At 66.9% G+C, this 57,113-nt stretch carries 56 protein-coding genes, 1 tRNA gene and 1 pseudogene (1 of these 58 running past the window's edge); 34 read left to right on the forward strand and 24 right to left on the reverse strand.

Features of this window, described 5'->3' with window-relative positions:
• From DP939_RS00005 to DP939_RS00060, 13 genes are all read left to right on the forward strand, one after another.
• Window positions 1-223 (forward strand): integrase core domain-containing protein (locus tag DP939_RS00005; protein WP_147267783.1); only part of this gene is annotated, 223 nt, incomplete at its 5' end.
• Window positions 224-247: 24 nt separating this feature from the next.
• Window positions 248-1,231, forward strand: a complete 984-nt coding sequence (locus DP939_RS00010; protein WP_158578403.1) for a J domain-containing protein — start codon at window positions 248-250, stop codon at window positions 1,229-1,231.
• Window positions 1,221-2,894 carry a type I-E CRISPR-associated protein Cse1/CasA gene (gene casA / locus DP939_RS00015; RefSeq protein WP_113977350.1) on the forward strand — a complete coding sequence of 558 codons (1,674 nt, stop codon included), beginning with the start codon at window positions 1,221-1,223 and terminating at the stop codon, window positions 2,892-2,894. Before DP939_RS00010 ends, casA begins: the two co-directional genes overlap by 11 nt.
• A 20-nt stretch (window positions 2,895-2,914) precedes the next feature.
• On the forward strand, window positions 2,915-3,559 hold the full coding sequence (gene casB, locus DP939_RS00020; RefSeq protein WP_113979421.1) for a type I-E CRISPR-associated protein Cse2/CasB: 645 nt from the start codon (window positions 2,915-2,917) through the stop codon (window positions 3,557-3,559).
• Complete coding sequence (cas7e, locus tag DP939_RS00025) at window positions 3,559-4,749, forward strand: type I-E CRISPR-associated protein Cas7/Cse4/CasC (protein ID WP_113977352.1); 1,191 nt, start codon at window positions 3,559-3,561, stop codon at window positions 4,747-4,749. Before casB ends, cas7e begins: the two co-directional genes overlap by 1 nt.
• The gene (gene cas5e / locus DP939_RS00030; protein ID WP_113977354.1) at window positions 4,746-5,465 is read left to right on the forward strand and encodes a type I-E CRISPR-associated protein Cas5/CasD; all 720 of its coding nucleotides are present in this window, start codon (window positions 4,746-4,748) and stop codon (window positions 5,463-5,465) included. Before cas7e ends, cas5e begins: the two co-directional genes overlap by 4 nt.
• Window positions 5,456-6,142, forward strand: coding sequence for a type I-E CRISPR-associated protein Cas6/Cse3/CasE (gene cas6e, locus DP939_RS00035; RefSeq protein WP_113977356.1), 687 nt, complete (start codon window positions 5,456-5,458; stop codon window positions 6,140-6,142). Before cas5e ends, cas6e begins: the two co-directional genes overlap by 10 nt.
• Window positions 6,142-7,107 (forward strand): type I-E CRISPR-associated endonuclease Cas1e, encoded by a 966-nt coding sequence (gene cas1e, locus DP939_RS00040; protein ID WP_113977358.1) that lies wholly within the window; start codon window positions 6,142-6,144, stop codon window positions 7,105-7,107. The genes cas6e and cas1e overlap by 1 nt, the downstream gene beginning before the upstream one ends.
• Window positions 7,104-7,457: a type I-E CRISPR-associated endoribonuclease Cas2e gene (cas2e, locus tag DP939_RS00045; RefSeq protein WP_113977360.1), complete on the forward strand. Its 354-nt coding sequence runs from the start codon at window positions 7,104-7,106 to the stop codon at window positions 7,455-7,457. The genes cas1e and cas2e overlap by 4 nt, the downstream gene beginning before the upstream one ends.
• A gap of 674 nt (window positions 7,458-8,131) precedes the next feature.
• The gene (locus tag DP939_RS46670) at window positions 8,132-9,064 is read left to right on the forward strand and encodes a hypothetical protein (RefSeq protein ID WP_199564875.1); all 933 of its coding nucleotides are present in this window, start codon (window positions 8,132-8,134) and stop codon (window positions 9,062-9,064) included.
• Window positions 9,065-9,069: 5 nt separating this feature from the next.
• A complete protein-coding gene (locus tag DP939_RS45895; protein ID WP_158578404.1) occupies window positions 9,070-10,305 on the forward strand; it encodes a hypothetical protein in 1,236 nt (411 codons plus the stop codon).
• On the forward strand, window positions 10,302-11,150 hold the full coding sequence (locus tag DP939_RS00055) for a PrgI family protein (RefSeq protein ID WP_158578405.1): 849 nt from the start codon (window positions 10,302-10,304) through the stop codon (window positions 11,148-11,150). Before DP939_RS45895 ends, DP939_RS00055 begins: the two co-directional genes overlap by 4 nt.
• Window positions 11,147-12,571: a VirB4 family type IV secretion system protein gene (locus DP939_RS00060; RefSeq protein ID WP_113977362.1), complete on the forward strand. Its 1,425-nt coding sequence runs from the start codon at window positions 11,147-11,149 to the stop codon at window positions 12,569-12,571. The genes DP939_RS00055 and DP939_RS00060 overlap by 4 nt, the downstream gene beginning before the upstream one ends.
• A 398-nt stretch (window positions 12,572-12,969) precedes the next feature.
• On the opposite strand, the gene DP939_RS45230 is transcribed toward DP939_RS00060, so the two are convergent.
• Window positions 12,970-13,638: a hypothetical protein gene (locus DP939_RS45230; RefSeq protein WP_147267784.1), complete on the reverse strand. Its 669-nt coding sequence runs from the start codon at window positions 13,636-13,638 to the stop codon at window positions 12,970-12,972.
• A gap of 62 nt (window positions 13,639-13,700) precedes the next feature.
• Window positions 13,701-14,078, reverse strand: coding sequence for an ATP-binding protein (locus tag DP939_RS45235; protein WP_147267785.1), 378 nt, complete (start codon window positions 14,076-14,078; stop codon window positions 13,701-13,703).
• A gap of 962 nt (window positions 14,079-15,040) precedes the next feature.
• Between DP939_RS45235 and DP939_RS00065 the strand changes: the two genes are divergently transcribed.
• Complete coding sequence (locus tag DP939_RS00065; protein WP_199564876.1) at window positions 15,041-16,033, forward strand: XRE family transcriptional regulator; 993 nt, start codon at window positions 15,041-15,043, stop codon at window positions 16,031-16,033.
• On the opposite strand, the gene DP939_RS00070 is transcribed toward DP939_RS00065, so the two are convergent.
• Window positions 16,022-16,846 carry an alpha/beta hydrolase gene (locus DP939_RS00070; protein WP_113979424.1) on the reverse strand — a complete coding sequence of 275 codons (825 nt, stop codon included), beginning with the start codon at window positions 16,844-16,846 and terminating at the stop codon, window positions 16,022-16,024. The genes DP939_RS00065 and DP939_RS00070 overlap by 12 nt on opposite strands.
• Window positions 16,847-17,677: 831 nt before the next feature.
• Window positions 17,678-19,219, reverse strand: a complete 1,542-nt coding sequence (locus DP939_RS00075; RefSeq protein ID WP_113977366.1) for a recombinase family protein — start codon at window positions 19,217-19,219, stop codon at window positions 17,678-17,680.
• Window positions 19,220-19,335: 116 nt separating this feature from the next.
• Between DP939_RS00075 and DP939_RS00080 the strand changes: the two genes are divergently transcribed.
• The 5 genes from DP939_RS00080 to DP939_RS47495 are packed head-to-tail and all read left to right on the forward strand — an operon-like array spanning window position 19,336 to window position 24,203.
• Window positions 19,336-19,584 carry a hypothetical protein gene (locus DP939_RS00080; protein ID WP_113977368.1) on the forward strand — a complete coding sequence of 83 codons (249 nt, stop codon included), beginning with the start codon at window positions 19,336-19,338 and terminating at the stop codon, window positions 19,582-19,584.
• Window positions 19,581-20,492, forward strand: a complete 912-nt coding sequence (locus DP939_RS00085) for a hypothetical protein (protein WP_113977370.1) — start codon at window positions 19,581-19,583, stop codon at window positions 20,490-20,492. The genes DP939_RS00080 and DP939_RS00085 overlap by 4 nt, the downstream gene beginning before the upstream one ends.
• Before the next feature lie 14 nt (window positions 20,493-20,506).
• Window positions 20,507-22,762, forward strand: coding sequence for a type IV secretory system conjugative DNA transfer family protein (locus DP939_RS00090; RefSeq protein ID WP_113977372.1), 2,256 nt, complete (start codon window positions 20,507-20,509; stop codon window positions 22,760-22,762).
• A gap of 11 nt (window positions 22,763-22,773) precedes the next feature.
• Entirely contained in the window at window positions 22,774-23,637 is an 864-nt protein-coding gene (locus DP939_RS47490; RefSeq protein WP_158578406.1) for a replication-relaxation family protein, read from the forward strand.
• On the forward strand, window positions 23,634-24,203 hold the full coding sequence (locus DP939_RS47495; RefSeq protein ID WP_225877972.1) for a C40 family peptidase: 570 nt from the start codon (window positions 23,634-23,636) through the stop codon (window positions 24,201-24,203). Before DP939_RS47490 ends, DP939_RS47495 begins: the two co-directional genes overlap by 4 nt.
• 90 nt (window positions 24,204-24,293) lie before the next feature.
• Here DP939_RS47495 and DP939_RS00105 read toward each other — a convergent pair whose 3' ends face one another.
• Genes DP939_RS00105 through DP939_RS45900 form a run of 3 tightly spaced genes read right to left on the reverse strand, consistent with a single transcriptional unit; the run spans window position 24,294 to window position 25,311 of the window.
• Window positions 24,294-24,611 carry a hypothetical protein gene (locus DP939_RS00105; RefSeq protein ID WP_147267787.1) on the reverse strand — a complete coding sequence of 106 codons (318 nt, stop codon included), beginning with the start codon at window positions 24,609-24,611 and terminating at the stop codon, window positions 24,294-24,296.
• On the reverse strand, window positions 24,608-25,018 hold the full coding sequence (locus DP939_RS00110) for an ATP-binding protein (RefSeq protein ID WP_158578407.1): 411 nt from the start codon (window positions 25,016-25,018) through the stop codon (window positions 24,608-24,610). The genes DP939_RS00105 and DP939_RS00110 overlap by 4 nt, the downstream gene beginning before the upstream one ends.
• Window positions 25,018-25,311 carry a hypothetical protein gene (locus tag DP939_RS45900; RefSeq protein WP_158578408.1) on the reverse strand — a complete coding sequence of 98 codons (294 nt, stop codon included), beginning with the start codon at window positions 25,309-25,311 and terminating at the stop codon, window positions 25,018-25,020. The genes DP939_RS00110 and DP939_RS45900 overlap by 1 nt, the downstream gene beginning before the upstream one ends.
• A gap of 184 nt (window positions 25,312-25,495) precedes the next feature.
• Here DP939_RS45900 and DP939_RS00115 point away from each other — a divergent pair, with 184 nt between their 5' ends.
• Both DP939_RS00115 and DP939_RS00120 read left to right on the forward strand, forming a co-directional pair.
• A complete protein-coding gene (locus DP939_RS00115; RefSeq protein WP_147267788.1) occupies window positions 25,496-26,359 on the forward strand; it encodes a helix-turn-helix domain-containing protein in 864 nt (287 codons plus the stop codon).
• Entirely contained in the window at window positions 26,359-26,577 is a 219-nt protein-coding gene (locus DP939_RS00120) for a DUF397 domain-containing protein (protein ID WP_113979426.1), read from the forward strand. Before DP939_RS00115 ends, DP939_RS00120 begins: the two co-directional genes overlap by 1 nt.
• Window positions 26,578-26,797: 220 nt before the next feature.
• Here the strand turns inward: DP939_RS00120 and DP939_RS45245 are convergent, their stop codons facing one another.
• The 15 genes from DP939_RS45245 to DP939_RS49190 form a co-directional block, all read right to left on the reverse strand.
• Entirely contained in the window at window positions 26,798-27,436 is a 639-nt protein-coding gene (locus tag DP939_RS45245; RefSeq protein ID WP_147267789.1) for a hypothetical protein, read from the reverse strand.
• 63 nt (window positions 27,437-27,499) lie between these two features.
• Complete coding sequence (locus DP939_RS45250; protein WP_147267790.1) at window positions 27,500-28,780, reverse strand: hypothetical protein; 1,281 nt, start codon at window positions 28,778-28,780, stop codon at window positions 27,500-27,502.
• Between the two features lie 688 nt (window positions 28,781-29,468).
• Window positions 29,469-31,874, reverse strand: coding sequence for a LysM peptidoglycan-binding domain-containing protein (locus DP939_RS00130; protein WP_113977384.1), 2,406 nt, complete (start codon window positions 31,872-31,874; stop codon window positions 29,469-29,471).
• Entirely contained in the window at window positions 31,871-32,302 is a 432-nt protein-coding gene (locus DP939_RS00135; RefSeq protein ID WP_113977386.1) for a pilus assembly protein TadG-related protein, read from the reverse strand. The genes DP939_RS00130 and DP939_RS00135 overlap by 4 nt, the downstream gene beginning before the upstream one ends.
• Window positions 32,299-32,772: a TadE/TadG family type IV pilus assembly protein gene (locus tag DP939_RS00140; RefSeq protein WP_113977388.1), complete on the reverse strand. Its 474-nt coding sequence runs from the start codon at window positions 32,770-32,772 to the stop codon at window positions 32,299-32,301. Before DP939_RS00140 ends, DP939_RS00135 begins: the two co-directional genes overlap by 4 nt.
• On the reverse strand, window positions 32,769-33,137 hold the full coding sequence (locus DP939_RS00145; RefSeq protein WP_113977390.1) for a TadE/TadG family type IV pilus assembly protein: 369 nt from the start codon (window positions 33,135-33,137) through the stop codon (window positions 32,769-32,771). Before DP939_RS00145 ends, DP939_RS00140 begins: the two co-directional genes overlap by 4 nt.
• A 38-nt stretch (window positions 33,138-33,175) precedes the next feature.
• Window positions 33,176-33,382, reverse strand: coding sequence for a hypothetical protein (locus DP939_RS00150; RefSeq protein ID WP_113977392.1), 207 nt, complete (start codon window positions 33,380-33,382; stop codon window positions 33,176-33,178).
• 11 nt (window positions 33,383-33,393) lie between these two features.
• On the reverse strand, window positions 33,394-34,239 hold the full coding sequence (locus DP939_RS00155; protein WP_158578409.1) for a type II secretion system F family protein: 846 nt from the start codon (window positions 34,237-34,239) through the stop codon (window positions 33,394-33,396).
• Window positions 34,236-35,096, reverse strand: a complete 861-nt coding sequence (locus tag DP939_RS00160; RefSeq protein ID WP_113977396.1) for a type II secretion system F family protein — start codon at window positions 35,094-35,096, stop codon at window positions 34,236-34,238. The genes DP939_RS00155 and DP939_RS00160 overlap by 4 nt, the downstream gene beginning before the upstream one ends.
• Window positions 35,093-36,469, reverse strand: coding sequence for a CpaF family protein (locus DP939_RS00165; protein ID WP_113977398.1), 1,377 nt, complete (start codon window positions 36,467-36,469; stop codon window positions 35,093-35,095). Before DP939_RS00165 ends, DP939_RS00160 begins: the two co-directional genes overlap by 4 nt.
• Entirely contained in the window at window positions 36,466-37,233 is a 768-nt protein-coding gene (locus DP939_RS00170) for a ParA family protein (RefSeq protein ID WP_113977400.1), read from the reverse strand. Before DP939_RS00170 ends, DP939_RS00165 begins: the two co-directional genes overlap by 4 nt.
• Complete coding sequence (locus tag DP939_RS00175) at window positions 37,234-37,848, reverse strand: SAF domain-containing protein (protein WP_113977402.1); 615 nt, start codon at window positions 37,846-37,848, stop codon at window positions 37,234-37,236.
• 20 nt (window positions 37,849-37,868) lie between these two features.
• Entirely contained in the window at window positions 37,869-38,639 is a 771-nt protein-coding gene (locus DP939_RS45255) for a hypothetical protein (protein WP_147267791.1), read from the reverse strand.
• Entirely contained in the window at window positions 38,618-38,887 is a 270-nt protein-coding gene (locus DP939_RS00180; RefSeq protein ID WP_113977404.1) for a hypothetical protein, read from the reverse strand. The genes DP939_RS45255 and DP939_RS00180 overlap by 22 nt, the downstream gene beginning before the upstream one ends.
• A gap of 447 nt (window positions 38,888-39,334) precedes the next feature.
• Complete coding sequence (locus DP939_RS49190; RefSeq protein ID WP_199564878.1) at window positions 39,335-39,511, reverse strand: Mur ligase domain-containing protein; 177 nt, start codon at window positions 39,509-39,511, stop codon at window positions 39,335-39,337.
• A gap of 800 nt (window positions 39,512-40,311) precedes the next feature.
• Here DP939_RS49190 and DP939_RS00190 point away from each other — a divergent pair.
• The 7 genes and pseudogenes from DP939_RS00190 to DP939_RS49195 all read left to right on the forward strand — a co-directional run.
• A complete protein-coding gene (locus DP939_RS00190; RefSeq protein ID WP_113977406.1) occupies window positions 40,312-41,124 on the forward strand; it encodes a hypothetical protein in 813 nt (270 codons plus the stop codon).
• Window positions 41,125-41,356: 232 nt separating this feature from the next.
• A complete protein-coding gene (locus DP939_RS45260) occupies window positions 41,357-41,761 on the forward strand; it encodes a hypothetical protein (protein ID WP_158578410.1) in 405 nt (134 codons plus the stop codon).
• A 113-nt stretch (window positions 41,762-41,874) separates the two neighbouring features.
• The gene (locus DP939_RS00195; protein WP_113977408.1) at window positions 41,875-42,951 is read left to right on the forward strand and encodes a DUF4192 domain-containing protein; all 1,077 of its coding nucleotides are present in this window, start codon (window positions 41,875-41,877) and stop codon (window positions 42,949-42,951) included.
• A 375-nt stretch (window positions 42,952-43,326) separates the two neighbouring features.
• Window positions 43,327-43,569 (forward strand): hypothetical protein, encoded by a 243-nt coding sequence (locus DP939_RS00200; protein ID WP_113977410.1) that lies wholly within the window; start codon window positions 43,327-43,329, stop codon window positions 43,567-43,569.
• 69 nt (window positions 43,570-43,638) lie between these two features.
• On the forward strand, window positions 43,639-44,112 hold the full coding sequence (locus tag DP939_RS00205; protein ID WP_113977411.1) for a hypothetical protein: 474 nt from the start codon (window positions 43,639-43,641) through the stop codon (window positions 44,110-44,112).
• Between the two features lie 190 nt (window positions 44,113-44,302).
• Window positions 44,303-44,440, forward strand: coding sequence for a hypothetical protein (locus DP939_RS45905; RefSeq protein WP_158578411.1), 138 nt, complete (start codon window positions 44,303-44,305; stop codon window positions 44,438-44,440).
• A gap of 5 nt (window positions 44,441-44,445) precedes the next feature.
• A pseudogene (locus DP939_RS49195) lies at window positions 44,446-45,507 on the forward strand (recombinase family protein); the annotation flags it as partial.
• Window positions 45,508-46,075: 568 nt separating this feature from the next.
• On the opposite strand, the gene DP939_RS00215 reads toward DP939_RS49195, so the two are convergent.
• Window positions 46,076-46,161: transfer RNA gene (locus DP939_RS00215), tRNA-Leu, on the reverse strand.
• 168 nt (window positions 46,162-46,329) lie between these two features.
• Here DP939_RS00215 and DP939_RS00220 point away from each other — a divergent pair.
• The 3 genes from DP939_RS00220 (at window position 46,330) to DP939_RS00230 (ending at window position 50,990) form a co-directional block, all read left to right on the forward strand.
• Window positions 46,330-47,637 carry a M20/M25/M40 family metallo-hydrolase gene (locus DP939_RS00220; protein ID WP_113977413.1) on the forward strand — a complete coding sequence of 436 codons (1,308 nt, stop codon included), beginning with the start codon at window positions 46,330-46,332 and terminating at the stop codon, window positions 47,635-47,637.
• A gap of 258 nt (window positions 47,638-47,895) precedes the next feature.
• Window positions 47,896-48,345: a hypothetical protein gene (locus tag DP939_RS00225; protein ID WP_113979427.1), complete on the forward strand. Its 450-nt coding sequence runs from the start codon at window positions 47,896-47,898 to the stop codon at window positions 48,343-48,345.
• A gap of 314 nt (window positions 48,346-48,659) precedes the next feature.
• Window positions 48,660-50,990 (forward strand): chaplin family protein, encoded by a 2,331-nt coding sequence (locus tag DP939_RS00230; protein ID WP_113977415.1) that lies wholly within the window; start codon window positions 48,660-48,662, stop codon window positions 50,988-50,990.
• 620 nt (window positions 50,991-51,610) lie between these two features.
• Here the strand turns inward: DP939_RS00230 and DP939_RS00235 are convergent.
• Window positions 51,611-51,796, reverse strand: a complete 186-nt coding sequence (locus DP939_RS00235) for a DUF5703 family protein (protein ID WP_113977417.1) — start codon at window positions 51,794-51,796, stop codon at window positions 51,611-51,613.
• A 177-nt stretch (window positions 51,797-51,973) separates the two neighbouring features.
• On the opposite strand from DP939_RS00235, the gene topA reads away from it, so the two are divergent.
• The 3 genes from topA to tmk form a co-directional block, all read left to right on the forward strand.
• A complete protein-coding gene (topA, locus tag DP939_RS00240; protein WP_113977418.1) occupies window positions 51,974-54,631 on the forward strand; it encodes a type I DNA topoisomerase in 2,658 nt (885 codons plus the stop codon).
• A gap of 236 nt (window positions 54,632-54,867) precedes the next feature.
• On the forward strand, window positions 54,868-56,124 hold the full coding sequence (locus DP939_RS00245) for a metallophosphoesterase (protein WP_199564879.1): 1,257 nt from the start codon (window positions 54,868-54,870) through the stop codon (window positions 56,122-56,124).
• A gap of 151 nt (window positions 56,125-56,275) precedes the next feature.
• Window positions 56,276-57,113: the 5' portion of a dTMP kinase gene (gene tmk / locus DP939_RS00250; RefSeq protein ID WP_113977421.1), read on the forward strand. Its footprint extends 1,259 nt past the window's final position; 838 of the gene's 2,097 nt are visible here — the first part of the coding sequence; its start codon is at window positions 56,276-56,278; the stop codon falls past the right edge of the window.

The following is a 57,113-nucleotide window of genomic DNA, read 5'->3' on the forward strand; positions in this document are numbered from 1 at the left end:
GGCCGAGTCCATGAACAGTCTCTACAAGAAGGAGCTCATCGACTTCTACGGCGGCTGGAAAGGCGTCATGGACGTGACTATCGCCACGATGGAATGGGTTGCCTGGTACAATTCTGAACGGCTACATTCTTACTGTGGGAACGTCCCTCCGGTCGAGTATGAGGAGACGTTCCACCGATCGACCGCCGGCACTGACCTGGCGGCCGAGAACCAAGCGATCTAGCCTCCAATTTCGCCGGGGCGGTCCATGCTGACGCTCTTCGGGCCACCAGGCAAGAGCGGCGACCGACGCCCAACGCGCGCGCACATTGTGGTGGCCAGCCAGGTCGCCGAGCAGTCTCTGGACATCGACTTCGATCTCCTGGTATCCGACCTGTGCCCGATCGACCTTCTCTTGCAGCGGATGGGGCGATTGCATCGCCATCAGCGCCCGGAACGACCGGCAGGAGTTCGCACGGCACGCTGCCTGTTGACCGGAGCCGACTGGAACGCTGCCCCCGTCGAGCCGGTAACGGGTTCCAAACGGGTGTACCGGATTCACACCCTGCTGCGGTCGGCCGCCGTGCTGGAACCGTATCTGGCGGGGACGGCTGAGACAGGGCATGTGGTGCGCCTACCCGCCGATATCAGTCCTCTCGTCCAGCAAGCCTATGGCGCCGACCCCGTTGGCCCCCAGGAGTGGCAGCAGGCCATGGACCGGGCCCGAGCAATCCACGAGCTACATCAGCAGAAGCAGATCAACGATGCGCTGGGCTTTCAGGTCAACGAAGTCGGCAAGGAAGGCCGCGCCGTGATCGGCTGGGTGGACGCCGGGGTGGGCGACGCCGACGACACCCGCAGGGGCCGGGCTCAAGTCCGCGACGGCATGGAGTCACTTGAAGTACTGGTCGTCCAGCGGCGGGCCGACGGGACACTGATCACGATGCCGCACCTGACCCAGGGGCGCGGCGGACTGGAACTTCCGGCCGACTCGACGCCTGAGCCCCGGCCGGCGCGTATCGTCGCCGCCTGTGGCCTGCGGCTACCGTTCGTCTTCTCGATTCCCAAGATCATGGACCGCGCCATCCAAGAGTTGGAGACCGAATACATCGAGGCGTGGCAGTCCAAGGAGAGCCACTGGCTCGCCGGAGAACTGATCTTGGTACTCGATGAGAATTGTCAGACCCGCCTGGCAGGCTACGACCTGCATTACACCCCCCACGACGGGCTGAAGGTGACTCATGGCGAGTGAACCGGCCACACCGTCCTTCGACCTGGCCGACAGCGCGTGGCTGCCGGTGTTGCGCGAGGACGGCACCGGGGACGAGGTGTCCCTGCGGGAGGTCTTCGGCCAGGCTGCCGGCTTGCGGCGGCTGGTGGGCGAGGTCCCCACCCAGGAGTTCGCCCTGTTGCGGCTGCTACTGGCGATTCTGCACGACGCGATCGACGGGCCGGCGGATGTCGAGGAATGGCAGGAGCTCTGGGACAACGGGCTCCCGACCGCCAGGATCGACAACTACCTCGACGACAACCGTGATCGGTTCGACCTGTTGCATCAGAGCCGGCCGTTCCTCCAGACCGCCGGACTGTGCGCGGTGAACGGAGAGGTGTCCTCTCTCGACCGCATCGTCGCCGACGTGCCCAACGGGGTGCCGTTCTTCACCATGCGAGCCTCTGGTGCAGGCCGGCTGAGCTTCGCCGAAGCCGCGCGCTGGTTGGTCCACGCCCATGCCTACGACACCTCCGGCATCAAGACCGGCGCGAAAGGTGACCCTCGGGTCAAAGGCGGCAAGGTATACCCGCAAGGCGTTGCCTGGGCGGGGAACCTGGGCGGAGTCTTCGCCGAAGGCGCGAATCTTGGTGAGACGCTGCTGCTCAACCTGGTGGCTTTCGATACCGACAACCTTCGCGTTGACCTGGCCCGTGATGCCCCGGCATGGCTGCACCCATCCCCCGGACCGCGGCAATTGGATCCGCGAGAGGCTCGTCCGGCGGGTGTGCGCGACCTCTATACCTGGCAGTCACGGCGGGTACGCCTGGCCTTCGACGCGACGGGTGTGTACGGAGTGGTCCTCGCGTATGGCGACGCGCTGCCCGCCCACAACAAGCACCAGCGCGAGCCGATGACGGGTTGGCGGCGCAGCCAGGCGCAGGAGAAGAAGCTTGGCAAAGCCCTGGTGTACATGCCGCGTGAGCACGATCCGAGCCGGAGCGCGTGGCGTGGGCTGGGATCGTTGGTCGCCGGACGTACGCGAGGGAGCCGGCAGCAGGGTGAGGCGGCGCAGAGCTTGCGGCCCGGCATCTTGGACTGGGTGGCACGCCTGACTGTCGAAGCGGACCTGCCGCACGACTTCATGATCCGCCCTCGGCTGGTCGGCGCGGTTTACGGTACGCAGCAATCTGTTATCGACGAGATCATCGATGATGCCGTGAGGATGCCTGTGGTGCTGCTGCACCAGGACAACGCCGCACTGGCGCAGACAGCCATCGATGCCGTCAACGACGCCGAAGACGCGGTGACCCTGCTTGGATATCTGGCGGCCGATCTGGCCCGCGCGAGCGGCGCAGACCCGGAGCCGCCCAAGGACGCCGCACGCTACAGAGGCTTCGCCGCGCTGGACGGGCCTTTTCGCGAATGGCTCGCCAAGCTCAAACGAGACGATGACGCCCTGGAGCGGCGAGGGGCGTGGCAGATCCTCGCACACCAGGTCATCAGCCGTCTCGGGACAGACCTGGTGCGAGCGACCGGTACCGCGGCATGGGAGGGCCGCGTCATCGACACCCACAACGGGAAGAAGGAGTGGCTGAACGCCGCCGGAGCCGATCTGAAGTTCGGCGACCTCCTGCGCGAAGCCCTGCCGGCGGCGGGAAAGGGCGGTGGGTCGGCGCCTGAGCCGACAGGCGACAGCGAGTGAGCCATGTGGAGGGCACTGCCATGACGACATCAACCACCGGCCGTCGGCCGGTCGCCGAAGTGATCGGCGAGATCACTGGAGATTACGTCGCCGACTTGCAACGCGGCTACCTCGAAGACGAGTCTGCCGCGGTCGCGACGCTTGCGCAGCTTCGGCGGGGCGCGGGCAAGGTTCCGGCGGACGTGCCGGAGTTGTGGGGGGTCACCGGCACCGAGGCCCTGTTCACAGAGGACGAGATTCCCGAGTGGGAGCAGGAAAGGGTCGAGGCCGCTCATTTCTTGGCGGTGACGCTTTACGCATCGCACCAGCAGTCCCACCTTCGCGAGCGAATGCACCGAAGGCGCCGGGACGCTGAGTTCGGTGCTGCGATCCGCCGGTTGATGCCGCGCGACGCGATCGATGAGGCGATCCGCCGCAAGTTCGTCCGGATAGGGACCTCCGACACTCTCGACGTGCTCGCTGACAGGCTCCGTGACCTCATCTCCCTGCTGCGTCGCGACTCTATCCCGCTCGACTACGCGCTTTTGGCCGGCCAGCTCTACCAGGCCCAGTTCCCCGACGGCATGCGAGCCGTACGCCAGCGGTGGGGCCGCAGCTTCCACGCCTACCGGCCCCCCAATTCCGATAAGCCGGAGAAGCCCGATCAGCCCGAGAAGGACGTGTGATGACCCGTACGATCCTCGAAGTCCATGCTTTGCAGACAGTCCCGCCGAGCTGTCTGAACCGGGACGACACCGGCACGCCGAAGAGCGCCGTCTACGGTGGCGTCCGTCGGGCCCGCGTCTCCAGCCAAGCGTGGAAGCGGGCCACCCGGCGTAGCTTCCACGATGTGCTGGACCCGGGCGAGCTGGGTGTCCGCACTCGCAAGGTCGCCGAGCTCCTGGCCGAGCGGATCGTACGGCTGGACGGGTCGATCGAGCAGGCTCAGGCATGGGCCCTGGCCGCCGAGACGATCCAGACCGCCACCGGCTCCAAGATCGAAACCCCCAAGCGCGCGGCCAAGGACAAGCAGGGCCCGCCGCCCGCCCCCGAATCGAAGTACCTGATGTTCCTCAGTGCCCATCAACTCGATGGGCTGGCCGAACTCGCCGTCAAGGCGCACGGCGTCGGCGCGGACCACTTCAAGGACAAGGGCGTCAAGGACCTGGCCAAGCGGCTCGCCAACAGCAGGCACTCGGTCGACATCGCCCTGTTCGGCCGCATGGTCGCCGACGGAGCCGACATCAACGTCGACGCCGCCGCCCAGGTCGCCCATGCCATCAGCGTTCATCGGGTGGACAACGAGTCCGATTACTACACCGCGGTCGACGACTACAAGAACCGCGAGACCGACGACCTGGGCGCCGGGATGATCGGCACGGTCGAGTTCAACTCCGCCACGCTGTACCGCTACGCCGCCGTCGACGTGGACCTGCTGCGCCGGAACCTGGGCAAGGGCCTGCGCGACGACGAGCCGCTCACCCAGCCGGTACGGCGAGCCGCCGAGACATTCGTCGAGTGTTTCCTGACCTCGCTTCCCACCGGGAAGATCAACACCTTCGGTAACCACACATTGCCGGAGGCCGTAGTGATCAAGATACGGTCCACCCGGCCGGTCAGTTTCGTCGGTGCCTTCGAGGAGCCCTGCCGTACCGACCCTGGGATCGGTGGGCACATGCGGCAGGCGTGTGCGGTGCTGGCGGATTACATCCCCGAGATCGAAGAGGCGTACGGCCTGCGGCAGGAGGTCCCGACCTGGATCCTTCGTGTCGGGAAGAACACCGAAGCGCTGGCCCCGCTCGGGGAGCAGCGGACTCTTCAGCAACTGATCACCGAGATCGGCGCGGAGGTCGCCCAGCGGCAGGACGGCGCATGACCAGCGTCTTGGTGATGCAACTCGCCGGCCCTCTGCAATCGTGGGGGGCCTCCTCACGGTTCGCCCGGCGCACCACCGAAGACGCGCCGACCAAAAGCGCCATGATCGGGCTGGTGGCCGCCGCGCTGGGCCGCCCCCGTACACACACGCCGGATGATCTGGCCGCGTTGCGGTTCGGCGTGCGCATCGACCAGCCCGGCACCCCGCTGCGCGACTTCCACACCGCACACCGGTTCACCACCGGCGAGGCCATGCCGGTGTCGGAGCGGTACTACCTGGCCGACGCCGTTTTCGTCGCGGCCCTGGAAGGAGACCGGGATCTGATCGAGCGCCTGCACCAGGCGATCCGCGAACCAGTCTTCCTGCCCTACCTTGGACGCCGCTCCTGCCCTCCGGCCCGGCCTTTGGAACTCGGTGTCCACCATGAACGCAGCCTCGATGACGTGCTCAAGTACGAGCCTTGGCAGGCTGCTCGCTGGTACCGGCGGCGGCAGCGCCCGCAGACGCTGGAGATCCTCGTCGAGGCCACCGCCGTGGACGGGCCGGTCGAAACCGTGCGCGACCAGCCACTCAGCTTCGACCCATTGCACCGCCGGTACGCCCTGCGCAGGGTACTCAGAAGCCGAATCCCTCCGCCGCCCGAACCCGCCGACGGCCCGACCACCGTACCCGACCACGACCCGACGTCCCTGCTGGGAGAACCGTCATGCACCTGACCCGGTTCCGTTTCAACACCGCCCGGGTCGGCGCCCGCCGGCTGCTGTCCTCGCCGCAGATGTTGCATGCCGCCGTCATGTCGTCCTTCGCCGAGATCCCCGTGCCGGACCCTGGGGGAGCGCGTGTGCTCTGGCGTATCGACCGCAATAGCAGGGCCGAGACCTACCTGTACCTGGTCAGCCCGGCCAAGCCTGACCTCACCCACCTGGTCGAGCAGGCGGGCTGGCCGGAAACCGGCCGCTGGGAGACCTACGACTATGGGCCGTTCCTGGGCCGGCTGACGGCCGGTGATCGGTGGGCGTTTCGTCTCACCGTCAATCCGATCCACTACGCACGCCGTGACGACACCGAGCCCACCAAACGTACTGCCCATGTGGGGTGGCGCCACCAGCGTGACTGGCTGCTCAAGCACCAGATGAACGCCGGGTTCAAGGTAGTGGACAAGGCTCCGGAACAGCGCCTGGCCCCTGATGACGAGCACGAGCTGGTGGTCCGCGACCGGCGTCAACTTGCCTTTGCCAAAAAGGGGCACCGATCCAAGGTCACGCTGGTCACCGTCACCTTCGACGGGAGGCTTGAGGTCACTGACCCCGACGCGCTGCGCCGTACCCTCGTTTGCGGGCTGGGCAAAGCCAAGGCGTACGGCTGCGGCCTGATGACGCTGGCAGAGGCGTGATGGCCACCGTCGGGCAGCGCGGCGCCTCCTCACCGCGTGAACTCACCCGGATGGGCGACCGGATCTCCTTCGTCTACCTGGAACGGTGCATCCTGCACCGGGAGGACAATGCCATCACCGCCGAAGACGCAAACGGCGTCACCCACATCCCCTCCGCCACGATTGGCACCTTGCTGCTCGGCCCTGGCACGCGCGTTACTCACCAGGCGATGAGCGTGCTGGGCGACAGCGGAGCCGGGGTGGTGTGGGTGGGGGAGCGAGGTGTGCGGTTCTACTCTGGAGGGCGATCGCTCAACCGCTCCTCTGCGATGGTGGAGGCGCAGGCCGTAAAGTGGGCCAACCGCCGTACGCGGCTGGAGGTCGCCCGCGAGATGTACCGCATGCGTTTCCCCGGCGAAGATCCCGCTGGGCTCACTCGCCATGAACTCCTCGGCCGCGAAGGCCGCCGGGTCAAGGACTGCTACCGCGCACAGGCGGACCGCGTCGGCCTCACCTGGAACGGCCGTGTCTACCACCACGGCGACTTCGCCTCCGGCGATCCGGCTAACCAGGCCGTGACCGCGGCGGCTCAGTGCATGTACGGCATCGCCCAGACCACGGTCAATGCTTTGGGATGCACCCCCGGCCTCGGATTCATCCACTCCGGCCACGAACTGGCCTTCGTACTGGACATCGCCGACCTCTACAAGACCGAGATTGCTCTGCCCATCGCCTTCGACGTGGCCGCTGAAAGTCCCGATGACGTAGGCTCCCGCACCCGCCGCGCGATCCGTGACCACGTCAACAACGTCGGCCTTCTCAAGCGTTGTGTTGACGACATCAAGCGCCTCATCTTGTCCGATGAGACCGACGGAGATCCCACTGAAGACGGCAGCGACCGGGTCATGCTTCAGAGTGATCACGGGCTTGAGGTGGAATCCGGCCACAACTATGACGATGGCCGCATCTACGAGGTGGACTGGTGACAATCGTCGTCCTCACTCGCTGCCCCTCTGGCCTGCGTGGGTTCCTGACCCGCTGGTTGATGGAGATTTCTCCAGGAGTCTTCATCGGCGGTCCGTCGGCCCGGATCCGAGAAGCGCTGTGGGCGGAGGTCCGGCAGTACGCCGACACCGGCCGGGCCTTGCTCGCCTACACCACCAACAACGAGCAGGGTTTCACCTTCGAGACCCACGACCACAAGTGGCAGCCCATCGACCACGAGGGCCTCATCCTGATCCGCCGCCCGAAGGAAACCCCGGCGGTCGCGTCAGTGCCGCCGCCTCCCAGCGGCTGGAGCAACGCTTCCAAACGGCGCCGGTATCGGCAACGCTGAGCGGCGCTGATGTTCGAGTGGCGCGGTGTGGATCATAAGCGGAGAGGCCGCATACACCTATGGGCGAATTGTCCGAATCAATGAAAGTGCTCGAAAACCGCGCTCGGGCCGTACAAACCCGCAGGTCGTCGAGTGTGCTCCCCGCGCACGCGGGGATGGTCCCCGCCTCCACCAGGTCCACCACGGTGGCCACCCGTGCTCCCCGCGCACGCGGGGATGGTCCCCACCACCACTGGGGTAGGTTCAGCCACCCCCAGTGCTCCCCGCGCACGCGGGGATGGCCCCGTCTCCATGGCCACCGCTACCCGCGTCGCTGCGTGCTCCTCGCGCACGCGGGGGGCGGGCTCTGTGACTGGTACTCGGCGCCTCTGCGGCCGGTGACATTCGTGTGTTCTTCGTGTCTGCGAGGGGAACTCCAGTAGGGCGGCGGCGTGGCAGCAGGCGCGGTAGCGACAGCTAAGTGATCGCGAAAGGGGCCGACAGCGGGTGGTGCTCGGGCAGTTCAATATCCCTTGATCGCCGCTCAGGCCGTCGGCGAATGGTTAGGGCTGAACAAGGTCATCTTCGGTCGTCTCCATCTGCTCAAGATCAACTCTTAGTGTTGCCGGAGGGTTGCCAGAGGCGGGTCGTAGACCGGTGGCGAGATAGCGGAACTTCTCGCCTGGAGCGATCTGATGGCCAACGAACTGATGGACGGCGGCGGTGGTGGATCCTCGCCGTTGGACCTGGCGGAGCACCTGTTTCGGCTGGTGGCAGCCGGTGGCGGCAGTCTTGCCGTTGATGGTGCCGCGCTCAGCCCCGAACTGCCACAGCGGCAGGTACCACTCAAGGAATTGCGCCATCTGCTTGCCACTCGCTCGGTGAGCACGGCCACCACGCGCCTCGTGTGGCGCGAACTGGCGATACGAGTCCAGGGAGGCGAGCCGCGGTGGGCCGTCGCGGCGGCAGGGGTGGCCGTACCTCTGCTCCGCGGCATTGCCGCCGACAGTCGGGCGGCAGCGGGCCGGGCCGGTGTCGAGGGCAAGGTGCTGGCCGGGTTCAGTGAGGCGCTTCGGACCGTTGATCCTCGGCGGCCGGATCTGGTGGCGTTCTTGTATGACGCCGCTCGTACGGCAGGCGAGCGGGTTTCCACAGCTTCCGCGCGGGGCCGGGTTTCCTCAGATCCGCAGCCCATTCACATCCGAGAGAAAGGAGATCGGGGCGTTCGCACCGGTCCCGCGCGGAATCACACTCTGCGGCATCGACGGCGCTTGCGCGGCTGCGCGCTCGTGGTCGGAGTCGCTGCCGTACTGCTCGCCGGTACCGCCATTGCCGCTGTGGCAGAGGCCGCGGCAGTGGCGTTGCCGCGGTGGCAGCCGAAGCCGCCGGCCGGGACCGCTGAGCTGACCAGGGTGTTCACGAACCTGCGGAACTGGCTGACCGGGCTGCTGGCCGCGCTGGCGACGTTAATGCTGACGATCGGCGGGGTGCGGTACCTGGTCGCCGGGGGTGATCCGGGGGAGGTGCAGAAGGGCAAGGCCGCGCTCAAGGCGGCGGCGTTCGGGTATTCGCTGGCGGTTTTGGCGCCGCTGTTCATGAACGTGCTCCGGCACGTCGTGGGCGGGTGACTCCGGTGGAGCCGGTGCCCGCACCGGCACTGCCACCGGCGACAGGCGGGACAGGGCTGGGCGGGTGGATCGGGGACCAGATCACCGCGTGGTTCGCCGATCTGGTCGCGTCCGCGGTCACGCCGTTGCTCGATGTGCTGTCGGTCTCGTTGCTGACCACGCCGCCGGTGGATCGCCTGCCGCGGCTGTGGGACCTGTGGAAGGCCAACGCGGTGATCGCCAACAGCGGGTACGTCGTGCTCATCGTGGCCGGCGGGATCCTGGTGATGGGCCACCAGTCCTTCCAGACGCGGTACGCGATGAAGGAGATCCTGCCCCGGCTGGTGATCGCCTTCCTGGCCGCCAACACCAGTTTCCTGCTGGCCGCCAAGGCGATCGAGGTGGCCAACGGTCTGTCCCAGGCGCTCCTCGGGCAGGACTTCGACCCGGCCCGGGCGGCGCGGGCCCTGCGCGGGATGGTCGTGGTGTCGGCCGCGCCGGATCTGTTCTACACCGTTCTGGCGATCGTCGTCGTGATCCTGCTTGTGCTGCTGCTGATGACGTTCGTGGTGCGGGTGGCGCTGACCGCGTTGCTGGTGATCGCAGCACCGCTGGCGCTGGCCTGTCATGCGCTTCCGCAGATCGACGGGGTCGCCCGCATGTGGTGGCGGATCTTCGGCGGGCTGCTGCTCATCCAGGTGTGCCAGTCGCTCACGCTGGCGGCCTCGGTGCGGATCTTCCTCAATCAGGACGGGCGGGAAGTGGTCGGGCTCTCGGTGTTCGGCCAGTTGTACGGCTTCCTGCTCGCCATTGTGCTGCTGCTGATCTTGGTGCGGATTCCGTCATGGATCGCGCGGGTGATGTTCATACGGCCGGGGCGTCGCCGCAGCACGTTGGTCGGGCGGGTCGTCAAGATGGCCATCGCGTACAAGCTGGCGAGTCCGGTGCTGCATGCGCTGCACATTGGGCGCGGTGGGCGGGCTGCGGTACCGGCCAGATCGCGGGCGGTCGCCGCACGCGCGGCAACGGCGGCAACGGGCCCTGCCACAACGGCAACGGCGGCTGCCGCGGTGCGCGAAGGGCCGAGCAAGCAGGCGCCGATCGCCGCGACCAACCTTGGCTATCCGCGCGACACCCTCTACGCCAACGGTCCCGCCGGGCTGGGCCAGTTGCGCGAACTCCGCCATCGCAGCCGACGCCCGACGCCCAACACGTCGATCACCGACCGTACCCGCAAGCCCTCGCAAGGAGACCGCAAGTGACCACTGACGGAATCGTCCGGATTCCCGCGGACATCGACCAGCCCGACAAGATCGTATGGGGACTGACCGCACGTCAGACCGTGATCCTCGCGGTAACGGCAGTCCTGCTCTACGGCGAGTACGCGGCCTTCGGGGAACGGCTCCCGCTCGCCGCCGCGCTTGCGCTGCCCATCGTGGTGGCCGGTGTGCTGCTCGCCTTCGGTACTCGTGACGGTGTCGGCCTGGACCGGTACGCGCTCGCCGCGCTGCACCACGTCACCAGCCGCAAGCACCTGATCCCCGAACCCGGCGAAATACCAGCCCCCGCCGCATGGATCGCCGCCCGAAAAGGTCCCCGCGCCGGACCCCTGCGGCTGCCCGCACGAGGGGTTACCGAGGATGGCTTGATCGACCTCGGCGACCGGGACGGCGTCGCCGCGGTCGCGGAGGTCTCCACCGTCAGCTTCGCCTTGCGCACCCCCGACGAGCAGGACGAACTCGTCGCCGTCTTCGCGCGCTGGCTCAACTCGCTGTCCGGACCGGTACAGATCCTGGTACGCGCCGAGCGCGCCGACCTGACGCCCACGATCGATGCGCTGCTCGACCAGGCACGCGACCTGCCCCACCCGGCCCTCACCACGGCGGCACAGCAACACGCCGCCTTCCTCACCGACCTGGCCGACCGCCACGAACTGCTTCGCCGCCGAGTCCTGCTGGTCGTCCGCGAGCAGAGCGCGGGGCGGGCGCTGCGCCGCATAGAGGAGGCCGCGCGAGTGCTGAGCGCCTGCGGCCTGGACGTACGGCTGCTCGACCGCCACGCCGTGGCCACCTGCTTCGACACCGAATGGCCCGGTGGTGCGCGATGACGAAGCCCCGCATCGGCCCGGACCTGGTCACCGTACGTCCCCGCCACATCGAGGTACTGGACAACGTGTGTACCACGCTCGCCATCGCCGGCTACCCCCGCGACGTCGGCCCCGGCTGGCTGGAACCCCTGCTCACCCACCCCGGACGGCTCGACGTCACCCTCCACATCGAGCCGATTCCCTCCCTCGTCGCCGCCGACCGGCTCCGCAAACGGCTCGCACGCCTGGAATCGACCCTCCGTATCGACCACGAACACGGCAGACTGCTCGACCCCAGTGCAGAAGCCGCCGCTGAGGACGCCCACGACCTGGCCTCCCGCGTGGCCCGCGGCCAGGCCAAGCTGTTCCGTACCGCCATCTACCTCACCGTCCACGCCACCGACCCCGCCGAGCTCGCCGAAACCTGCGCCGAGGTACGCGCGCTGGCCGCCTCCCTGCTGCTCGACGCCCGCCCGGTGACCTTCCGCCACCTCCAGGGCTGGATCAGCACGCTGCCGTTCGGCTACGACAACCTGGGCATGCGGCGCAGTTTCGACACCTCCGCGCTGGCCGCCGCCTTCCCGTTCACCTCACCGGACCTGACGACCGACCTCGGCCCCACCGCCGTCCTGTACGGCGCGAACCTGTCCTCCGCCTCCCTGGTGACCTGGGACCGGTTCGCGCAGGACAACCACAACTCGGTGATCCTGGCCCGGTTGGGCAGCGGCAAGAGCTACCTGGCCAAGCTGGAGGCGCTGCGCTCGCTCTACACCGGCGTCGAGGTCGCGGTCATCGACCCAGAAGACGAGTACGGCCGGCTGTGCGAAGCCGTCGGCGGCGCGCACATCCGGATGGGCGCGGCCGACGTACGGCTCAACCCGTTCGATCTGCCACCGCCCGGCACGCAGGAAGAAGACCCGCTCACCCGGCGCGCGCTGTTCCTGCACACGCTGGTGGCGGTCCTGCTCGGCGAGCGGATGGACAACGTACGCAAAGCGGCGCTCGACCGCGCCATCCTGGCCGCCTACCGCAAGGCCGGGATCACCGCCGACGAGAACACCTGGTCCAGACGCCCGCCACTGCTACGCGATCTCGCCGACGCCCTCGCCGAAGACCCTGACGCACGAAACCTCGCCGCCGGTCTGGCCCCGTACGTCACCGGCACCCACCGCCGCCTCTTCGACGGGCACACCACGACCCGCCCCGACTCGCACCTGATCGTCTTCTCACTCCGCGACCTGCCCGAGGAACTGAAGGCCGTCGGCACCCTCCTCACCCTGGACGCCGTCTGGCGACGCGTCTCCAACCCCGATGCCCGCCGCCCGAGGCTGGTCGTGGTCGATGAGGCGTGGCTGCTCATGAAGGACTCGGAAGGCGCCAAGTTCCTGCTCCGCATGGCCAAAACTGCCAATCTTCTACCACATACCCAAGATGGCGTCTGACCTGCACAGATCTACCAAAGGATTCGCTTCACCGCATCGTTGAAAAGATGATCTATCGCTTGGTGGTGAACGATCACGCTCGCGTGCCACCTCCCGCCGCCAACTCACTCTCCGTGATCGTCTCAATGTCTCACCCCCCGCGCGCGCCTGCGCGCATAGGCGAGAGACGTGAGATGAGACAAAGACGTAGACAATCACGCAGAGTGATCTCCCGCACGGTCGTCCCGAGGACATCCGCCGGTCCCACCCCCGCAACCGCGCGAGAGCCGTGAACGCCGACGATCAGGAACGGTCACGCACACAGCGCGCTCTCTGGAAACTACGCCGAGAGATGCATTTACCTAGCGGAATATGCGCAGGTAGCCAAGAATCATAGTGGCCCTCATTTGCAAGGGGCTTCATTCGCCTTCCGGCTCGTGGCCATCCTTGCCATTGGCATGCCGACCCTTGCGCCGTTTCGCACGGCGTCTCAGCGATCGTACAGCGCGGCTGTGCTTCATTTCACCGGCGCGCCTGCCCTCTGGGTCGATCTTTGTGTCTCTTCCCCAGAACTTGGAGGGCATCTCATGCTCATGCCAGAAGCGGAAGAACTGCTGACGGGCTACCCATACCATCGTAGATATAGAGTTCCGAGAGACTCCCAGCGCCTTTGCAGCCGCCTCATACGTGTCGTATATCGCGAGTGCTGCCAGTACTTCCTTATTGCGCTTACTGAGACGTCGCCAGATCTGCGCCAGAGCTACGCTCTCGATTATCTCCCTCTCGGGAGAGGTGGTGTACTGGACTGTCGTCTCCCAGTAGGCATAGAACCGAGCAATGCGCCCGTTCTGCCCTCTATCTGCGCGGTCGCTTCGCCCGTGTGTGCGCCATTCATCCATGACATGCCGATGGATCGCCCGCTCCCCGGAGTCAAGCAAATCCCATTCGCTTGGGGCGTCGTCGTCGTCACGCGCGTACAGTTCTTCGGCGATGGCCGACCAAGCAATCTCGTACTTGTCGTAAGAGCAGATCGCGCGATTCGTGAACCGGGAGCGCCATATCGCGACGCGCCAGGCGAGCCGTTCCAAATCGTGAACCGTGTACCCGTGGCGCAGTGGCGTTACCGCCGCCTGGCTAGCGATATCGCCATTCACTGACCAGCCGCCTCTCTGTTCAGCTTGGCCCATACGACCTTCCCGCCCGTCTTCGGCCGGTGATAGCCCCAACACTCTGAGATTAGATCGACAAGAAAAACGCCCTGTCCGCAGTGATCGCCAATGTCGAGCGCTGCGAGAATCGGGGGATTACGACTTAGGTCCCAGACCTCCAGCACTATCCCATCTGAAATGGGGTAGATTCCAAGCCAGATAGTCGTGAAGTCCTCGACTCCGGCGTACATGCCGAATTGCTCGATTTCCTCATATGTCGGCGTCCGCAGCCCGCTTGCCTTAATTGCGCCCGTTACGAGTTCCGATGCGATCAGTTGAGTGGGCGCCGTCAGCTCTTCGCGCTCGATACCCCTAAGCACTCGATCAATATGGGAACGCGCGAAGGAAGGGGCAATGGGGTGTATAGCGAGCTGGATGTAGTGGCGACGGTTGATCACGAACTATCTGCCTCGATCCCCAGAAGGCGAAGGACCTTTCCCGAGTACTGAATCCGATGTCCTCGGCTCTCCAGCACTTCACGTAGAGGCTGCCAATGCTGCATGCAACACGAAGTCAGTTGCTTCTCTCCAGAAGAAATAGTCAACTGGGCCGGAGCTGGACAGAAGTGCGAGCACTCGACTTTGTCACTACATAGGTCGACTATGTAAGTGTGAGGCGGTAAGACGGCGTCGCTCCGTGAGGGCAACTCATTCGGGTAGGCGTCGGCAGGCATGACCTCAGCATCAATGACGGCCAATGCGCCGCTCATGCGTTGTCGGCCTAGCAGCTATGCAGCATGTGCATAACGGCGCGAGCCCGGGCGGGTAGCGTCGGTAGACTGGCCTCACGCGGCTCGCCAACGTCAGTCCGAAGGTCAACTATGGACGCTTTTGCCCCCACCCGAGATTGCGCCCAGTGCGGGACACGGCTCGCACGCGACAACGTCGCGTCGCTGTGCGCGGCCTGCCAATCCAGGAGCCGGGATGCCTTGCTCGCGCCGCCGGATGTGCCCCCATCATTCTGGGACGCTGCACCCATGCGTGCCGCTCTCTCAGCCCGGCACATGGGCAAGGTCGTTCGCGCCTACCGGACGCATAGCTTCCATAGCAAAGTCATCGCACAGACCACAGCAGCAGGATGGTTGTATTTGACGCAATCGCAGCTAAGCCGTATAGAAGGTGGGCCACCCGTCCAGGATTTGGACAGATGTATTCAATGGGCACATAAGCTTAAGATTCCGGCTAACCTACTCTGGTTCACTCTGCCAGAGGAGGAAATAGGCAATGCTCACGGACAGCACATTATTTCGGCCAGCACAGCGGACGGGTACCCGGACGCCGAGATGAACGAATTACTCCGGCGAACATTCCTCAAACGCGGGATCACCGCTGTCACGCTACCTGCGATTGGCCTCGATGAACTCAAACATATCGTCTCCGCGCTTGATGACGCCCGACGCTACAGCGACCAAGAAATAGTCGGCTACTTCCGAACCCAACTCGCTGATTGCGCAGCCAAAGACGGGGATTATGGGCCAAAGAAGAACATCCCGATCACGCTGGGATTGATAGGCGCGATCGAGCAAATGGCCCGGGACTCTAAACCGGCAGTCCGCCGTACCCTGCTGCAACTGGCGGCGCAGGCCGCCGAGTTCGCGGGATGGTTGTACCGCGATATCGCAATGACTGAGATGGCGCATTACTGGCGTGATCGTGCCATGGAGTTCGCACAAGCCGCAGGCGATTACCCAATGCAAGGCTATGTCCTACTCAAGAAGAGTCAGGCAGCATGGGACGAACGCGACTCCCTATTGATGTTGACGCTCGCTGAAGCCACAAAGGATGGCCCTTGGTGCTTGCCGCTCCGGGTGAAAGCCGAAGCGCTCCAGCAGGAAGCGCGAGGGTATGCAATGCTGAACGGCGATCTAGCGGCGATCGAATTGAAATTGGCCGAAGCGCGCGAATTACTGATCGAGGATCACGAAACTCAGGGCATCGCAGCCCACTATGACGAAGCGCTATTTAGTCTCCAATGCGCGATCTGCTACAGCGAGGCTCAGCAGCCTGCCAGAGCGTTGGAACTGTACGATGAATGGCTTTCGCCCCGCGCATTCTCCAGGCGTGACTATGGATATTTCCTCTCACTCAAGGGCGCGGCGCTCGCGAACGCTCAAGCTCCTGACCAGGCGGCGGGTGCCGGATTGGATGCGTTGGCCCTCGCGAAGGAGTCGAGTTCCGCTCGAACACACCGAGAAGTGCTACGGCTAGTCGAGCTGCTACGGCCGTGGCAGAGCCGGACGCAAGTACGAAAGCTGGTGAGCGCCCTACTTACGTAGCTGAAGCCACTCGGCGACGGTGCGAATCACGTAAGCTTGCCACTCCTGCGATCTCGGGTGCCGATACTGAGGATCATCGTGCATGGCAAAGCCATGCTGTGCGCCGTCGATCTCAATGAGCTTCGTCTCTCCACCAAACTGAGACACCGCATCTCGCGAGGACTGCACGGGAATGAACGTGTCGCCTGTACCGTGAATTACGAGGGTCGGTGAAATGATCCCCCTCAGCTCCCGATGGGGCTGAAGATAGAACACTTCATTAAGCAGTGGGCGACCCAGCTTGAACGTTGGAGAATGTGAGACGAAGCTTTGTGTCGCCAATTCCCGACCGGCCGCCTCATCAATGTGATCGTTGCGCCAATAAGGCTTATCTTCGACGAAGCGCTTCTTGTAGTTCAGCAATGGATTGAAGAGGATCAGCCGCCCCACGGTGTTCGCATACCGCGAAGCATAGAACGCAGTGATTCCACCACCGAAACTTGCGCCGATGAGATTCACGAGCGAACTGCCGGTTTCGGCTCGTATATGCTCGACGGCTGCCCGAATGTCGTTGGTAACGCCCGAGAGCGTTAGATCTTCTTGTCTTCCTTCACTCTCACCATGACCGCGAAGGTCGAAGCGCAATGACGAAATCCCCGCTTCGGCGAGCCCGTTTGCGAGTCGCTCATAGAACCCACCTTCTTCACGGTTCACCCCTCCACCGTGTACGAGCACAGTAGCGTTGCCCCGAATCGGGGTGGACATAACCAGCGTGCCTCGCAGGTTCAGCCCGTCGAGGGAGCGGAAGGCGGTGGCACGGATGCTGACGCTCATGGCCAGCAGCATATACGGCAGGAGCCTGGCTCACTGAACGTCCCGTGCTCCATAACGAGATCAAGAAGATGCAACTGCCAGGCACATCGGAAGTCGTGTTCCACGCTGCTTGTAGAACCTCAGAACCTTTCTGATGGATCGGAATCTCACGCGAATCTTCAGGCGAAAAGCGAAACCAGGCCAGGGACACGGACACGCTCGACGGGCACGCGCACCCCCAACAGCCCCTGCCATGCGGCCCTGAGAGGGCCGTAGAGGCCCGTCCGGCGGGGTTCCGGGGTTGGGGCCATCGTGATGCGCTGAAGGCTTCTCAGCACCGTGAGTGGGCGCACCCTGCCGGGCCTGTCTCGGGCGGGCAGGGGCCCATGGACGTGCCGGGCCTGCATGTACGGGGCCGGTGTCCCACGACTGCGACGAATGTCGGCAGATGCTCGCAAGCAAATCGCAACCGCTCGAAATCGGATCTTTCCTATTGACCGGATGTGGACGACAATGAGAGATAGCGCCTATGGCACAGCGTAGACGCTGCCAACCGTGTGTATTCCTCGCTCCCGCACCAATAGGGGAAAGGGAGAAATACACATCGTCTCACCCGGGAGGGAGGTGATAGGAAACGAGTCATAAAAGGTCACATAAGCGAGTACATGGAAAGAAGGTGAGAATACCCACCCCGGAGGAGTGGGCACAACCGTTGCAAAACGCGCCGGAACGATCCCAGAAATGGGCGCGTGAAGTTGCCGCGATCTACTGTCTTGAGATCAACGACTAGGCCGTGACAACACGAGACCCCCGCTCGCAGGAAACGCGGCGGGGGTCTTCGTCTGTAACGTGTCAGCCGATATCGGCGTCAGCGTCTTCCCGAAAGACCGGGACGATCAGATCAGGATGGAAAGGTGAACCCTTAGATGATGGCTTGATGATGACCGCTGTGAGGGTCTTCGCAATAGCGGCCTGCTTCTGCTCCATGGTGAAATCAGGATCATCCCACCGTTCCGCGAGATCTGTCACCACTCGCTTACGTGACTGCTGCTTCGCCTCATAAGCGCGCTTCTCCCGCTTAAGAACTGCTTCGGCCTCCTCCATACGCGCCAGACTCGGGAAGTACCGCTCTTTCGAGTACCGTCCCGTTTCATACATCTCGGTGGATTCGGCGATTCGCTGTTGCAGGTCCGCGAGTTCCTGCGCCTTTGGCCACGGCGGAACTTCCCTGGCCTCACGGAGCGGGATCTCCTTCTGATGCTCCATGATGACGAGTGCTTTGATGTACTCGTTGATCTGGTCGGCCTTGCGAGCCACCCGACCGCATCCCCCCATGCCCTTCCCCGGGCACCGGTAGATCTCTACCTTCTTGCTCTTGCTCGGCGTGTAGCGGACCGTCCCGAACATGCGCGCTTTGCAGTTGCCGCACCGGACGAACGGCGAGAGGAGGTATTTAGTCCGATAACCCGTTCCCTTGGCTCCAAGCCGGGAGTTGCGGCTAGTCTCTTTCGCCTTCCATCGGCTAACGATCGCCTCATGTTGTTCGACGGAGATGATCGGTTCCCATAAGCCTTGCACGGGCTTTCCGTTCACGTCATAAAGGATTGCGCCCTGATGAGTCTTGATCCCGCACAGCCGGGGGTTCAGGAAGATCCCAAGAATGGTGTTCAGTCTCCACACCTTGAGACCTGTCGAAGTCGGTATCCCGCGCGCGGTCCATTCTTGAGCAATGGTGAGCGCACTCACGCCCGCCGTAATCCTCGGTATCTCCCTGAGAATGTGCGCCGCCTCGCGCTTGTTGACGTGAATCCGGTCCTTACGCCACCCGAACGGGCGGTTCGGCCCGCCGCTGTTCTTCCCTTTCATCGCGGCGTGCCGTTTGCCGTCCGCAACCTGCCGGGACTTGTTCCGGGATTCCTGATTGCGCTGATTCACCAGACTCCGCGCGGCGGAGATCCCCGCATCCGTCGTAAGGTCGATATTCCCGGTCAGGCTCACCACATATGCGCCGTAGTGCTCGACGACCTCTATGAGATCTTCGAGGATGCGGGGGTCGCGTGTGGCCCTGTCGATATCCGGGGATACCAGCGCGTTGCATTCCCCGCGTCGAAGCGCGGTGAGAATCGCCTCCCAGTCAGGACGCACAACCCGATAACCGTATGTGCCGTCCGGTAACTGCACCCGTGTCTTAACGTAGGAGGAGACGGCGTTTTCCGGTACTTCCCGTGCGACCTTCCCGCCGATTCTGCGGACGAACACGCGAAGGTCGTGGAGCTGGTTGGCGAGCTGTTCGGGCCGGTCGGCCGACTCGCGGGCGGACAAGATCCAGACGAGCTTGTCGGGGTCCTGGTCGATGAGTGTGCGCCCCCCGACGCGGCGCGGTGGAGTCCTCATAATTCGGAGTATGCGGTAGAAGCACCGCAGTTAAAGCCGCCCGCAAGCACTGGGCCGGACTGTCCGTCGTCACCCAGGACGCCGCCGACCTGCTCGTTACCGACCAGGGCCAAGCCGTGGTCGCCAACTCCACCACCCAGATCCTGCTCCGCCAGGCACCCCAGGCCATCGACCGGATCACCGACGCCTTCCAGCTCTCGGACGGCGAGCGGCGGCTCCTGCTGTCCGCCGAACGCGGCACCGGACTGCTCGCCGCCGGACGGCAACGCGTCGCCTTCCAGGTCATCGGCAGCCCCTGGGAACACGCCACCGTCACCAGCGACCCCCGAGAACTCACCGCACTCAACTCTGAGGAGGAACTATGACCCGCGCCGCATGCGCCATCGCCATCACCCTGCAATCGGCCCTGCTCACAGCATGTACTGAGGCTCGCCCGCAGGCCGCACCGGCCGTACCCGTCAGCGCCATGACCGTCGGCGTACGGCCCGTCAGCAACACCGAAGCCCGCCGGGCCTATGACCGTTACCTGCGGCTGGGCGATCGAACATACGCCGGACTGGCACTGGAGATCAGCCGCGCCCGCCCGGAACCCTTCCCACCCGGCGATGTCCGGTTCGTCATCCCGCGCCCGCTGCCAGGAAGCCCACGCTGGTTCCTCGCCAGTACCGTACGCACCCAGCTCATCTTCCAAGAGACCAGAGCCGGATGGCGGGTCGTCGCGGGATCAGCCACCCCGGCCGGGTACCGGCTCCCGGAACCGGCCTTGGACCCCGACGGGCACGCGATGGCCCTGGACGAACACACCACCGGCCTGTACGCCACGCCGCGCCAAGTTGCCCACGCCCACGCCATCTCGCTCGCGAGCATGCATCTTCATCCACAGGCCCGCGCGGTCCTCGCCCCCGGCACCCACACCAGCGACGCCGCCCGCGACCTCCAGGCCGAACAGGCGCTCACGCGCGGCCAGTGGGCGCTGAGCATCACCACCCACGACCTGCCCGCTCTATACGCGCTGCGCACCAAGGATGGCGGTGCCCTGACCTGGTACGGCATCCGGGAAACCCAGACCTACACCCCGGTGGCCGACCCGCACACCGCCATTCGGTTCAGCCGGCCCGTGCTGGCCGCCCTCAGCCGTGGGCGTGCCTTCGCGAGCCGGGCAGTCATCAAGGCCGCGGGCTCGTTCGTCGCCGTCATCCCACCCGCCGGAGCCACGGCCAAGGCCGCCGTCGCCGGCGGCTGGTACGCGACGACCAGCATCAACGGATCGTGACAGGGAGCCGCCAAATGATCCATGCAGACCCCGCCGACCTGTGGAAACTCGCCGCCGCCCTGGCCATGGTCGAAACCGTCATCGCCGTCCTCCACCTCACCGCCCACCGACTGCGTCACCGTCGCTGGAGCCGCGACGCCCGATGCGTCGAGATCCTCGCCCCACCCACGGCCGACATGGCCGGAGCCGAAGCACTGTGGACCAACCTGATGGGCCTGCTCCGGCCCTGGTGGAAGCGGCTCCTGCTGGGCCAGCACCACCTGGCCTTCGAGTACATCTTCAGCAGCGACGGCATGCGCATCCGGCTGTGGGTGCCCGGCGTCGTCCCCAAGCACCTGGTCGAGCACGCGATCGAGGCGGCCTGGCCGTCCGCGCGTACCCGGATCGAGACCGCCGACCAGCCGCTACGGGAGCGCGGCTGGTCCACCGGCGGCCAGTTCGTCCTCGCATGCGGCGAACGCCTGCCGATCCGGCACGACCACGCCTCCGACCCGCTTCGCGCGCTCACCGGCGCGGCCGTCGGCATGCCGCCTGGACAGCGCGCCGTCGTACAGATCCTCGCCCGTCCGGCCACCGGACGCAGGCTGAGCGGCCTTCCGAAAAGGACGGTAAGCGTGCTGCTCGACCTGATCACTCCTGGACCGCAACAGGTCACCTCGCTGGAGAGGGCAGGCTGGGCCCGCGCCGCCCGTGACAAGGCGCAACGCCCCCAGTACGAGGTCGCGATCCGCTACGCCGTCCAGGTCGATCGGCCCGCCAAAGCGGCGGCCCGTGGCCGCGCGCACGCGATCGCCTCCGCCTTCGCCCTGTACTCAGGACACAACCGCCTCCAACGACAGCGGATGTACCAGCCGGTACGTCGGCTCGCCGCACGCCGGATGACCCGCGGCTTCCTGCTCTCCGTACCGGAACTCGCCGCCCTCGCCCACCTCCCGCTCGACACCGCCGTCCCCGGCCTGCGCCGAGCCAGGGCCAACAGCGTGCCACCGTCCCCGGCCATCCCGTACGGCGGCCCGCGCGCCAAGATCCTCGGCACCTCCGACTCCGGCCATGAACGCACGGTCGCGCTGGGCGTCGTCGAATCGTGCCACCACGTTCACGTACTCGGCCCCAACGGCACCGGAAAATCCACACTCCTCGCCCAGATGATCCTCTCCGACGTCCAGGCCGGCCGCGGCACCGTGGTCATCGAAGCCAAAGGCGATCTCGTACGCGACCTGCTCGGACTCCTCCCCAAAGCCGCAGGGGAGAGGGTCGTCCTGATCGATCCTGACGACCGCCACCCCCGCCCGGCGCTCAACATGCTCGGCGGCCCGGACCCGGTCATGGGCGTGGACAACCTGGTCGGCATCTTCCGTGAGATCTACGCCGACCACTGGGGCCCGCGCACCGACGACATCCTGCGCGGCTGCGCCCTCACCCTGGCTGGCCGGGGCGGCACCCTCGCCGACATACCCAAACTGCTGTCAGACCCGACGTTCCGCCAACGCCAGATCGCCACGATCAACGACCCGGTTCTGCGCGGCTTCTGGACCTGGTACGCGAGCCTGTCAGAACAGTCCCAGGCCCACGTGACCGCACCGATCATGAACAAGCTGCGGGCCTTCCTGCTCCGTTCTTTCGTCCGCGACGTGGTCGGCTCCGCGGAATCCACCTTCGACCTCGGGCGGGTGCTCGACGGCGGAATCCTCCTCGTACGCCTCCCCAAGGGAGTACTCGGCGACGACACCGCCCGCCTGCTCGGCTCCATGCTCCTCGCCCAGGTCTGGCAGACCGCCGCCCGCCGCGCCCGGCTCGGCCATGCCCGCCGCCCAGCCGGGCTCTACGTGGACGAGTGCCACAACTTCCTGGCGCTGCCGCACGCGATGGCCGACGTACTCGCCGAGGCCCGCGCGTATCGCCTTTCGCTCACCCTCGCCCACCAGCACCTCGCGCAGCTCCCACGCGAACTCCGGCAGGCCATCTCCGCCGACGCCCGGAACAAGATCTACTTCTCGCTCTCGCCCGAGGACGCCCGCGAGGCCGAACGCCACTTCGCCCCCCACCTCACCGCCCACGACCTGGCCAACTTGGACGCCTACCAGGCCGCCGCCCGGCTCGTCACGGACTCGGCGCAGGCGCCGCCGTTCACGCTGCGCACCCGCCCCCTGCCCGAACCCGACGTCGAGACCGCCCAGGCGATTCGCGCGCAGGCCGCACAGACGCACGGCCGTAAGGCCGCTGCCACCCAAACCGCGCCGGACGCCCGGCGCACCACCACCAACCAATGAAGGAGAAGACCATGGCAACACCCCGATTCACCCCGCGCATGCTCGGCGAACTGGCCATCCGGCTCACCGAGCGCGACCGTCACCTGATCCGCCGCATCGGCGAGTACCGCGTACTGACCTCACCACAGGTCACCGAGATGTTCTTCGGCACTGACGACGCCGCCCGCCGCCGCCTGCTCACCCTGACCAGAATGGGGGTACTGGAACGCTTCCGTCCCAACCTCCCACCCGCGATGGGCACGGCCCCCTACCACTACGTGATCGGCGAGACGGCCGCCGCCGTCCTCGCCTCCGAGGACGGCGTGGACCTGGCCGACTACGGCTACCGCCGGGACCGCGTGCTCAGCATCGCGTTCAGCCAGAAGCTCGCGCACACCGTCGGCACCAACGGCTTCGCCGCGAGCCTGTACGGCAGCGCCCGCCGCGACCCGGACGCCGAAGTGCTCACCTGGTGGCCGGAGGCCCGCTGCGCCGCCGAATGGGGACACACCGTACGCCCCGACGCCTACTGCCGATGGCGGCAGGGGGACAACATCATGGACTTCTTCCTGGAGTACGACACCGGCACCGAACCCCTCGATCGAGTTGTGCGCAAGCTGGACCGGTACGCGGCTCTGACCGAGGCGACCCGGATCGTCACCCCGGTCCTGTTCTGGGTCCAGGGCGAACGCCGCGAGATCAACCTGCGCAAGAAGCTCAAGCACCACCCAGCGCACATGTTCGTACCGATCGCCACCGCCTATCCAGCCGTACTGGACTCCGAAGGCCCGGCAGGCCGTCGCTGGGCCCCCAGCGACTACGAGGGACCACCGGTACGGCTCGCCGAGCTGGCCACGTACTGGCCCGGCCTCGGCCCGCAACCGACCACAGGTTGACCCGCATCGCCACGATCATCGCCGCAGGCAGCGGGATCCTGCTCGGCATCCCGCTGCTGGCGGGCCTCGCGGCCGGCGGCGGGCCCGCCCCACGAGCCGGATCGTGTGGCAGCCGGACGTCGGACCTGTGCACATCGCCCGGCGGGGTAGCGGTCCAGGCCGCCCTGGCGATGATCGGCACCCCGTACTCCTGGGGCGGTGGCGGCCCGCAAGGTCCGACTTTCGGCATCGGGCGTGGCGCACGGACTCGTGGGTTCGACTGCTCCGGCCTGACTGAGTACGCCTGGGCGCGGGCCGGCGCGGCCATCGGCGGCTACACGGGCGCCCAGTGGCGATCGGGCGACCGCATCCCACGATCCCACTTGCAGCCCGGTGACCTGCTCTTCTTCGCCACCAACCCGGAAGACCCCGCGACCATCCACCACGTCGCGCTGAACATCGATGGCCGGCGCTACGTACACGCCCCACAAACCGGTGCCCGGGTACGAATCGACCGATGGACGGCCTACCGGGAGGCGGAGTACGCGGGCGCGATCCGGCCGGATCTCCCCGATCTCGGGCGCTGACCAGCGTATTCTGAAGAGGACCGCTCTCACCTTTTGGCCAATTGGAAAGAGCAGGTCCCGGAAGGGCCGACCTGCGAAGGTCGGCCCTTCCTACATCCGCAAGAACCGATCGAACGCCCCCGCGTACGCGCGAGTGACGAACGCCCGCCACGACTCCGGCGTCGTGAGCACTACCCCAGGCTGCTCCGGATCGCCGTCCCCCACCCGCAGCACCAGCACCCCATCACGCGCGACCGGCACGATGTGCCCCGCCCGCACTCCCGTGACGAACCTCGCGAACGCCATCCGTGACACCTGCACTCCGGCACTGGCCTTGTCCGCCCGCTCCCAGAACCGCAGCCACCCAGGGCCCAGCCCGGACGGCTCCACCTCCAAGCCCACACCGTCGCCCCTTCGCCCGTCGTTCATGCCGATCGCTTCAACTCCAGATCGGCCCAGACCGAGCGGCCCGCCGTGATCTCGTCCGTGCCCCACTTCTCGGCGACCAGCTCGACCAAGGCCAGGCCGCGCCCCGTCTGGTCGTCGCCGTCCGCATGACGGACGCCGGGCACGCTCGCCTCCGTACCGCAATCGGCCACGGTGACGTGCAGTACGGTCCCGATCTGCTCGAACGCGACCCACAACCGCCCATCCGGCACGCGCCCCGAATCCGAGTGCTGGACCGAGTTGCCGACGAGTTCGCTGACCACGAGCAGCACCGCGTACTCGTCGCCGTCGTACCCATGGACCTCAAGCAGAGCGCGAGCGAAGGCCCGCGCCAACGGCACCGACGACTCCGACCCCGGCAGCATCACCTTCCCCAGGAAGCGCGACATCAGCTCTCCTCCACCGCCGTTGCCCGCACCAGGTTCCGTACCTGCACGGCAGCCGTACGCGACCGCACCTCCACCGGCTTCCACTGAGGCGGCTTGGTGTTGGGCTTCCGCACCAGGTAGACGGGCTCCCCGGCGCGCATCTCGGCTCGGATGGGCACCCATTCGCCCTGCCTGCGGAAGATCTTCAGGGTGGGCGGCTCATGCGGGCTGCACCGCAACTCGACCAGCGCGCCCATCATGACCAGCAGCCAGCCGAGGCGGGCCAGATGGGAGTACTCATGCGGTTCGGACACGGGGGCCTCCACTTCGACCGCGAACACTCAGCGTTACCGTCGGGAACTTTCTGTCGCCATAATGATGGAGGCATCAACCTAAGGGCAAGTACTTCTTGGGAAGTTCCCAAGCGATACTTCCCATTTGCTCTAAACTGCTGCCGCTGCGACGCTGCAAGGCAACCGGGGGAGTGAGGTGATCAGGATGGCTCCAGGCGGGGAGAGCCCCACCGTCCGATTGCGACGTCTGGCTTCAGAACTGCGCAGACTTCGCAAGGCGTCCGGCCTGACCAACGAAGCCGTCGCCGAAACGCTCGGCGTGGCCCAGTCCTGGGTGTCCAGGGCAGAGAGCGGCCGTAGAAGGATCAGACCGATCGACCTCCGCGCCCTCCTGGACGTCTACGGAGTGCAGGGCCCGCAGCGTGAGGAACTGTTGCTGCTGGGCCGGCAGGCAAGCCAGAAGGGCTGGTGGCACACCTACGGCGACGCCATCCCAGAACGCCTTCAGATCTACGTCGGCCTGGAAGCCGAGGCCACACAGATCCGCGCGTACTACAGCCAGCTCATCCCCGGCCTGCTACAGACAGCCGACTACTACCGCTCCTACCTCGCGGTGACGCTCCCCGACGCCGCACCGGACGAGGTAGAGCGCATGATCGAGTTCCGGCTCGCACGCCAGGAGCGCGTGGTGATGGAGGAGGACAGCGCTATGAAGCTGACCTTCATCCTCAATGAGGCATGCCTGCGCCGCTGGCCACTTGACGACACCATCGCCCAAGCTCAGCTCCGGCACCTGCTCAAGCTGTCCAAGCGCCCGAACATCACCCTGCAAGTGGTTCCATTCGATGTCGGCTTGTTCCCCGCGATGGGCGGGACCTTCGTCATGCTCGGCTTCCCTGTCGAGGCCGACCCCGATGTGGTCTACATCGAGCACCAGGTTGACAGCCTTTACTTGGAGGATCCCGCAACCGTAGAACGGTATAGCATGATATTCGATCAGATCCGGGCAAAAGCACTCTCTCCATCTCAAACCCGGACCTTCATATCCTCCCTGATCAAGGAAGCGTGATGATCGGAAACCCACCCCCGGCCGACATCAAGAATGAGTTGATCAGCGCCACCTGGCGAAAGAGCACCTACAGCGACGCCGGCGGCGAGTGCATCGAGGTCGCCCGCCTGACCAACGACCGAATCGCCCTGCGCGACAGCAAGGACCCCCACGGCCCCGTCCTGATCTTCTCCGGCGCCGAGTGGCGACAGTTCACCACGGGCCTGGCCCGCGGATAGTTGTCCGCTCTGCAGGCCAGCCGCCTGTTCCTCGAAGATCAAGATCACGTAAGGGTATTCTCCAGGGCGGTGGTGCAGGAAGCGCGCCGATATCACTCGCTCACCAGCATTTAGGCCCGGGCATGCCCTGGCAGTGATCGGCGAGCCTCTGCACCAGCCCGGTCTGGCAGCGGGGCCAGTCATTGATTGATTTAGACGCTCATGTCCCTGCAGGTACGACCTACTCGCCATCGTTCGTACCAGCGTATTCTCCTTGGCATTCGGGACCCTTCTCTGGAGTGCAAACGGCGATCGTGTTGATCCACTCATCGCTGATCACATGTCCCTTGTAGCGATAAGTGACCTTGATGTGTGTGCGCGTTGAGCGTCCGGTATTCTGGACCACATGAATTCCCATGAGGAGTTGCCAACCCTTCTTCAGTGGGCGTCCTCCCTCTGCTGGAATGACGAAGTTCTCTGCGGGAGCCAAGGGGCCAAGGCCGGCAGTGACAGGGGGATAGCCTTTGAGGGCTTGCTGCAATGCCCACCTTCGCTTGTGCCCGGCAATGAGTGTGCCTAAGTGATGAAGTCCGATTCCGGTGAACACCGGCTCGACCTTAAGGATAGTGATCGGTTCGTCGCCAAAGTTGAGGAAATGGTTCCATCCGTCTGTGAAGGTTACGCCGGGATTTCGTCTGAGTATGTATCCGGTCGGCTTTGAAGATTTCAACGGCCCCCGTCCGATATAGCGCTGGTCCGGTTCGGCGCGCCTGATCTCATGCTCCTGAGAGCTCTGCGTCGGCTCGGAACTTCGGGCGTGCCTGGCAGGTGTAAAGGTGCAACCAACTGCTAGCGCTGTGGCGAGGAACGGAATGGACAACCTGATAGGCCGTCGCGCCATGCAGGTACGCGACGGCCTATCTGTTAGGCGCGTTAAGGTCACTTAGAACTTTTCCATCACGTAGCTTGCGTCGACCGGGTAGTCGTCGATACCGCAGATCTCTGCGGGCTCGTCTGGGATGACGGACAGCTTCCAATACTCTCCGTTTGTCTGCCTGGAGTCGAGCTTGACGTCGCCGAGCTGAACGCCACCGTAGTAGGTCCATGAAGTGTCGCGGCTGACCCACGTCGTGGAAACGATCGGTGTGGTATGATCCTCGCGACAGTTTGGCGGGCCTCCGGCGGTTGCAATTTCATTGCCCCCGGTGAATTTATACGGCCGCCACTCGTATTTTCCGGAGATGCGCTTCTTTAGCGTGATTACGTCTTCACACCATAAATCCCATGTGCGGAATTGGAACTGCGCCCGGAAATGTGCAGGGCGAAAATTTCCGATCTCGAAGGTGATGCCTGCAGAAACACTCTGCACATTGGTGAAGCCCACGGTGGCGAGGTTTCCACCTGCTCCGACGTTGGCTGCCGCCTCGACTTCAGTCTTTCCCGTCGTGGTCCACTCATATTTTGCGGTTGTGTCTGGTCCAGTCAAGTGCCCACGCAGCGTGACCATTCGGACTTGTACCGGTATTTCAGCCATTGCGAAATAGTAGATCTCGCCTGTGCCGCAGTACTGTCCGGGATCGGGTATTCCTTGTTGCCTGGATCCATTCGCCGGTGCGCCATTGGCGTGGCCCACCAAGCTCAGCGATGACTCATCCTCACGACTTACTCCTGGCTTAAATCCTGATCTATCGACATTATATGATACGGGGTCGGCTGGCCTTGGCCCTTTGGGAGCCGGTGGCTGTGCGAGCGTCCATTCCCCCTTGGCGCCGGTAGGGGTGTGCAGATATACGCGCCTCCATACGCTGTACGATCCACCTGACGATGTGATCAGCGCTGAAGCGACGCCCTCCTGATCCACATAGCCTGCGAGGTCTTTGAGCTCGGGAGATTTAAAGGAGAAAGAGCCGTCATCGGCCGTTCGCGTCTCACCGATCTTGATGTACTCGATGCCGACGCCTGATGAAGAGGCTGCGATGATGCTTCGTGTTGGTTCGAGGTCTATTCGTAGCGGAGTGCCGGATAGGGTGTTCCCTCTGATATCGCGAAGGGTGCCAGCGACAAGGGGGGTGGAGTTCTGCTCCGCTCGTAGGGCGGCCTGCGCCGTCTCCGCCAGCGCGGCATTCGGTCGGATGGCGTTCGCCAGTCGCTTCGGTTCGGCCGCGGAGCTGGATGGGGTGATGACAGCCATTAAGGCTGTTGCGAGCGAGAGGATGATGGTCACTCGTATGGAAGGCCATGTCTGCATGAGGATCCTACTCCTCTTGTTGATGGCTTTGGTCGCTGCTGTCAGATCCTCCTCCTGGACAAGTCGGACAGCAAGGGGTTGACGGCTCGGCTGATAAGGAGTACATGAAAACTGTCATTACCCTGCTGTGCTTTGCTGCGAGGCGAGCTCAGCGCTGGGTTCATTTGAAGGCCTAAGCGCTAAGGGAAGATCTCTCGCCAACAGTGTGATGTGCGTCACAGCTACGATTTGCTCCACAATGCGACGTTGTTGATACGCTCAGTTATTGAATTAGCTAGTGTTTGGGTGGCAGTGAAGGAAGGGGGTATTCATTATTAGTTCACCCGATGGGCTGGTCGTATCCAAGTTCGACCGACGGCTTGTCTGACTTCCGTCGGGTGGATTGGCAAGGCTTGGGGTGCAACATGGGCTATGTCCGCATAGGGCCGATCTGTCCTAAAGTGTGCAGTTCGTGCCTCGGTTTGCGTGTGCGGACCTAGGTGACCTATCTGCTCCTAATCCAACACCCGCCGATGAGTCGATGAATAGCAGTGTTGTAAGGGCGCCAATATGGCGTCAGATGCGAAGTGTATCGGGGGAGGTGAGGTCAAGGATGTTCGTCGAATCTTTGTGACCCTAGCTTTAGTAAATGAGGGTACTCGGGCTATCGCCTGGATATTTAAGTTTAATGATGAGCTGGGCCATTATGATCATTGCGAAGCAGTCTACCTATATGGTTTTCAGTCCGAGTACCTGTTGGTATGCCGAGGTTGTGGTTGTGGCGGCGGAGGAGCTGGGCGGTGCGGTGGGCGTCGTCGCGGCGGTTGAGGTGGACCTGTAGGGCGATGATGCGCAGGTAGACGTCCTCGGTGTCGGGGTCCAGGGTGCGGGCGCGTTCGAGGGCTTCCAAGGCCTGCTCTGGGGCGCGGTCGGTGATGAGCTCGGCGTACTGGCACAGGGTGTCGGCCTGGGATCGGGTCAGCGGGTAGCGGTGGTCGTCGATCCATTCGGTTTCGAGGCCCTGGGCGAGTTGGCCATGGCAGAGGTCGGTCGCCTTGGTGAGTGCGGCGATTCGGGTTTCGAGGTCAGGGGCGGCTTTGGCCTCGGCGAGGGCGGCTTGGTAGTCCCAAACATCGACGCTGATCAGGCCGGTGTCGATGCGGTAGACGGCGGTGTTCTTGGTGGTGGAGGCGTTGATGAAGGGCGCACGCCGCAGGTCCTGGTTGACGTGGCCGGTCGCGGTGACCAGGGCGTTGCGCAGGTGGCGCAGGGTGTTGTGGATGTCCTTGCCGGTCTCGTCGGGCCACAGGGCGGTGGCGAGCTGGTCGCGGGTTACGCCAGTGGGGTAGAGGGCGAGGTAGGCGAGGGTGTTGAGCTGGATCCAGGTGAGTTCGAGCGGGTTGGGGCGGTCGCGTACGGACACTGTGGGCGGGCCGATCAGTGTCAGTCGGACGAGGTGGGGGCCCGCGTAGGCGGCAGGCTCGGGTTGGGGGAGTGGCACAGCGGTGGTCGTCGGTGGTGGTGGTGGGCTGAGGGTGCGCAGGTAGGCGGCTGCTTCTTCTTTGGTGATGTGGAATGCCTGGGTGCCGGTCAGCGGGCCTGTGGTGCTGATCTGGTGATCGTCGGCGATGTGGCAGGTGGTGCCGTTCGGCCAGACACCGAGCAGCAGGGCTCCGATTCCGGTACGGCGGGCACCTGATGTGAGCGGTCCCTTGATGCGTTCGTCCACTCCAGGGCTAGGTTCGATGACCAGGAGCAGGCCGGGGAGGGGTTCTCCGGGGTCGCGCTCGCGGAGTTCGTCGATGTCGGTCGCCTCACGTTCGAGGAGCATCCGGCTCCGGCCGAGGTACGTCTCCTCGAACTTCGCGATGGCCTGCTCGGCGGACTCGGTGACCAACAGCCCGGGTACTTTTATCGCGATGAGCGGGCCGAACAGTGAATCGGCGAGGCTGCGCGGTAGCAGTACCTCGGCCCGTAGGTTGCTCGCTTGCTGGAGGAGTCCGGTGATGAGGTGGCGGGCCGTGTCGTGGCCACCCGGGCCGGTGAGTGCCAGGTTGAGGCCGGCGAGGGCGATGGAGATGGCGGAGTTGTCGGGCCTGCGGGCGATGGCGATCCCGGAGGGGACGTCGATGGAGTAGCCCTGCTGGATCAGTTCGGAGTCGGAGGGCATGGTCTGGCCGCGTTCGGCCAGGGCGCGGCGGTGGGCGCGGCGCGCGTTGCGTACGGCCGGCTCAGGCTCGGGGTCGAGAGTGATCGTCACCCCCTCGGAAGCGGCGGGGGGAACGCGATGGCGACGCCGGAGATGGCGTTGCAGGGCATAGGCGGTGGAGATGCCGGCCACGTAGGAGAGGGCGATCAAGGAACCGGAGGGTAGCTCGACTCCGGAGTCCTCCTGTGATGCGACCTCGGCGTAGACGCGGGGGGCTCGCTCGAAACCGTCGCTGGTGCGGGGGACGGGTGCTGCCTGAACGGCCCTGTTGCGTTCGGGCAGGCGGAGCCGCCAGCCTGGGCGGATGTGGTCGGGGTCGGCGAAGTGGGCCCCGCGAGGTTGGGCGGAACCGGCGTTGAGTTTCCACAGCCTGGGCCATCGCCGCGGATTGCCCAGCTTCTCATCGGCGATCTTCCACAGCGTGTCGCCGCTGCGCACGCGATAGGTCTCTTCGGCGTCCAGCGGATGAGCGGGGGCCATGGCCGTGACCGGCGGCGCGGTCGTAGCGGCCGATGCCGGGGCCGTGACCGGTGAGCCGATCGCCAGGAACGCCGAGGTGACCAGGTACGCGGCGAGACGCTGCATGCCGCCCAGCCCGGGGAGCCGAGGTGTCAGTCGCAGGCCGCGGGCCCGTGCGCCGATCTCGACGGCGACGCTCGCGGTGAAGCAGGCCCATGTCCCCCAGGCGAGGAGTTCCAGGACGGCGAGGAAGGCGGTTCCGTCGTCGCGTCCGGCGAGAGTGTCCGTGATCTGCCCGAGCCCGGGCAGGTGGTCGGGGAGCGGCGAGCCTGCCAGTGAGTAAAGCAGGATGGGGAACCCTGCCACGGCGGCGATCAGTACCGCGATGGCGGCCACACTGCGGACGAGTCGGTACACGGTCATTGGTCGGGCCCTTCGACGCCGGAGACCAAGGAGGCGGTGGACGTGGCGGTCATCGACACGGAGGTGAGACCGACCATGGACAGCAGCCAGGTGGGTTTGCGGACGGTGACGCTGACGGCGATGGAGCCGGGCCCGGCGATCTGGACGGTGCCGGAGTGGCCGCCGGCGGCGAGGTAGGCGCGCGCCGCCCGTACGGCAGCGCCACGGTCAACGCGTCCCTGCGTCCCGCGGTAGACGGCGGCCCTATCGACCTGGCCGGCACCGGCACGGGCGGCCTCCTCGGCAGCGCCGACGGCTTCCCACCCGGCGCGCAGCTTGGCCCCGCCGTCCACGGACAATCCCACAAACAGAAGCAGAACGGTGATCATGATGAGGGCGTACGGCGTGATCGCTCCTCGTTCGCCGTTGTTCGGTACCGGAGTCGTCATCCGGTTTCACCACTTCGGTGCGAGCCGGGCATGGCCCTCCCGGACCCCAGTGACCTGCCTCGGTAGGGATCGAGGGGGCTGGTGGACTTCGCCCGCCGTACGACGCTGCCCGGCAGTCCTGGGAAGGCGAGGTCGGCGAGTGGGACGACGCATGTCACCGTGGCCGACACGGAGGCGGGGCGGCCCACTGGAGTGGCGAATCGGGTGGTGTCCACCTGGACGTTGATCGAGGTGCAGGGGACGCCCTGGCTGCGGAGGGAGTCGCGGGCGCCGGCTCTGGCGCGGCTGGTGGCCTGTGTGCCGGTTCGGGCGATGGATGCCTGGCGGGCCGCGTCTCGGGCCGCGGCTTCGACTGCCGCTCCCGCGATGACCACGCGGCCGGTCGCGACGGCCAGGAGCAGGACCAGCATGATCGCCGTGATGGCGATCATCGCTTCGGCGGACGCGCTGCCGCGTTCGGAGCGGTTCATCGGGCGGACCGGTCCGGAGTGGTGAACCGCTCGATCGGTCCGGCGGCCTGCTCGGAGACGGCGATCGAGGGCAGGAACGGCACCAGCGAAAGGGCCCGGCCGTGGACGGTGACCTGGACAGTCGTCTGGTCGGCGGTGCTGGTGGCGGTGATCGCGTGCAGGAATTCGCCCGCCGTGCGTTCGGCGTAGCGTCTGGCGATCTCGCCACCCGCCGTACGTGATGCCTCGTCGGCACGTGCCGCGCGTACGCCCGCCTGTGCCGCGGCGAGGGCGACCGAGCGGCCGAAGTACAGCAGGCAGACCTGCATGCAGGCGAGCACGGCCAGCATGATGACCGGTAGGACGACGATCACCTCCGCGGACATCGCTCCCTGATCCCCTCGTAGGCGCGTGGCCAGGGACTTCACAGGTTGATCGAGTTCGCCTTGTTGATGATCTTCGCGCTGACGATGGCCATGACCGTGATGGCGACGACCACCAGTGCCGCGACGATGACCATCATCTCGGCGGACATTCCGCCTTTCTCTGGCGGCTGATCCCGGAGCCGGGCATGCAGGCGTTCGATGAGGGCCACCCAGTAACCGGTCTCCGGCGGCAGGCGATCGCGCACTTCCGGTCCTCCTAGCTCAAGATCCGATAGACGGCGGGAAAGCAGACCAGCAGCAGGAACCCGAAGACCGATACGCCGATGGCCACGGGCATCTCGCTGGTACGGCTGTTGGCGGTGGCGCGGGCGTCGGTCAGTGCGGCCGTACGCATGGACTGGGCCTTGGCCAGCAGGGTGGACAGCACCCTGGTTCCCTCGGTGCCCGCGCCTTCGGCGATGTCGGCGAGTTCGGAAAGTTCGGGGATTCCTACCTGCTCACCGAGGTCCGCGAGTCCGCGCCATGGCTGTTCGCCTGAACGTTTGGCCTGTTCGAGTACCTGGGCCAGCCTCGCGAACACCCAGCCGGTGCAGACGTCGGCCGGTGATTGCAGGGCCTGGTGCGGTCCGGCCCCGGCGGCTCTTTCGAGCGCGACCATGTCGAGATACGTCGCGAGCGCGGCGCGGAACTCCCCACGTCGCTCCCGCGCCTGGCGGCGAGCGGCGAGGTCCGGCAGGAGCGCGAACAGCGCCCCCAGGATCAGGCTCGCCCCGACCGGTACGGCCCAGGGGACCGGCACGCCGAGCAGGGTGCTCAGCAGGTTGAGCGGCACCGGGATGGCCAGGCCGGCCAGCAGGAACACGACCCGCTGGAAGGTGAACCGTTCGACGCTGACGCCCAGCAGGGCGAGATCGTCGCGGGGGATCGGCAGCCGGGCCAGGCGTACGGCGAGGCGGTGCAGCCGATCCGAGCCGCGCGCCTCAGCGCCCTCGATGCGCTCCAGCGCCTGGACGAGGTTCGGTGGAGCCGGAAGCAGTTCCGATACGACGACCACCGCGCCCATGCCGCACAACATGCCCGCGACCACGGCCGATGCGTTCATGGCCGCTGCTCCGGGCCAGACAGGAAACGCTGTTCGGCGGAGGAGGTGCCGAGGCGGTGCAGCCACCACAGCGCGCCCGCGTAGAACAGGACCACGATCGCCAGCACCGCCTGGCCGAGCGGTGTGCCGAACGGAGCCACGTACGTCCGCTGTACGAGCGCGATCACGGTGAAGACGCCGAGGATTCCGAGGATCCATCGCACGGTGGTGCGGTGTTCGGCGCGGGCCGCCTCGATCTCCCTGCGGTCGCGTACGTCTCGGGCGACCAGTTCGGCCAGGCCGGCGAGTACCGCGCTCGCGCCGCGGCCACGGCGGCGGGCGACCAGGATGAGCGCGGCGGCGATCCGGTCGCCCACGGGGTCGTCGAGTTCGTCGGCGAACAGGCGTAGTGCCTGCTCGGTGGGCATGCGAGCGGTGCTCAGCCGCCGGGACAGTGCCGTGACCGGTCCTGCGATCGGGGCCGGCACCTTGCGGGTCGCGCTGTACTCCAGCGCCTGCTCGAGGGCGCGGCCTGCGTTCAGCAGGTCGGCCAGGCGGCGGGTCCACTGCTCTAGCGCCTCCAGCTTGTGGATGCGTTCGCGGGCGGCGCGGCCGGTCAGCATGCGGGGCAGTACCGGAACGGCCAGCCCGACGGCGACCGCCGCGACGGGCCAGCCGGTCGTCCACAAGGTCGCCGATGCGGCGATGAGCGCGACCGCGGTACGGCGATGATGCCGGGTCGCCATCGCGCGGATCGCCATCCAGCGCCTGGGCGGACGTACCGGTTCGTCGGCCGCGCTGCCTCTCAGACCTGCGATGAAGTAGATCGCCCCGCCGATGAAGGCAGCCGCGGCGACTCCGGCCGTCAAGGCGGTCATCGGGTCTCCCACGTCGCGAAATGCGACAGATATGCTGGATCGAAACCGGCCTGGACAAGCCGTTGCAGGCACTGTGGCGTGATGTCGGGCATGGCCCGTCCGCCGGGGCCGGTCGGCCGGTAGACGTTGTTGCGGCAGGGGAGTTCGCTGTCGGCCGGGGGCAGGACTTCCAGTACCTCGGACACGAAGCGGGTGTTCGTCGTTGGGTCCATCCGGAGGTGAACGACGAGGTCAACGGTCTCGCCCGTGTTGAGGTGGATGACGGCCGGGGGTGTCTGGGCTCCGATGCCGCGTGTCCACAGCATGACGATCCGGTTGAAGATCTCCTCGGTGCCGTCGGCGTGGATGGTGCACATCGAGCCGGGATGGCCGGTGTTCATCGCCTCGAACATCGGCACGATCTCGTCGGACCGTACCTCGCCGACCAGGATCCGCCGGATGTTCTTGCGCAGCGCGTGCGGGATCAGGTCGTTGAGGGGGACGGCGCCGGCGCCCTCGGAGTTGGCCTGGCGTGCCTGAAACGCGATCACGTTGTGGTGCCGGTGTGGCAGTTTGTCGAGGAAGAGTTCGTAGTCGGATTCGAGTGTGGCGAGCCGTTCATCGGGGTCGATAGCGGACGCGAGCGCGCGCAGCATGGTGGTCTTCCCGGCCGCGGTGCCGCCGGTGATGACGATGTTGAGGCGGGCGCGTACGGCGGCGTGCAGAAAGGCGTGCAGGCTTCTGCTGATCGTGCCCAGGCGCAGGAGATCGTCAAGGGTGACGTCCACGAGGCGGTGGCACCGGATGCTGACGCACGGCCTGGTGGTGACCGCCATGGTGGCGCTGAGCCGTACGCCCATGCCGTCCTCGCCGTCGCCCGGCCGAAGTGCGGTGTTGAGCAGTGGGCTGGCTGTGGAGAACTCGCGCGGGTTGTAGCTCTTGTGCAGCGCCCACATCTGAACCATCTTGATCAGGTCGTCGTCGGTCGCGGCGACGGGTGGGGCCTTCGCGCAGGTGCCGTCGCTGTACGTCACCCAGACCTCGTCACAGCCGTTGATGTCGATGCTCTCGACGCGGGTGTCTCGGATGTAGGGGGTGAGGACGCCGAGCTCGAAGCGTTCGTCGATCACCGCGTTGACGAGGTCGCGCTGGGTCGCGAAGTTCAATGCCGTGCCTTCGGCGAGCCGGTCGTGGATCCAGCGCTGCACCCGTGCCTGGATGAGCTGCTTGGCCGCGGCGCGGTCCTCGGAGTCCTTCAGGTCGTCGGCGACCAGCTTGGTGATGCGGGTGACGGCTTCGCGGAAGGCAGCCGGATCGAGGTCGTCGGGTCGGGGGTCCGGCGGATCGACGACGGATGGCCAACGCCGATCGCTCGGCGGCCAGGTGCTCGTCATGAAGCCACCGCCTTGTGAGGCTCATTTGCGGCCTTGCGCATCGAGGCCGCCAGGCGCTGGGCGCCGTTCAGGAGGTGTGCCATCCGGGCGGCGCGCGGCGCGGGCCTCCCATCGGAGAGCACAGCGGCCAACCGGGGTTCGAAGGGCATGGTGGCGATGACCGGCAGGCCGTACAGGGCCTGGCTCACCTCCACGGGCGCGTAGTCGCCCGCGCCGATCAAGCACAAGGTCACCGGGACACTGGTGCCGACGTACCGGCCGAGGGCGTCGAGCCGCGGGCGGGCGTCGGCGACCTGGCGCAGGGTCGGGCGCAGCACCATCACCGCGAGCTGGGACGCGGCGATCAGTCGCAGCGGGGTGTCCGGGCGGCCGATCTGCCCGATGTCGATGACGACGTCGGTATCCTCACCGGCCGCGCTCTTGATCACGTCGATGACGGCGTCCCACGCGCTCTCGATCTGGACGACATGGCGGGGATCTCGGAGGCCGGGCAGGAGCAGCCACCGGCGGACTTCTTGATCAAGGGAGATGACGTACTCCCAGAGCACGGACGCGTCCGGGTCGTGCGCGATGGCCAGCGCGAGTTCGAGGAGGCCGCCCTTCAGGCCGTCGGTCCGCCCGGCGAGGAAGCCCTGAAGGACGCTGCCGCCTTTGGGGTCGCACTCGGCGAGCAGTGCCCGTCGGTCCCAGGCGTGGGTGACGGCCAGGCCCGTGGTGGTCACCCCGGGGGAGCCGCCGGGGCTCATCAGCGTGAAGATCGCCACTCACTGCCTCCGTGGCGTGAGTACCAGGGCCACGCGTCCGTCGGCGGCGAGGGAGGCGAGTTTCGGGCCGTCCATATCGCTCACCAGGAGATCGACGACGACCATTCCATCGGTGTCGGGCTCCTTGACCTGGTCCACGACGGCGGCGATGCCTGTTGGGACGATCCGTCTGGTAGTGGGGTCCGGTGCGGGCATGACCAGTACCGGATCGCCTGGGGCGAAGCCTCGGGCGGGCAGCCGGCTGGGCTTGACCGCGATCGGTACGAGCTGCTGCTGCGGTGCGGGGGTGAGCTGGTCGGTCGTTGCCTTGGGGGAGAGGAGCGTACCGGCCAGGAGGGTCACGGCGGCCCTCGTGCCGACGATTTGCGGAAGTCGGTCGCCGGGTACGGTCGCGACTCCCGGCTCCGCGCCCACAAGCGTGGTCGCCATGTCGTTCGCGGTGACCTGCCGTCCGATCGGGACATCTCTGGTCATGACCACGACCAGGGAACGGCTGCTCAACTGCTGCACCGTCTGCGCGGCGAGGACGCCACCGCCTGTCATCGCCAGCAGGCCGACCAGCAGCAGGCCGCGACGCCGCTGCCGGGGTTGGTGCGGCAGCTTCGGCACCGTCACTCGAGGAGCCTGTGGGGCGGTCATGATTGTCCTCGCACGAGGGCTTGGCCTTCCGCCACGCGCAGCGGAAAGGTCGTTGTCCGGGTGATCGGCGGCAGCGCGCCGCCCGCCCCGCCGGAACCGGTCCAGCTCGCTGTCCACACCACCGAGACGGTCACCCGGTACTGCGATCCCGGCAGACCGGCACTCGACTCGGTGAAGACGTGGGTGCAGGAGGCGGGGTCCTGATCGTCGGGCGATCTGGCGTGGTCGTACGGCACGCCGAGGCCGGTACACGTCACGACGTCCTGACCCTGCCCAGGGTCGATGGTCAGCTTCGCAGGCCTGGCGACCACTTCGGCCCATGCCGGGCCGGCGGTGGCGCGTTCGCGGAGCGTCGTCCACTGGTTTTGGGGCAGCCAGAAGTAGTGGGGAAGGCCGACAAGCCCGTCGGCACCTCGGGGTGGTGCTGTTTCTATGACAGGTGCAGGTGGCCGGAGTCGCCGGAGGGCCTTGTCGCGTAGCGCCTCGGGGGTCGTACCGGGCTCGCGTGGTACGACGGCGTCGAACACATTGCTGCGGCCACCGGGCGCCTGGTCACACTGCACGTACCGGATTCCGTGCTGTCCACTGAGCGGGTGGCAGTTGCTCCAGCCGCCGGATGCGGTGGCGTTCTCTGTTCTGGGTGGCCCCTTTTCATGCTGGCCGTACACAAGCCAGGAGTCACCCCAGGCAAGAGCGCCCCTGTCATGGTCGGCAAGGCCAGCGAGCAGCGCGGAAGCGACCACGGTCACGGTGACGGCGGAGTACATGGCGCCTCCTTGACGGTCAGCCCGGTGAGCAGCCACCGCCCGCTGGAATCCCGCTTCAACGTGGCTTCTACATTTGCCGCGGCTCTTGTACTACTGCTCGCGGGCAGGGGTTTGTGCGTGGTGGCATCGGCCATACCGGCGTTCGCCATGTCCTGGCAGTCGATCACCTTCGCCTGATCCTTGGCGACCCACACCTCTTTCACCCGCGGGGAGACCTCTCCGTACGGCTCGCGCCCCTGCGACTGCATCTTTCTAACTCCATCGATGAGGTGGTCCAAATACCCACCGCTCACGTGCGATTCGAGGAGGGCACGCGCATCTTCGGGAGTGGATCGGCCAGCTTTTGCGAGGAGCTTCCAGTAGTTGCGGTAGGTGGCCAGGACTGCATCATGCGCGGTAGAGGGCGAAGGGTGCGGGGAATGTGTCGTCAGGGGTGGGGGTGTAGGTGATTCGCGGGACTGCGAACCTGTTTCCTCTATCTGGCACCCTGATGCGGCCAGCACGACAATCGAGAACATGGCAATTAGGGACGACCTGGCGCTTTTCCTAAATTTGGACATCTGGCCCACGTGTCTCCCATGCGGCTCGCTCGAAATGCGAGGAGCAGCGTAAGGGATGAACTCGTGCGCTGGCAAATGCGTGGACGAATTGCGCACCTCGGGAAGTAGATTAAGTGGGTAAATTGGTAGCAATGACTAGATCGACAAAGGTAAAGAATGCCGATGGGACGGCGAAGGTGCACATCTGAATGGGTCTAGGGAGGGACGACCACGGGCGCGGGCCGCCGCGCCCGATTCCACCGCCGCCATGGCATGGTCGTGGCCATCGGCACGCTCTCCACGGAAGGCGGCGAACAAGCTGCCGGGAACCACACAACGGAATCCACGATCACGGGCCCGGCCACAAGCACGGAAGGATCAGGGACCTCATGGAGCTTCCCCGCGACGATCTCCGCGACCCTGGCCAGACTCATCGGCAGCATGCCCTGCCCCTCCCCTCAGTGGTCCATAGCCGAACTTAGCCCGCAAGGTCGGTCAGTTCGCGGTTTTCGCTGTTCAGAGCCCTACGGGCGCGTCGCAGCAGCATCGACGATCAGGCGGATCTTGGTGCCCGATCGTTGGCCATGTTGTCGTCGTCGATACGCTTGAGATCAGCGACGAATCGGCGATCGCCTCGCACAGGTAAATCAGGTTCAGCAACTTCTCTGTGCAGTTGCTCAGAAGCGACGCCCTACTTGCAGAGTGACCCTGGCTGGCGGAGTGCGGTTACCCCTCCTGATTGTCTTCGCACTTCCTCCCCCGATTAATTGGGGGGCGGCTGGCGGGCATTGTGGCAGGTGGGGCGGGTGGCCGGCACCCCGCGCTCGACCCCGACACGTGTACCGGGGTACGGATATATAAGGAGGCGAGCGCCGGGAATGCTTCAGGTGTTTCGGCAAATAGAAGCCCCACTCTGTATGTCTATATCAACGGGCATCCTTATTTTCATTGGCTCCATCCTTGCCGACTTGAGTGCGGATTTCCGTGCTGCCTGAAAGCTCTTCGATATGCAGGAAGCCGCATTCTTTACCCGGTGGTCGTTGAGGCGTGCACCGTTTCCTGATGGAATTGAGGTGGCCAAAAGGTGACGGTGCACAAGATGTGCCGGAAAGAACAAAGAACGGAGAGCGGTCATGGTGGAAATCGGAGCCGCGAAGTCTGTCCCTGCGAACGTGCCGGGCGCAAGCCTCACGCCGAGCGATATGGCGCGGGTGACACCGGAGGACTGGGCTGAGATTCGTAAGCTCGCTCGCGGCTACTGTCGTACGGTGGACGCCACGCGGCCACGTAAGCGCATGGACGGAAGCGCGACGGTCGTCAATGGCGGCTGCGCACCCTACGGGACCGATGACGTCTCCGACGACGTCAACCAGGACGCGGTTCTACTCTTCGCGCAACGTTTGCGTGACGTGATCAGCAAGTTCGAGGAAGCGCCAGGGAGCGGCGGAACGCGCGAAACTCAGGCGTGGATATACGTTCGGAAGGACGGCGGCCGGATGGTCATCGACCGCACCACCCTTCAGCGGTGGGCGGTACGCGATGCCGCTGCGCGGAACGGTTACCGGCCGCCTGCCTCTTGGAAGGGAACGGATGCGGCGTCAGGCGCGCAGTCCGCGTCAGTCGGTCCGGATCTGGAGTATGCGGCGGTCTCCTTGGCCGCCGCGCAGCACAGCGAAGAGATCTTCCAGCAGGCGTTCGGGGACGGACGGGAGTTTCCGATTCTGAAGGAGATCATCGCGAAGGCCGAGCAGGCGGAGGACCTGGGACGCGCGGGAATCCTGTCCAGCGTGGCTCAGGAGCGTGAAGGGGGATCCTATGGTTCCCGGAGTGCGGTGATCCGTACTCGTGACGCGGCACGGGTGGAGCTGCAAGAGCTGTCGGAACGCCTTGACGACGCCCGAAACGCCATCGTCTACGGGGGCACCGAACCGCAGAACAGCGACTGACGAGACGGTCACAGAGCCCCGGGGAGCAAGTAGCCCCCGGGGCTTTCCGTATTCCCCCATTACGACTTGAGTGTGCCGGATTAAGGCGATGGTTGCATGGCATGCCACGGACGCGTGGGCTAACAACGCAGCCGTATTTATATGAAGGGGAAATTCGCTGCTGGCAGCTACTTCCGAAAGGAATCCGATCACGCAAGAGGGGGGAGTGTTGGATATTCCGCTTGGGCGTAAGGTGGCCGAGGCGATCGAACAGGCCCGCCACGCTGACTATGCGGCGTCCGCGGAACTGGTGTGTCAGGTTCAGCGCGGGCAGCGACTCGCCGCCGAACCGCTGTTCCTGGCCGTATACAGTTCGGCGCTACGGGCCTGGTGGGATCTGGTCGATGTGCAGATCTGCCGGGAGGGTGTGGAAGCGGCGCATGCCGTCCGGCGGGTACGAGTGCGGGCGCGACACTATCTGACCGGGAATCTGGCTGCTCCGCGGCCGGGCACTTTGTTCGATCACGCCTTGGCGCATGCTGCCCGGGCCGCCGCCCGTCACTTTCTGGCGAGCAGCGGTGAACTCCTTACCAGCCCAACGCAGCCCGAGACAGCGCCTGTAAGCGAGGAACGGGAGCAACCGGCCCGGCCTGCGTAGCGGCGAGTATCCGCTCAGGACGGCACATCTAATGCGGGACGTAAGCCCGCTGAATCATATTCATCTGCCCCTTGGTAGCTGACCAGGGGCTTTGTCATGTCTGGAGGTCTTCCATGACCGCGGTATCTGAGCCCGCCACCGAGCCCGTGCCCACCATCAGGATCACCAGCACGGCCGATGTCGTCGCCATCGTTCCCTACATGCTCGGTTTCCACCCGTCGCTGAGCATGGTCGTCATCATGGTCGGCGGCGACACGCCGACTTCGGCAGGTGTGTTCCGCTTCGACCTGCCCCAGGACCCTGCACACGCCGACGACCACGCCGAGCGGGCCGCCGGGCTTCTGCACCGATACGGGATCCGGCAGGTGCTATTGCTTGGGTACGGGCCAGGGAATCGGGTCACGCCGGTCATGGATGCCATGAGGCGCATCCTGGGCGACGCGGGGATCGACGTCCGTGAGGCGCTGCGAGTAGAGAAGGGCCGGTACTGGTCCTATCTATGCACGGACCCGTCGTGCTGTCCGGCGGAGGGCGTCATGGTCGATATGACCGGCAGCGTGCCTGCCGCAACCGCGGTGCTGGCCGGGATGCGGGCCCTGCCCGACCGGGGCGCGCTGGCCGCGATCCTGGACCCGCCGACCGGGTTCGACCCGCTGGTGGGCGAGCGGGTCATGCGGCAGGTGTGCGACCGTGTCCGGGAGCTGGCCGTGCAGGACCACGACTGGTTCGGCGACGGGGTGCGGCAGGTCACTGCCGCCCTGGATCGGGTCCAGGCCGGGGAAGACCTCGACGTCGCCACCCTCGCCCGGCTGGGCGTGGCCTTGACCTCGGTTCTGGTCCGTGACATCGCGTTCACCCGCATCGGGCGCGAGGACGCGGACGACCATGTCCGGCTGTGGACCGAGGTCACCCGTACGGTCCCGGCCGCGTTCGCCGCCGCGCCCGCCACGCTCGTGGCGTTCGCCGCGCTGTCGCGGGGGGATGGGGCTTTGGCGCGCGTCGCCTTGGAGCGGGCGTTGGCCACAAATCCGGGGTACAGCATGGCGCTGCTGATCACGCAGGCGATCAATGCGGGGATGACGCCCGCGCAGATGTTCGCGGTCGATTGGGACGGCCAAGTGGAGGCGATCACCGCCCAAGCTCGGCTGAACCCCGCGCATGCCCGGCCGGTACTGCCAGAGGGGTGGTGAGCCGCGGATGGCCTACGCAGCCGAGACCATGATCGGGCCTTCCGCCTGTCCGGCGGGATTCGGGCGAGCGCAAATGAGACGGCAACGCTGGAGAAGGGCGCAGTCCCCGCCGACCAGAGCAGCGCGGGGACGGCGCCAGGCGTACCGACTGCGCCTGCCTCTCCGTCGCTGCCACGGACCCAAGAGACGCCGTTGCCGGCTGGCGCCGAATCGATGGCCGGGCGCATAGGCCGTCACCTGATCAGTCTCCATCACGACCGCCCCGGCGACGCCCGGGGCGGTCGGTGTTCTTTCGGAGGGATAGCGATGGCTCCGGTTCCCTTGATCATCAGGGCTCTGTGCCTGATCGGAATGCTTGCTCCAACGGCCGCGTGTATGGCCGCGCCGCGCGGGCCGGTCACCGCCCGGCGGATTCAGCCCAAGGTCTACTCCAGCGGCATGGAGTGCGATCGCAAGCGCGTCGCCGGTCACTCAACGAAGGGCTGCGTACGAACGACGCGGTACGCGCCCGCGCGGTACTGGCTGACCATCGGCCGGGCCGGGAAGGTGGAGGTCAAGTCCTGGCAGTACAAGAGCTGCCAGGTGGGCGAGCGGTACCCGGAGTGTGCCCGGGACTGACCTCTGGACTCGGTCCGGGCTTGCTCGGCGTGGCAGGATGCCAGTGACCTCGGTACGGAGAGCGGGCGGATGAACGACCAGGCGGCGGGGCTGCTGTTCGATGTGGTCGCGCGCCTGCAAAAGAGCATCCTGGCCCGCGACTGCCCGGCCATCGTCGCCCTGCGGGGTGAGCGCATCCTGTACCTCAGTGATTACGACTACCTGCGGGACGAGGCGACCGCGGCGGCGTTCGAGATGCGGGCCGCCGCCAAAGCGGCCGAGATCAACGCGGGGTTGTGGGTGCTGGCCGTCCCGCAGGTGTGGGTGATCACTCGGGACGGCATTCTCAGCCGGGCGGTGTCCAACCACCCGTTGCGGGAGGGTGAGCAGGAGGCCATCACCTGGATGAGCTGTGATCAGGGGGACGGGGTGGACTATGGACGCGTTCCGTACACGCGCCGCCCCAACGGGGAGCCGGTGTTCGGCGAGCCTGAGATGATCACGGTGGGTGTGCAGCCCGGCGAGCACATGCCCGGCTACACCTTGCTCCGATCTCTTACCTAACCCGCGTGGCCGCAGGTCCGGTGGCGTTCCGCCGGAGGGTCGCCAAAGGCGGCCGGTTGGCTGACGTACGTCGCCGGGGTGGTCAACGCCCGGCGGCAGCGGATCTGAGGCCCGCCCCGTAGTCACATTGCCGACCACACCAGATGACCAGATCACACGGTCGTCCCGTCAAGGGGACGAGACGGCCCGCGTGCGGGTGATCCTTCCCGATCGCCCGCCCGAACTGTCCGCCCCGGCCGCGGCAGCGCTGCTGCGCATCCTGCTGGCCGCCCATGACAAGCAGACCCGGTCAAGCGATTCAAGCGATGAGGGAAAGGAGCCGAAGTGATGGACATGGCGTTTTGGGGCCGGTGCTCGACCGAGGACCGCCAAGACCCCGAGGCATCCCGCGCCTGGCAGTTGCGGCGGGCGCGGAACCTGGTGGAACCGCACGGCGGGCGGATCGTCGCGGAGTTCTTCGATGTGGACAAGTCGCGGTCGATCCCGCCGCAGCGCCGCCCGGAGGCCGCCCGGCTGCTGGCCTGCCTGGGCGACCCATCACGCGGGTTCGAGGCGGTGGTGGTCGGCGAGCCGCAGCGGGCGTTCTACGGCAACCAGTTCGGGCTGACCTTCCCGCTGTTCGAGCACTACGGAGTGCCGTTGTGGGTGCCGGAGGTGGGCGGGCCGATCGACCCGGCCAACGAGGCCCACGAACTGATCATGTCGATGTTCGGCGGGATCAGCAAAGGCGAACGCAACCGGATCAAGGTCCGGGTGCGGACCTCGATGGCCGCCCTCGCCCAGACCGAGGGCCGCTTCCTGGGCGGGCGCCCGCCGTACGGGTACCACCTGGTGGACCTGGGGCCGCACCCCAACCCGGCCAAGGCCGCCGACGGCAAGCGGCTGCGTGGCCTGGCGCCGGACCCGGCGACGGCCGAGGTGGTACGGCGGATCTTCCGCGAGTTCCGCGCGGGCAGGGGGATCTACGCGATCGCCGAAGGGCTGACCCGCGACGGGGTGCCGTGCCCGTCGGCGCATGACCGGGCCCGCAACCGGCATCGGGAGGGGGCGGCGTGGTCCAAGAGCGCGATCCGGGCGATCATCATCAACCCGCGGTACACCGGGCGGCAGGTGTGGAACAAGCAGCGCAAGGACGAGGTGCTGATCGACGTCAACGATGTCGCGATGGGGCACATGACCCGGCAGCGGTGGAACGACCGCGACGGCTGGGTGTGGTCGGCGCAGGTCACGCATGAGGCGCTGGTCACCCCGGAGGAGTTCGAGCAGGCCCAGGCCATTCTCGCCGGCCGAGGCCGGGGCCCGACCGCGCACAAGCCGCACCGCACCCGCCGGCCGTACTTGCTGCGCGGGGTGTTGTTCTGCGGGTACTGCGAGCGGCGGATGCAGGGCAACTACAACCACGGGGAGTGCTACTACCGGTGCCGCTACCCGGCCGAGTACGCCCTGGCCAACGACGTCGATCACCCCAAGACCGTGTACCTGCGCGAGACCGACGTGCTGCCCCCGCTGGACGCCTGGCTGGCCACCGCATTCGGCGAGGAAAGGATCACGCAGACGGCACATGAATTGGCCGCCTCCGGCCAGGACCGTACGGCCGGCGCCGCCGATGAGGCGCTGCGCGGGCGGATCGTCGAATGTGACCGCAAGCTGGCCGCGCACCGTGCCGCCCTGGAGGCCGGGGCCGACCCCGCGCTGGTCACAGGGTGGATCACCGAGGTACAGACCCAGCGGGCGGCGGTTCAGGCGCAGCTCAGGAAGGTCGGTGCAAGGCGGCGGATGACTGCGGAACAGATTCACGCGGTGATGGCGGCCATCGGTGACCTGGTGCAGGTCCTGCAGAAGGCCGACCCGGCCGACAAGGCGGAGTTGTACGCGCAGATCGGACTGCGGTTGACCTACCGCCCGCAGAAGCGGCTCGTGGAGGCTGAGGTAACGCCAAACCCCCATGTGTGCAAAAGGTTTGTGTCCGAGGGGGGACTTGAACCCCCATGCCCGTTACCGGGCACTAGCACCTCAAGCTAGCGCGTCTGCCTATTCCGCCACCCGGACAAGGGTGCCTGGTGGGGGCGTCCCCACTGCGGCGGAATCAGGTTAGCAAACTCTGAGGGCTGCGTCATACCGCTGATGGGCGGTGGGTGGGCGGGGGGTGTGTCGGGGGTGGGGGGTGGGCGGGCAGGATTGGGGGCGCAGGGATGTGTCGGAGGTGGAGGAGGCGGGATGTCGGGACTCGTGGGTGAGGATGAGGTCGTCGAGCTGTGCCGGGATCTGATTCGGATCGATTCGACGAACGCGGGGGACAACGCCGGGCCTGGGGAGAGGGCGGCGGCAGAGTACGTGGCGGAGAAGCTCTCGGAAGTGGGGGTGGAGTCGCGGATTCTGGAGAGTGACGCGCGGCGGGCCAGTGTGGTGGCGCGGATCGAGGGGACCGATCCGGGGCGGGACGCTCTGTTGCTGCACGGGCATCTGGACGTCGTGCCGTTCAATGCCGAGGACTGGACGCATCATCCGATGAGCGGGGAGATCGCCGACGGGTGCGTCTGGGGTCGTGGGGCCGTGGACATGAAGGACATGGACGCGATGATCCTGGCGGTCGTGCGGCGGCGGTTGCGGGAGGGGCGCAGGCCGCCGCGGGATGTGGTGCTGGCGTTCACGGCCGATGAGGAGGCCGGTGGGCGGTACGGCGCGCAGTGGCTGGCGCAGGAGCACGCGGAGGTGTTCGAGGGCTGTACCGAGGCGATCGGCGAGGTCGGCGGGTTCAGTGTCAGCATCGGGCAGGACAAGCGGCTGTACCTGATCGAGGCCGCGGAGAAGGGCATCGCCTGGATGCGGCTGACCGCGCGCGGGCGGGCCGGGCACGGTTCGATGCTCAACGCGGAGAACGCGGTGACGGAGCTGGCCGAGGCGATGGCCAGGCTCGGGAGGTACGAGTGGCCGGTACGACTGACGCCCACCGTACGCGCGTTCCTCGAGGAGACGTCGGCCGCGCTGGAGATCGAGTTCGATCCGGAGCGTCCCGAGGCCACGGTCGCCAAGCTCGGTCCGCTGGCCCGGATGATCGGGGCGGTGCTGCGCAACACCAGCAACCCCACGATGCTGGAGAGCGGCTACAAGGCGAACGTGATCCCGCAGACCGCCACCGGGCACGTGGACGGGCGGTTCCTGCCGGGATATGAGGAGGAGTTCTTCGCGACCGTTGACGAACTGCTCGGGCCCAACGTGACCAGGGAGTTCGTGTACCACGACATCGCGGTGGAGACCGGCTTCGACGGGCCGCTGGTGCGGGCGATGGCCGAGGCGCTGGAGGCGGAGGACCCCGGGGCGAGGGCCGTGCCGTACACGCTGTCAGGCGGGACCGACCTGAAGGCGTTCAGCCGGCTGGGCATCCGCGGGTTCGGGTTCGCGCCGCTGAAGTTGCCCGCGGACCTGGACTTCTCTGGGATGTTCCATGGGGTGGACGAGCGGGTGCCGGTGGATTCGCTGAGGTTCGGGGTGCGGGTGCTTGACCGCTTCCTGGATTACTCGTGAGCGTTTTCCCGGAAAGCCGTTGCGCTGACATGGCGTAGTGATAATGTAACTCTCCGTTGAGGGGGTTTGGGTCGCTCGCCTTCGGGCGGCTCGACCAAGAGGGGAGGTCACGTGACACGCTCGCCTGTCGTGCGGGAAGAGATGGCATTGCCGTTGCGCAGCGGTCGTGCGCTCGTGGCCTCCTCTGTTGAGGGTGTCGCATCCCCGGTCGTCCCCTTGGGGCGGCCGGGGGGTGCCTCCGCCGTCGTCTCGTCAGCCATGCCCATATTCGCTCTGATCGCGAGGGTCGCGGCGGGGCTCGGGCTGTTGGCCGCAGGGTGGCTGCTGGCCGTTCTGTTCGGCCTGCTCGGGGCCGCGCCCGCCGCTGCGGACAGCATCGTGTCCGACGGTGGCGGAGTGGACAGCTCGCATGCGTTCGGCGACATGGCGGGGTTCAACGCCGAGGCGATGGCAGGGCGTGGCGTTGACGGGCTGACCAGCCAGTCGGAGCCGGCCCTCCCCACACCCATCACCACCGACCACAACTCTGGCGCGGACGGATTCGTGCCCCAGGGCGGCGGTGGACCCGGCCAGTTCGTGCCGGGCATGGGGGATCTCGCGCGGTCGGGTTTCGACCCGCAGCTTGCGATGCTGCGCGCACCTGCGGCGGGAGTACTTCCTCCGGTCGTCCGCACAGCGGCGGACGAACCTTCTTTCTCTCCTGACTAGCTCGCCAGTCCCGCGCGGTTCGGCGCGATGGCCCGCCGCCATCGGGTGAGCCGCCTCGTGTTCGGGCGACGCGTCGTCTTCTTCACTTTCTTCACTCCTCGCGACGACTGAGGCCCCCGCTGTGCGGGAGCGCCACGGTTCTCACCTTGCCACGGTGTCCTGCCGTGTCACGCCCGTTCCGTCCCGTTCTGTCGGTTCTTGCCGGCAGGTGATGAACGGATGCGGGCCCGGTACTGGAGCGATCCCGCGTGGCCTCGTCCGCCATGTCGCGAGATGTCAGGTAATCCCCCTAGAACCACATAGGAGCATTGGCTATGCGTACGTGGGCCAAGGGCACGGCCCCCGCTGCACTACTCGCAGTGGCCGTGATGACCGTCGGCAGCGGTACGGCTGCCGCCGACACCGGCGGAAACGGTTCCGTCGGTGGCGGCAACCAGGTCAGCGCCCCGGTCAACCTTCCGATCGACATCAGCGGCAACGCCATCGGCGTGCTCGGCGAGTCCTCGGCGGGCTCGCGGGGCGGTGCCACCGTGGTGAACGGCGGCGACGGCGGTAACGGGGGCAATGGCGGTACTGGAGGCAACCGCACCTCGGGTGACGGCAGCGTGCTGGGCGGCAACCAGATCGACGCCCCGATCAACGCGCCGATCAACGCCTGTGGCAACTCCGTCGCCATCCTCGGCGAGGCCGACGCCAACTGCAAGGGCGGCGCGACCGTGGTGAACCGCGGCCACGGGGCCGGTGGCAACCAGACCTCCGGTAACGGCAGCGTGCTCGGTGGCAACCAGGTCGTCGCGCCCGTCAGCGCCCCGCTGGACGTCTGCGGCAATGCGTTGGCGATCTTCGGCAGCGCCACCGCCGGGTGCACCGGCGGCAGTACGGTGAAGAACGTCGGCCCGGGCGGCGGTCCCGGTGGCAACCGCACCTCCGGTAACGGCAGTGTGCTCGGTGGCAACCAGGTCGTCGCACCGATCAGCGCCCCGACCGACATCTGCGGCAACGCCGTGGCGGTGCTCGGTGGCGCCTTCGGTAGCTGCAAGGGCGGCGCGACCGTCATCAACGGTGGTTCGCACGGCCGGCACCACCATCCGCCCAAGGGGCGGCACGGCTCGGCGGGCAACGACACCAGCGGAAACGGTTCCGTCGGCAGTGGCAACCAGCTCATCGCGCCGATCGACCTGCCCATCGACGTCTGCGGCAACGCGGTCGGCGGCGACGCGTCGGCGAACTGCAAGGGCGGCGCGAAGGTCGTCAAGCGCGGGCGTGGCGCCGGCGGTAACCGTACGTCCGGGCAGGGCGGGGTGCTGTCGGGCAACCAGGCCGTCGCCCCGGTCACGGCGCCGATCGACGTCTGCGGCAACGCGGTGGCGGTGCTCGGTGAGGCGTTCGCCGGTTGCAAGGGCGGCGCGACCGTCGTGAACGGCGGGCGCGGCGCCGGTGGCAACCGTACGTCCGGGCAGGGCGGGGTGCTCGCGGGCAACCAGGCCGTCGCCCCGGTGACCGCGCCGATCAACGTCTGCGGCAACGCCGCAGCCGTACTCGGCAAGGCCGCGGCCCAGTGCAAGGGCGGCGCGCACGTCTGGCCGGGCCGCGGCGTCGGCGGGGGCGGCAACAGCACCTCCGGCGACGGCAGCGTGCTGGGCGGCAACCAGGTCGTGGCCCCGATCACCGCGCCGGCCAACGTCTGCGGCAACGCGGTCGCCGTTCTGGGCGACGCGGCCGCGGGCTGCCTGGGCGGTTCCAAGGTCGGCGGGCCGGGCGGTCACCCCGGTGACCACTACGGGCGGCACCACGTCCGGGGGCTCGCGCCGGTCGACGCGGAAGGCGCTGCCGGCGGCGGTACGACGGGCGGCGACCTGCTGTCCACGGTCCCGGCCGCTCCCGCGCTGACCAAGACGCCCGTCGTGTCGGACGTGACGGGCGGGGCCGCGCTGCCCGGTGTCCGGGACGCCACCTCGCTGACCGGCCAGACCGAGGGCCTTGGCCTGCCTCCGGCCGTCGGAGACGTGACCAAGATGAAGGGTGTTCAGCTGCCTCCGGCGGTCGGTGACGTGACCAAGGCGAAGGGCCTTGGGCTGCCTCAGGCGGGCGACGCCACCAAGGCGCTGGGCGCGCCCGAGCCCGGCGACCTGACCGGCCAGGCCACGCGTACGCTGGGGCTGCCGGACGCGGGTTCGGCGCTGTCCACGCTGCCGCAGTTGCCGGGGCTGCCGGTACTGGCGGAGACGCCGGTCACCCAGTCGCCCGCGGGGCGGCGACCCGCCGCCAGGGGCGGTAAGGGTGGTAAGTCCGGTAAGGCGGGCAAGGCCACCAAGAGGATGTCCTCCAGGCCGGTGCCCGGTGGCCGGGGCGACGGCAAGGAGCGCCCGAAGGGCGGCGCGCTGTCGGTGGCCGAGCCGGTGACCGACCTGGTGGGGTCCACCCCGGTCGGCGGCGCGGTGCGTGACACTGCCGACGGGCTGCCGGTCAAGGGCCTGCCGGTCAAGGGTCTGCGGGCCAATGGCCTGATGAGCGCCGAGCAGCCGCTCGGTGTGACCGGGATGAACTCCGGTGCCCTCGCCGCGCTGATGCTCGGCGCGATGTTCGCCGTGTCGGCGACGTTGCTCGCCGGTATCCGCCGCCTCCGCTTCGGCCGGAGGCCGTAGATCGCAGGTCGCCGTCGTCCTTGGGCGCGTCGATCGTGGTTGTCGGTCGCCTGGACGGCGGTGCGCGGTCTGCCCACGTGCCGTGTCGAACGGCAGGGTAGTCGGCGGCGACGAGGAGAAGGCACCGGTCGCTCCGCTCCGTGATCTGGGGCACGGCCGGAGCAGATGAGAAAGCTTTGCCCGTTCCGGGGGCGTGGCCCGGGACGGGCAAAGCCGTATCCGGGGAAATGCGTAGGACGGGGGAGAGGGGAGAAGCCCCGGCTCGCCGACCGTGCTTGAGGGCATGGGCGAGGGCCCGGAAAGACTTTGAACCCGGCAGGGGGTGGGGGGGACAGAGACCTTGTGCGGGGGGCGAGGAGGCAGGTCGCGAGGGGGGATGCATGCGCGCTTGGGAGGGGATCCGCGGGAAGGTTCCGTTGGTGGCGGGTGTGCCGGGCAGGGGGAGCACGCGTGGTGAGGTGGGGTGTCGGGCAAGGGGCGGGGGGATCTGTGGGCTGGGCTGGGTGGAGGTGAGGGTAGTGGGACCGGGCTGGTGGGAGGGGGCGGTGAGGTGGGGGTGTGGGCATGCCTGAAGGTAGTGGTGTGTTATCCCGGGAGGCGGGATAAGTAAGTCCAAGAGGTCACATCGTGCGCGTGACCCGTATGATCCTTCGGCGTAGCCGTACATGCCGGGAACCGTCGGGATACAGCCGCAGGCGGTCGAGTTCCCAGTCTCCGTGCTCGGCGTGTTCGGTGAGAAGCTGCCGGGCGGCCTCTCGGGTGGTGTCGCGCGGTATGTACATATCGAAGTATGAGTAGTCGGGCACAGCCATTAGTCTCCGAGGGTGGGCTAGACGACGAGGGCGCTCTCTGACCCTTATTCTGCGTCCTGGTGGGTGGACCTGGAAGGGAACGGGGGTAGCCCGGTAGCCCGTGGGGATGGGAAACCTGTGCGACGGGTTACCTTCGGGGGGAACCTAGAGAACAGCGAGGTAGGAAGCAGCGTGCCAGCGAACAACGGCAACTCCGCCGGGACCCGCCTGGTGATCGTCGAGTCGCCCGCGAAGGCGAAGACCATCGCCGGGTACCTGGGGCGCGGCTACGTCGTGGAGTCGAGCATCGGACACATCCGGGACCTGCCCGAGAAGGCGGACGACATCCCGGAGAGGTACAAAGGCGAGACGTGGGCGCGGCTCGGCGTCAACGTGGAGCATGAGTTCGAGCCGCTCTACGTCGTCAACCCCGACAAGAAGTCGCAGGTCTCGAAGCTCAAGCAACTCCTCAAGGACGCCGACGAGCTGTACCTCGCGACCGACGAGGACCGCGAGGGCGAGGCCATCGCCTGGCACCTGCGCGAGGTGCTGAAGCCCAAGGTGCCGGTGCACCGGATGGTGTTCCACGAGATCACCCCGCAGGCGATCCGCGAGGCGGTGTCCAACCCGCGCGACCTCAACCTGCGGCTGGTGGACGCCCAGGAGACCCGGCGCATCCTCGACCGCCTGTACGGCTACGAGGTCAGCCCGGTGCTGTGGCGCAAGGTCAAGCCGCGGCTGTCGGCCGGGCGGGTTCAGTCGGTCGCGACGCGGCTGGTGGTGGAGCGCGAGCGGGACCGGATGGCGTTCACCGTCGCCCACTACTGGGACCTTTCGGCGCTGTTCGACACCGGCAAGAAGGACGAGGACCCGCGTGCCTTCACCGCGGCGCTGACCTCGGTGGACGGCCGGCGGGTCGCGCAGGGCCGCGACTTCGCGCCGACCGGCAGGCTGAAGAGCACCGATGTGCTGCACCTGGACGAGCGGGCGGCGGGCGAGCTGGCGAGCCGGCTGCGCGAGTCGGCGTTCGCGGTGTCGTCGGTCGAACGCAAGCCGTACACCCGCAAGCCGTACGCGCCGTTCCGTACCACGACGCTCCAGCAGGAGGCCAGTCGCAAGTTAGGGTTCTCCGCCAAGTACACGATGCAGGTCGCGCAGCGTCTGTACGAGAACGGCTACATCACCTACATGCGTACCGACAGCATCACGCTGTCGGAGACCGCCGTGGCCGCGGCCAGGTCGCAGGCGATCAAGCTGTACGGCAAGGCGTACGTACCGGACAAGCCCCGCTCCTACGCCAGCAAGGTGAAGAACGCCCAGGAGGCGCACGAGGCGATCCGCCCGGCCGGGGAGGAGTTCCGCACGCCCGGCGAGACCGGGCTGAACGGTGACATGTTCCGGCTGTACGAGCTGATCTGGCAGCGTACGGTCGCCTCGCAGATGAAGGACGCCACCGGCGAGTCGGTGTCGGTCAAGGTCACCGGCGAGTCCAGCACCGGGGAGCGGGTCGAGTTCAGCGCGACCGGGCGGACGATCACCTTCCACGGGTTCCTGCGGGCGTACGTCGAGGGCGCGGACGACCCGTCCACCGACCGCGACGACTCCGAGAAGCGGCTGCCCAACCTCGCCGAGGGCGACCGGCTGACGGTGAGCGAGCTGAACGTGCTGGCCCACGCGACCAAGCCGCCCGCCAGGTACACCGAGGCGTCGCTGATCAAGGAGCTGGAGGACCGGGAGATCGGCCGCCCGTCCACCTACTCCTCGATCATCGGGACGATCCTCGACCGCGGCTACGTCTTCAAGAAGGGCACCGCGCTGGTGCCGTCGTTCCTGGCGTTCGCCGTGGTCAACCTGCTGGAGCAGCACTTCGGCAACCTGGTCGACTACGACTTCACCGCCGAGATGGAAAAGGTCCTCGACGACATCGCCAACGACCGCGCGGAGCGGGTGCCCGAGCTGCGCAGGTTCTACTTCGGCGAGAACGGCGACGAGGGCCTGAAGGAGATGGTCACCGACCTGGGCGAGATCGACGCGAAGGAGATCAGTTCGTTCCCGATCAAGGGTACGGACATCGTCATCAGGGTCGGGCGATACGGGCCGTACCTGGACAGGGAGGGCGCCCGGGTCAACGTACCGGAGGACCTCGCGCCCGACGAGCTGACCGCGGACAAGGCCGAGGAGCTGTTCGCGCAGCCGAGCGGTGACCGGGAGCTGGGCACGGACCCGGCGACCGGGCGGATGATCGTCGCGAAGTCGGGGCGGTTCGGGCCGTACGTCACCGAGGTGATCCCCGAGCCGGAGGAGCCGGCCGAGGGGGCGAAGAGGTCCAGGAAGAAGGACGTGGTCAAGCCGCGTACCGGTTCGCTGTTCAAGTCGATGAGCCTGAACACGGTCACGCTGGACGACGCGCTCAAGCTGCTGTCGCTGCCGCGCGTGCTCGGCGAACTGGACGGCCAGGAGGTCACCGCGCAGAACGGGCGGTACGGGCCTTACGTGAAGAAGGGCACCGATTCGCGGTCGCTGTCGGCCGAGGAAGACCTGTTCACGGTGACGCTGGAGCAGGCCAAGGAGCTGTTCGCGCAGCCCAAGCAGCGGGGGAGGGGGCGGGCCGCCGCCGCGCCGCCGCTGCGCGAGCTGGGCGATGACCCCAACTCCAAGAAGCCGGTGGTGGTGAAGGAGGGGCGGTTCGGGCCGTACGTCACGGACGGCGAGACCAACGCCTCGCTGCGCAAGGGCGACGAGGTGGAGAGCATCACCATCGAGCGCGCCGCCGAACTCCTCGCCGAGCGCCGCGCCCGTGGCCCGGCCCCCAAGCGCACCCGTGCCAAGGCGGGCGCCTCCAAGAGCTGAGGCCCTGGGGAGCGTTCGCCGTACGGCCGGTGGGTTGTCGCCTGGTGTACGGCGGGCGCTCCGCCGCGCGTAAACGACGCCGCCGATCCTTGGGCTACCTGCGAATGAGCACCGGCGGGTCCGTCTGAGAAATCTCTCAGGCGGACCCGCGCGCATGATCGATCGTGCTCATAGCATGCAGGGCAGTTCACCTACCGGCATCACAGATCCCCCCGCCGGCCCGCCGGTGCCGGTCGATGACAGATGTGGGAGTGGCCGTGGGGTTCGTCGTGACGGGCACGGTCGTGGCGGCCGTGGTCCACTCCTATCTGTGGTGGCGGCTGGTTCGCGGGACCACCCGCCCGGGCGGGCGCGCGCGCCGGGTGCTGACGTGGTGCCTGATCGTGCTGGGCGTGCTCATCCCGCTCTCGATGGGCCTCCAGCGCCTGATCGCCGGATCGTGGCTGGCCTGGCCCGGTTACATGTGGATCGCGATCATGTTCTATCTGGCCGTGTACCTGGTGCTGCTGGAGATCCCGCGGGCCGTGGCGGGGCTGCTCCTGCGCCGCGGTACCAAGGCCGTGGCCGCCGCGCCTGCGCCCGCCGTGCCCGCGACCGTGGGCGCGCCCGCCGCGCCGGTGGCACCGCCTGAGCCCCCTGCCAGGACGGACGGCATGGACCGGCGGCTCTTCCTGGGCCGTACGGCGGCGGCGGTGGCCGGTGTCGGGGCGCTGGCGACGGTCGGCTACGGGGTGCGTTCGGCGCTGGGCGACCCGGTGATCGAGCGGGTCGCGGCGACCCTGCCCAAGCTCGACTCCCGGATGGACGGCCTGCGCTTCGCTGTGGTGAGCGACATCCACATCGGCCCGCTGACCGGCCGCGCGCACACCGAACGCATCGTCCGCATGATCAACGAGGTGGAGGCCGACGTCGTCGCGATCGTCGGCGACATGGTGGACGGCACGGTCGCCGAACTCGGTTCGCAGGCCCGCCCGCTCCGCTCCCTCGAATCCCGCTATGGGGCATATTTCGTGACCGGCAATCACGAGTACTACACGCCGAACGGCGCCGCCGAGTGGGTCGAAGAGCTGCGCGGTCTCGGCGTACGCCCGCTGCAGAACGAGCGCGTGGAGATCGCGCACGGCGGCGCCGTACTCGACCTGGCCGGGGTCAACGACCTCGGCGGCGCGGCGCAGGGCCAGGGCCCCGACTTCGCCGCCGCGCTCGGCGGCCGGGACACCACGCGCCCCGCCGTACTGCTCGCGCACCAGCCGCGCCAGCTCGCCGAGGCCACCAGGCACGGCATCGACCTGCAACTGTCCGGGCACACCCACGGCGGCCAGATGGTGCCGTTCAACCTGGTCGTGCCGCTGCAACAGCCGGTGGTCAGGGGGCTGGCCACGGTGGACGGCACGCCGATCTACGTCACGCGCGGCGCCGGGTTCTGGGGGCCGCCGGTACGCGTGGGCGCACCGCCGGAGATCACCGTCCTGAGCGTCCACACACCCCGATAAGTCCTGATATTTCAGCAGGGGGACCTAATCACCGACTGACGCCTGCGCCGGACACCCCCCGGGTACTACCCTCAGGCGTCGAGCGGACGGGTCATTCCGGGCGGCTCAACTGCATCCCCTGACGAGCGAGCACCTGGATACGCTGAACACTATGACCACCCCTGGCCCTGGCCCCGCCCGCGCAGTGTCGCGACGCAAGCCCCCGCACGTGCTGGCCAATGCCCGGTTCCGCCGTCTTTGGATGGCCATGTCGGTGTGCAGCCTGGGCGACTGGCTGAACATCATCGCGCTGACCGCGCTGGCCGGTGATCTCACCCAGGGTTCGGGCTACCAGACGCAGAGCCTGGCCATCGGCGGCGTGTTCGTCGCCAAGATGCTGCCCGCGATCCTGCTCGGCCCGCTGGCCGGGGCGGTGGCCGACCGGTTCGACCGGCGGCTCGCCATGGTGGTGGCCGACCTGCTGCGGTTCGCGCTGGTGGTGTCCATCCCGGTGGTCATGCTGGCGTCCACGCCCTCGCCGGGCACCTACCAGTGGGTGATCATCGTCACGCTGCTGGTCGAGTGCGTGAACCTGTTCTGGGTCCCGGCCAAGGACGCCACCGTGCCCAACCTTGTGCCCAAGGACCGGCTGGAGGAGGCCAACCAGCTCAACCTGCTGGTCACGTACGGCACGGCCCCGGTGGCCGCCGCGCTCTTCGCGCTGCTGGCGCTGCCCGCCGATCTGCTGCGCGGCGTCGTGCCGATCCTCGCCGACGACCCGGCCCGGCTGGCGCTGTTCATCAACGCCGCGGTCTACCTGGTCTCGGCGTTCCTGGTCTTCACGCTCCGCGACTTCCCGAAGAACCACACCGGCATCTCCGCGCCGTCCGTGCTCCGCCAGATCGGCGAGGGCTGGCGCTTCGTCGGGGCCAACCCGATCGTGCGCGGGCTGGTCATCGGCATGGCGGGCGCGTTCGCGGCGGGCGGCGCGGTGATCGGCGTGGCCAGGG

Source organism: Spongiactinospora rosea (assembly GCF_003315795.1).
Taxonomy (GTDB): domain Bacteria; phylum Actinomycetota; class Actinomycetes; order Streptosporangiales; family Streptosporangiaceae; genus Spongiactinospora; species Spongiactinospora rosea.

Excerpts from the sequence above, each read along its gene's own strand:
- DP939_RS00145 (WP_113977390.1), bottom strand. The coding sequence starts at position 33,137 with ATGTCCGCGGAGGTGATCGTCGTCCTACCGGTCATCATGCTGGCCGTG.
- DP939_RS00180 (WP_113977404.1), bottom strand. The coding sequence starts at position 38,887 with ATGCAGTCGCAGGGGCGCGAGCCGTACGGAGAGGTCTCCCCGCGGGTG.
- DP939_RS00245 (WP_199564879.1), top strand. The coding sequence starts at position 54,868 with ATGACAGATGTGGGAGTGGCCGTGGGGTTCGTCGTGACGGGCACGGTC.
- DP939_RS47490 (WP_158578406.1), top strand. The coding sequence starts at position 22,774 with ATGGCAACACCCCGATTCACCCCGCGCATGCTCGGCGAACTGGCCATC.
- cas5e (WP_113977354.1), top strand. The coding sequence starts at position 4,746 with ATGACCAGCGTCTTGGTGATGCAACTCGCCGGCCCTCTGCAATCGTGG.
- DP939_RS00105 (WP_147267787.1), bottom strand. The coding sequence starts at position 24,611 with ATGAACGACGGGCGAAGGGGCGACGGTGTGGGCTTGGAGGTGGAGCCG.
- DP939_RS00205 (WP_113977411.1), top strand. The coding sequence starts at position 43,639 with ATGAACGACCAGGCGGCGGGGCTGCTGTTCGATGTGGTCGCGCGCCTG.
- DP939_RS00065 (WP_199564876.1), top strand. The coding sequence starts at position 15,041 with ATGAACGAATTACTCCGGCGAACATTCCTCAAACGCGGGATCACCGCT.
- DP939_RS00155 (WP_158578409.1), bottom strand. The coding sequence starts at position 34,239 with ATGAACGCATCGGCCGTGGTCGCGGGCATGTTGTGCGGCATGGGCGCG.
- DP939_RS00120 (WP_113979426.1), top strand. The coding sequence starts at position 26,359 with ATGATCGGAAACCCACCCCCGGCCGACATCAAGAATGAGTTGATCAGC.
- casA (WP_113977350.1), top strand. The coding sequence starts at position 1,221 with ATGGCGAGTGAACCGGCCACACCGTCCTTCGACCTGGCCGACAGCGCG.
- DP939_RS00090 (WP_113977372.1), top strand. The coding sequence starts at position 20,507 with ATGATCCATGCAGACCCCGCCGACCTGTGGAAACTCGCCGCCGCCCTG.
- cas6e (WP_113977356.1), top strand. The coding sequence starts at position 5,456 with ATGCACCTGACCCGGTTCCGTTTCAACACCGCCCGGGTCGGCGCCCGC.
- DP939_RS00230 (WP_113977415.1), top strand. The coding sequence starts at position 48,660 with ATGCGTACGTGGGCCAAGGGCACGGCCCCCGCTGCACTACTCGCAGTG.
- DP939_RS00165 (WP_113977398.1), bottom strand. The coding sequence starts at position 36,469 with ATGACGAGCACCTGGCCGCCGAGCGATCGGCGTTGGCCATCCGTCGTC.
- DP939_RS45255 (WP_147267791.1), bottom strand. The coding sequence starts at position 38,639 with ATGTACTCCGCCGTCACCGTGACCGTGGTCGCTTCCGCGCTGCTCGCT.
- DP939_RS00140 (WP_113977388.1), bottom strand. The coding sequence starts at position 32,772 with ATGAACCGCTCCGAACGCGGCAGCGCGTCCGCCGAAGCGATGATCGCC.
- DP939_RS00085 (WP_113977370.1), top strand. The coding sequence starts at position 19,581 with ATGACCCGCGCCGCATGCGCCATCGCCATCACCCTGCAATCGGCCCTG.
- DP939_RS00115 (WP_147267788.1), top strand. The coding sequence starts at position 25,496 with ATGGCTCCAGGCGGGGAGAGCCCCACCGTCCGATTGCGACGTCTGGCT.
- casB (WP_113979421.1), top strand. The coding sequence starts at position 2,915 with ATGACGACATCAACCACCGGCCGTCGGCCGGTCGCCGAAGTGATCGGC.
- DP939_RS00060 (WP_113977362.1), top strand. The coding sequence starts at position 11,147 with ATGACGAAGCCCCGCATCGGCCCGGACCTGGTCACCGTACGTCCCCGC.
- DP939_RS00070 (WP_113979424.1), bottom strand. The coding sequence starts at position 16,846 with ATGAGCGTCAGCATCCGTGCCACCGCCTTCCGCTCCCTCGACGGGCTG.
- cas1e (WP_113977358.1), top strand. The coding sequence starts at position 6,142 with ATGGCCACCGTCGGGCAGCGCGGCGCCTCCTCACCGCGTGAACTCACC.
- DP939_RS00225 (WP_113979427.1), top strand. The coding sequence starts at position 47,896 with ATGCCCATATTCGCTCTGATCGCGAGGGTCGCGGCGGGGCTCGGGCTG.
- DP939_RS00200 (WP_113977410.1), top strand. The coding sequence starts at position 43,327 with ATGGCCGCGCCGCGCGGGCCGGTCACCGCCCGGCGGATTCAGCCCAAG.
- DP939_RS00190 (WP_113977406.1), top strand. The coding sequence starts at position 40,312 with ATGGTGGAAATCGGAGCCGCGAAGTCTGTCCCTGCGAACGTGCCGGGC.
- DP939_RS00130 (WP_113977384.1), bottom strand. The coding sequence starts at position 31,874 with ATGACCGTGTACCGACTCGTCCGCAGTGTGGCCGCCATCGCGGTACTG.
- DP939_RS00220 (WP_113977413.1), top strand. The coding sequence starts at position 46,330 with ATGTCGGGACTCGTGGGTGAGGATGAGGTCGTCGAGCTGTGCCGGGAT.
- DP939_RS00135 (WP_113977386.1), bottom strand. The coding sequence starts at position 32,302 with ATGACGACTCCGGTACCGAACAACGGCGAACGAGGAGCGATCACGCCG.
- DP939_RS00110 (WP_158578407.1), bottom strand. The coding sequence starts at position 25,018 with ATGTCGCGCTTCCTGGGGAAGGTGATGCTGCCGGGGTCGGAGTCGTCG.
- DP939_RS00160 (WP_113977396.1), bottom strand. The coding sequence starts at position 35,096 with ATGACCGCCTTGACGGCCGGAGTCGCCGCGGCTGCCTTCATCGGCGGG.
- cas7e (WP_113977352.1), top strand. The coding sequence starts at position 3,559 with ATGACCCGTACGATCCTCGAAGTCCATGCTTTGCAGACAGTCCCGCCG.
- DP939_RS00195 (WP_113977408.1), top strand. The coding sequence starts at position 41,875 with ATGACCGCGGTATCTGAGCCCGCCACCGAGCCCGTGCCCACCATCAGG.
- DP939_RS00010 (WP_158578403.1), top strand. The coding sequence starts at position 248 with ATGCTGACGCTCTTCGGGCCACCAGGCAAGAGCGGCGACCGACGCCCA.
- DP939_RS46670 (WP_199564875.1), top strand. The coding sequence starts at position 8,132 with ATGGCCAACGAACTGATGGACGGCGGCGGTGGTGGATCCTCGCCGTTG.
- DP939_RS00075 (WP_113977366.1), bottom strand. The coding sequence starts at position 19,219 with ATGAGGACTCCACCGCGCCGCGTCGGGGGGCGCACACTCATCGACCAG.